The 57,671-nt window shown below is 37.2% G+C and carries 57 protein-coding genes (2 of these 57 running past the window's edge); 29 read left to right on the forward strand and 28 right to left on the reverse strand.

Translation table 11 applies throughout. From position 1 onward, the window contains the following. The 6 genes from hemC to ABMA72_RS03900 form a co-directional block, all read left to right on the forward strand. On the forward strand, positions 1-345 hold the 3' portion of the coding sequence (hemC, locus tag ABMA72_RS03875; protein ID WP_393056148.1) for a hydroxymethylbilane synthase. Its footprint begins 1,185 nt before the window's first position; 345 of the gene's 1,530 nt are visible here — the last part of the coding sequence; its start codon lies beyond the left edge, outside the window; the stop codon is at positions 343-345. 24 nt (positions 346-369) lie between these two features. Continuing rightward, on the forward strand, positions 370-1,641 hold the full coding sequence (locus ABMA72_RS03880) for a glutamate-1-semialdehyde 2,1-aminomutase (RefSeq protein ID WP_392856270.1): 1,272 nt from the start codon (positions 370-372) through the stop codon (positions 1,639-1,641). Next, positions 1,632-2,546 carry a sensor histidine kinase gene (locus ABMA72_RS03885; protein ID WP_392856272.1) on the forward strand — a complete coding sequence of 305 codons (915 nt, stop codon included), beginning with the start codon at positions 1,632-1,634 and terminating at the stop codon, positions 2,544-2,546. The genes ABMA72_RS03880 and ABMA72_RS03885 overlap by 10 nt, the downstream gene beginning before the upstream one ends. Further along, positions 2,539-3,237: a response regulator transcription factor gene (locus tag ABMA72_RS03890; protein ID WP_392856274.1), complete on the forward strand. Its 699-nt coding sequence runs from the start codon at positions 2,539-2,541 to the stop codon at positions 3,235-3,237. Before ABMA72_RS03885 ends, ABMA72_RS03890 begins: the two co-directional genes overlap by 8 nt. A 2-nt stretch (positions 3,238-3,239) precedes the next feature. Next, positions 3,240-4,277: a uroporphyrinogen decarboxylase family protein gene (locus ABMA72_RS03895; protein WP_392856276.1), complete on the forward strand. Its 1,038-nt coding sequence runs from the start codon at positions 3,240-3,242 to the stop codon at positions 4,275-4,277. 148 nt (positions 4,278-4,425) lie between these two features. Beyond that, the gene (locus ABMA72_RS03900; protein ID WP_392856278.1) at positions 4,426-5,625 is read left to right on the forward strand and encodes a M20/M25/M40 family metallo-hydrolase; all 1,200 of its coding nucleotides are present in this window, start codon (positions 4,426-4,428) and stop codon (positions 5,623-5,625) included. Positions 5,626-5,680: 55 nt separating this feature from the next. On the opposite strand, the gene ABMA72_RS03905 is transcribed toward ABMA72_RS03900, so the two are convergent. From ABMA72_RS03905 to ABMA72_RS03920, 4 genes are read right to left on the reverse strand one after another with little or no spacing between them, the layout of a single operon-like run. Then, entirely contained in the window at positions 5,681-6,457 is a 777-nt protein-coding gene (locus ABMA72_RS03905) for an exodeoxyribonuclease III (protein WP_392856280.1), read from the reverse strand. Positions 6,458-6,459: 2 nt separating this feature from the next. Then, positions 6,460-7,227: an enoyl-ACP reductase gene (locus ABMA72_RS03910; RefSeq protein WP_392856281.1), complete on the reverse strand. Its 768-nt coding sequence runs from the start codon at positions 7,225-7,227 to the stop codon at positions 6,460-6,462. A gap of 21 nt (positions 7,228-7,248) precedes the next feature. Beyond that, positions 7,249-7,926, reverse strand: a complete 678-nt coding sequence (locus tag ABMA72_RS03915; RefSeq protein ID WP_392856282.1) for a response regulator transcription factor — start codon at positions 7,924-7,926, stop codon at positions 7,249-7,251. Between the two features lies 1 nt (position 7,927). Continuing rightward, the gene (locus ABMA72_RS03920) at positions 7,928-8,878 is read right to left on the reverse strand and encodes a sensor histidine kinase (protein WP_393056150.1); all 951 of its coding nucleotides are present in this window, start codon (positions 8,876-8,878) and stop codon (positions 7,928-7,930) included. 83 nt (positions 8,879-8,961) lie between these two features. Between ABMA72_RS03920 and deoC the strand changes: the two genes are divergently transcribed. The 3 genes from deoC to ABMA72_RS03935 all read left to right on the forward strand — a co-directional run bounded on the left by deoC (position 8,962) and on the right by ABMA72_RS03935 (position 10,351). Further along, the gene (gene deoC / locus ABMA72_RS03925; RefSeq protein WP_393056152.1) at positions 8,962-9,630 is read left to right on the forward strand and encodes a deoxyribose-phosphate aldolase; all 669 of its coding nucleotides are present in this window, start codon (positions 8,962-8,964) and stop codon (positions 9,628-9,630) included. Between the two features lie 73 nt (positions 9,631-9,703). After that, entirely contained in the window at positions 9,704-9,991 is a 288-nt protein-coding gene (locus ABMA72_RS03930; protein WP_103216828.1) for a hypothetical protein, read from the forward strand. 90 nt (positions 9,992-10,081) lie between these two features. After that, positions 10,082-10,351: a flagellar protein gene (locus ABMA72_RS03935; RefSeq protein ID WP_392856286.1), complete on the forward strand. Its 270-nt coding sequence runs from the start codon at positions 10,082-10,084 to the stop codon at positions 10,349-10,351. On the opposite strand, the gene ABMA72_RS03940 is transcribed toward ABMA72_RS03935, so the two are convergent. After that, on the reverse strand, positions 10,346-11,377 hold the full coding sequence (locus tag ABMA72_RS03940) for a CpaF family protein (protein ID WP_392990036.1): 1,032 nt from the start codon (positions 11,375-11,377) through the stop codon (positions 10,346-10,348). The genes ABMA72_RS03935 and ABMA72_RS03940 overlap by 6 nt on opposite strands. A gap of 22 nt (positions 11,378-11,399) precedes the next feature. Beyond that, positions 11,400-12,077 carry a hypothetical protein gene (locus tag ABMA72_RS03945; protein ID WP_392856291.1) on the reverse strand — a complete coding sequence of 226 codons (678 nt, stop codon included), beginning with the start codon at positions 12,075-12,077 and terminating at the stop codon, positions 11,400-11,402. A 73-nt stretch (positions 12,078-12,150) separates the two neighbouring features. On the opposite strand from ABMA72_RS03945, the gene ABMA72_RS03950 reads away from it, so the two are divergent. The 4 genes from ABMA72_RS03950 (at position 12,151) to ABMA72_RS03965 (ending at position 14,240) form a co-directional block, all read left to right on the forward strand. Further along, complete coding sequence (locus ABMA72_RS03950) at positions 12,151-12,651, forward strand: hypothetical protein (RefSeq protein ID WP_392856293.1); 501 nt, start codon at positions 12,151-12,153, stop codon at positions 12,649-12,651. Further along, positions 12,638-12,985 (forward strand): hypothetical protein, encoded by a 348-nt coding sequence (locus ABMA72_RS03955; RefSeq protein ID WP_392856295.1) that lies wholly within the window; start codon positions 12,638-12,640, stop codon positions 12,983-12,985. The genes ABMA72_RS03950 and ABMA72_RS03955 overlap by 14 nt, the downstream gene beginning before the upstream one ends. A 9-nt stretch (positions 12,986-12,994) precedes the next feature. Beyond that, on the forward strand, positions 12,995-13,498 hold the full coding sequence (locus tag ABMA72_RS03960) for a YtfJ family protein (RefSeq protein WP_392856296.1): 504 nt from the start codon (positions 12,995-12,997) through the stop codon (positions 13,496-13,498). A gap of 133 nt (positions 13,499-13,631) precedes the next feature. Continuing rightward, positions 13,632-14,240, forward strand: coding sequence for a transposase (locus ABMA72_RS03965; RefSeq protein ID WP_393056154.1), 609 nt, complete (start codon positions 13,632-13,634; stop codon positions 14,238-14,240). A gap of 28 nt (positions 14,241-14,268) precedes the next feature. Here the strand turns inward: ABMA72_RS03965 and ABMA72_RS03970 are convergent, their stop codons facing one another. After that, a complete protein-coding gene (locus ABMA72_RS03970; RefSeq protein WP_393056156.1) occupies positions 14,269-15,939 on the reverse strand; it encodes a CRTAC1 family protein in 1,671 nt (556 codons plus the stop codon). A gap of 74 nt (positions 15,940-16,013) precedes the next feature. Next, positions 16,014-17,780: an acyl-CoA dehydrogenase family protein gene (locus tag ABMA72_RS03975; protein WP_392856301.1), complete on the reverse strand. Its 1,767-nt coding sequence runs from the start codon at positions 17,778-17,780 to the stop codon at positions 16,014-16,016. 243 nt (positions 17,781-18,023) lie between these two features. On the opposite strand from ABMA72_RS03975, the gene ABMA72_RS03980 reads away from it, so the two are divergent. From ABMA72_RS03980 to ABMA72_RS04040, 13 genes are read left to right on the forward strand one after another with little or no spacing between them, the layout of a single operon-like run. Continuing rightward, positions 18,024-19,508, forward strand: a complete 1,485-nt coding sequence (locus tag ABMA72_RS03980; RefSeq protein WP_392856303.1) for a hypothetical protein — start codon at positions 18,024-18,026, stop codon at positions 19,506-19,508. 15 nt (positions 19,509-19,523) lie between these two features. Continuing rightward, on the forward strand, positions 19,524-21,893 hold the full coding sequence (gene gspD / locus ABMA72_RS03985) for a type II secretion system secretin GspD (RefSeq protein WP_393056158.1): 2,370 nt from the start codon (positions 19,524-19,526) through the stop codon (positions 21,891-21,893). A 14-nt stretch (positions 21,894-21,907) separates the two neighbouring features. After that, entirely contained in the window at positions 21,908-23,647 is a 1,740-nt protein-coding gene (locus tag ABMA72_RS03990) for a GspE/PulE family protein (RefSeq protein WP_393056160.1), read from the forward strand. A 16-nt stretch (positions 23,648-23,663) separates the two neighbouring features. Next, positions 23,664-24,872 (forward strand): type II secretion system inner membrane protein GspF, encoded by a 1,209-nt coding sequence (gene gspF, locus ABMA72_RS03995; protein WP_392856309.1) that lies wholly within the window; start codon positions 23,664-23,666, stop codon positions 24,870-24,872. A gap of 47 nt (positions 24,873-24,919) precedes the next feature. After that, entirely contained in the window at positions 24,920-25,375 is a 456-nt protein-coding gene (gene gspG, locus ABMA72_RS04000; protein ID WP_392856311.1) for a type II secretion system major pseudopilin GspG, read from the forward strand. A 24-nt stretch (positions 25,376-25,399) separates the two neighbouring features. Further along, positions 25,400-26,065, forward strand: coding sequence for a Tfp pilus assembly protein FimT/FimU (locus tag ABMA72_RS04005; protein WP_392856312.1), 666 nt, complete (start codon positions 25,400-25,402; stop codon positions 26,063-26,065). Further along, entirely contained in the window at positions 26,050-26,562 is a 513-nt protein-coding gene (locus tag ABMA72_RS04010) for a prepilin-type N-terminal cleavage/methylation domain-containing protein (protein WP_393056161.1), read from the forward strand. The genes ABMA72_RS04005 and ABMA72_RS04010 overlap by 16 nt, the downstream gene beginning before the upstream one ends. A gap of 7 nt (positions 26,563-26,569) precedes the next feature. Next, entirely contained in the window at positions 26,570-27,484 is a 915-nt protein-coding gene (locus ABMA72_RS04015; RefSeq protein ID WP_393056163.1) for a type II secretion system protein J, read from the forward strand. Beyond that, a complete protein-coding gene (locus ABMA72_RS04020; protein ID WP_393056165.1) occupies positions 27,468-28,835 on the forward strand; it encodes a hypothetical protein in 1,368 nt (455 codons plus the stop codon). Before ABMA72_RS04015 ends, ABMA72_RS04020 begins: the two co-directional genes overlap by 17 nt. A gap of 60 nt (positions 28,836-28,895) precedes the next feature. Further along, a complete protein-coding gene (gene pilM, locus ABMA72_RS04025; RefSeq protein ID WP_392856321.1) occupies positions 28,896-30,473 on the forward strand; it encodes a pilus assembly protein PilM in 1,578 nt (525 codons plus the stop codon). Then, a complete protein-coding gene (locus tag ABMA72_RS04030; protein WP_392856323.1) occupies positions 30,473-31,090 on the forward strand; it encodes a hypothetical protein in 618 nt (205 codons plus the stop codon). The genes pilM and ABMA72_RS04030 overlap by 1 nt, the downstream gene beginning before the upstream one ends. Next, positions 31,090-32,049, forward strand: a complete 960-nt coding sequence (gene gspN, locus ABMA72_RS04035) for a type II secretion system protein GspN (RefSeq protein ID WP_393056167.1) — start codon at positions 31,090-31,092, stop codon at positions 32,047-32,049. The genes ABMA72_RS04030 and gspN overlap by 1 nt, the downstream gene beginning before the upstream one ends. Positions 32,050-32,084: 35 nt before the next feature. Next, positions 32,085-33,056, forward strand: coding sequence for a polyprenyl synthetase family protein (locus ABMA72_RS04040; RefSeq protein ID WP_393056168.1), 972 nt, complete (start codon positions 32,085-32,087; stop codon positions 33,054-33,056). On the opposite strand, the gene ABMA72_RS04045 is transcribed toward ABMA72_RS04040, so the two are convergent. From ABMA72_RS04045 to ABMA72_RS04060, 4 genes are all read right to left on the reverse strand, one after another. Next, positions 33,015-33,449 (reverse strand): MerR family transcriptional regulator, encoded by a 435-nt coding sequence (locus tag ABMA72_RS04045; protein ID WP_392856328.1) that lies wholly within the window; start codon positions 33,447-33,449, stop codon positions 33,015-33,017. The two genes, ABMA72_RS04040 and ABMA72_RS04045, sit on opposite strands and share 42 nt — an antisense overlap. Next, positions 33,450-33,854, reverse strand: coding sequence for an integration host factor subunit alpha (locus ABMA72_RS04050; protein ID WP_392858006.1), 405 nt, complete (start codon positions 33,852-33,854; stop codon positions 33,450-33,452). It abuts the gene before it with no gap. 302 nt (positions 33,855-34,156) lie between these two features. Further along, on the reverse strand, positions 34,157-35,623 hold the full coding sequence (locus tag ABMA72_RS04055; RefSeq protein WP_392856331.1) for a DNA gyrase subunit A: 1,467 nt from the start codon (positions 35,621-35,623) through the stop codon (positions 34,157-34,159). Positions 35,624-35,647: 24 nt separating this feature from the next. Beyond that, positions 35,648-37,837, reverse strand: coding sequence for a toprim domain-containing protein (locus tag ABMA72_RS04060; RefSeq protein ID WP_392856332.1), 2,190 nt, complete (start codon positions 37,835-37,837; stop codon positions 35,648-35,650). 121 nt (positions 37,838-37,958) lie between these two features. Here ABMA72_RS04060 and ABMA72_RS04065 point away from each other — a divergent pair, with 121 nt between their 5' ends. Next, positions 37,959-38,519, forward strand: a complete 561-nt coding sequence (locus tag ABMA72_RS04065) for a hypothetical protein (protein WP_392856335.1) — start codon at positions 37,959-37,961, stop codon at positions 38,517-38,519. On the opposite strand, the gene ABMA72_RS04070 is transcribed toward ABMA72_RS04065, so the two are convergent. Then, positions 38,493-40,250: a DEAD/DEAH box helicase family protein gene (locus ABMA72_RS04070; RefSeq protein WP_393056170.1), complete on the reverse strand. Its 1,758-nt coding sequence runs from the start codon at positions 40,248-40,250 to the stop codon at positions 38,493-38,495. The genes ABMA72_RS04065 and ABMA72_RS04070 overlap by 27 nt on opposite strands. 207 nt (positions 40,251-40,457) lie before the next feature. Here ABMA72_RS04070 and ABMA72_RS04075 point away from each other — a divergent pair, with 207 nt between their 5' ends. Next, on the forward strand, positions 40,458-41,063 hold the full coding sequence (locus ABMA72_RS04075; protein WP_392856338.1) for an iron-containing redox enzyme family protein: 606 nt from the start codon (positions 40,458-40,460) through the stop codon (positions 41,061-41,063). A 12-nt stretch (positions 41,064-41,075) separates the two neighbouring features. Beyond that, positions 41,076-41,822 carry a hypothetical protein gene (locus tag ABMA72_RS04080; protein ID WP_392856340.1) on the forward strand — a complete coding sequence of 249 codons (747 nt, stop codon included), beginning with the start codon at positions 41,076-41,078 and terminating at the stop codon, positions 41,820-41,822. On the opposite strand, the gene ABMA72_RS04085 is transcribed toward ABMA72_RS04080, so the two are convergent. From ABMA72_RS04085 to ABMA72_RS04155, 15 genes are all read right to left on the reverse strand, one after another. Then, on the reverse strand, positions 41,806-43,149 hold the full coding sequence (locus ABMA72_RS04085) for a sensor histidine kinase (RefSeq protein WP_392856341.1): 1,344 nt from the start codon (positions 43,147-43,149) through the stop codon (positions 41,806-41,808). The genes ABMA72_RS04080 and ABMA72_RS04085 overlap by 17 nt on opposite strands. A 215-nt stretch (positions 43,150-43,364) precedes the next feature. Then, positions 43,365-44,210 (reverse strand): hypothetical protein, encoded by an 846-nt coding sequence (locus ABMA72_RS04090; RefSeq protein WP_392856343.1) that lies wholly within the window; start codon positions 44,208-44,210, stop codon positions 43,365-43,367. A 9-nt stretch (positions 44,211-44,219) separates the two neighbouring features. Then, entirely contained in the window at positions 44,220-45,044 is an 825-nt protein-coding gene (locus ABMA72_RS04095; protein ID WP_393056172.1) for a ThiF family adenylyltransferase, read from the reverse strand. 139 nt (positions 45,045-45,183) lie between these two features. Next, complete coding sequence (locus ABMA72_RS04100) at positions 45,184-46,593, reverse strand: sensor histidine kinase (protein WP_392856347.1); 1,410 nt, start codon at positions 46,591-46,593, stop codon at positions 45,184-45,186. 189 nt (positions 46,594-46,782) lie between these two features. Beyond that, on the reverse strand, positions 46,783-47,463 hold the full coding sequence (locus ABMA72_RS04105; RefSeq protein WP_392856348.1) for a hypothetical protein: 681 nt from the start codon (positions 47,461-47,463) through the stop codon (positions 46,783-46,785). A gap of 236 nt (positions 47,464-47,699) precedes the next feature. After that, positions 47,700-49,040: a sensor histidine kinase gene (locus ABMA72_RS04110; RefSeq protein WP_392856350.1), complete on the reverse strand. Its 1,341-nt coding sequence runs from the start codon at positions 49,038-49,040 to the stop codon at positions 47,700-47,702. 661 nt (positions 49,041-49,701) lie between these two features. Next, positions 49,702-50,928 carry an NADH:ubiquinone reductase (Na(+)-transporting) subunit F gene (gene nqrF / locus ABMA72_RS04115; protein ID WP_392856352.1) on the reverse strand — a complete coding sequence of 409 codons (1,227 nt, stop codon included), beginning with the start codon at positions 50,926-50,928 and terminating at the stop codon, positions 49,702-49,704. Positions 50,929-50,956: 28 nt separating this feature from the next. Further along, positions 50,957-51,568, reverse strand: a complete 612-nt coding sequence (gene nqrE / locus ABMA72_RS04120) for an NADH:ubiquinone reductase (Na(+)-transporting) subunit E (protein WP_021267064.1) — start codon at positions 51,566-51,568, stop codon at positions 50,957-50,959. 13 nt (positions 51,569-51,581) lie between these two features. Then, positions 51,582-52,199 (reverse strand): NADH:ubiquinone reductase (Na(+)-transporting) subunit D, encoded by a 618-nt coding sequence (locus ABMA72_RS04125; protein ID WP_392856353.1) that lies wholly within the window; start codon positions 52,197-52,199, stop codon positions 51,582-51,584. Beyond that, positions 52,199-52,972, reverse strand: coding sequence for a Na(+)-translocating NADH-quinone reductase subunit C (locus ABMA72_RS04130; RefSeq protein WP_392856354.1), 774 nt, complete (start codon positions 52,970-52,972; stop codon positions 52,199-52,201). The genes ABMA72_RS04125 and ABMA72_RS04130 overlap by 1 nt, the downstream gene beginning before the upstream one ends. 10 nt (positions 52,973-52,982) lie before the next feature. Continuing rightward, positions 52,983-54,188 carry an NADH:ubiquinone reductase (Na(+)-transporting) subunit B gene (locus tag ABMA72_RS04135; protein WP_392858007.1) on the reverse strand — a complete coding sequence of 402 codons (1,206 nt, stop codon included), beginning with the start codon at positions 54,186-54,188 and terminating at the stop codon, positions 52,983-52,985. Continuing rightward, entirely contained in the window at positions 54,188-55,531 is a 1,344-nt protein-coding gene (locus ABMA72_RS04140) for a Na(+)-translocating NADH-quinone reductase subunit A (RefSeq protein ID WP_392856356.1), read from the reverse strand. Before ABMA72_RS04140 ends, ABMA72_RS04135 begins: the two co-directional genes overlap by 1 nt. A 159-nt stretch (positions 55,532-55,690) precedes the next feature. Next, positions 55,691-56,161 carry a YchJ family protein gene (locus tag ABMA72_RS04145; protein WP_392856359.1) on the reverse strand — a complete coding sequence of 157 codons (471 nt, stop codon included), beginning with the start codon at positions 56,159-56,161 and terminating at the stop codon, positions 55,691-55,693. Between the two features lie 12 nt (positions 56,162-56,173). Further along, positions 56,174-56,836, reverse strand: coding sequence for a class I SAM-dependent methyltransferase (locus ABMA72_RS04150; protein WP_392856361.1), 663 nt, complete (start codon positions 56,834-56,836; stop codon positions 56,174-56,176). Next, positions 56,833-57,671, reverse strand: the 3' portion of a protein-coding gene (locus ABMA72_RS04155) for an MATE family efflux transporter (protein WP_392856363.1). It continues 472 nt past the right edge of the window; only the last 839 of its 1,311 coding nucleotides appear in the window; its start codon lies off the right edge, out of view — the gene reads right to left on this strand; it ends in the stop codon at positions 56,833-56,835. The genes ABMA72_RS04150 and ABMA72_RS04155 overlap by 4 nt, the downstream gene beginning before the upstream one ends.

Genomic DNA, 57,671 nt, shown 5'->3' on the forward strand with positions numbered 1-57,671 from the left:
AAGATTCGTGATTCAAAGGCCATTGAAGTACTGAATGGGCCAAAAGAAGAGCTAACTATTTTAACTCATAAAGACTCTTACTCTGACTATGGCCAAGTATTTGAATCATACGAAAAAAGCGACAAAGAAGTACGTGAGAACTTCTTCGATGAGCTTAGACAGTGCGATGTATTCTTTTGGACAAGCTACTCTCAGTACAAAACTTATATTGAACACCTACCAGAGCTTAAAGATAAGTTTCATGCATGTGGACTTGGTAAGACATTTGAACAACTTTCAAAAGAAGATATCACAGTACGTCCATTTGCCAGCATGGAAGAGTTTAAAATTTGGCTAAAAAAATAAGATTATTAAATTAAAGGAATATATATGAGTAATATGCACACAGAAATTTTTGAAAAGAGTAAGAAGATGGTTCCAGGTGGAGTTCACTCACCTGTTCGTTCATTCAAAGGAATGACTTCAACTCCTAAATTCTTTAAGAGCGCTAAGGGTGCTTACTTTACTGACATTGAAGGTAAAGATTATATCGACTTTTGCATGAGCTTTGGGCCACTTGTTCTTGGTCACCAAAACGATACTGTAAAAGAAAAACTAACTGAGGCCCTAGGTCGTGGTTGGAGCTACGGAGCATGTGAGCCATACTCGGTAGATTTAGCAGAATACTTACTTTCACGTCTATCACACGTTGATCAAATTAGATTTGTAAACTCAGGAACAGAAGCAGTTATGACAGCTCTTCGTCTTGCTCGTGGTGTGACTGGAAAGAATAAAATTATCAAGTTCAATGGTTGTTACCACGGACACGTTGATGCCATGTTAATTAAAGCGGGTTCAGGTCTTGCAGGAGCAGCTGAATCTTCTTCACTTGGTGTTCCTAAAGGTGTCGCTGATGACACACTTATTCTAGAGCTTGAAGACCTAGATGGTGTAAAGAAGTGTTTTGAAGATCACAAAGGTGAGATCGCAGCAATTATCATCGAGCCTCTACCAGCTAATAATGGTCTCCTTATTCAAGACCAAGCATTCCTTGAAGGCTTAAGAGAAATCACAAAAGCAAATGATGCTCTTTTAATTTTTGACGAGGTTATCTCTGGTTTCCGTGTTGCATTTGGTGGTATGGCAGAGCTTACAGGAATCACACCTGATATCGTAACTTACGGTAAGGTAATTGGAGGAGGTCTTCCGGTTGGTGCAATTGCCGCTAAGAAAGAAATCATGGAACACCTTGCTCCAGTTGGTGGTGTTTACCAAGCTGGTACTCTAAGTGCAAACCCACTTGCGATGGTTGGTGGACTTGAAACACTTAAACAGATGACAAAAGAAAGCTACAAAGAACTTGAAGATAACACTCTTAGAATTGTGAATATCTTTAAGAAGTGGCTTGCAGAATATAATGATGGCCAATTTTCGAATTACAATATCATTCACCACTCTTCTCTATTCTGGATCGTTCCAGGAGATAAGATTAAGTCAGTTGGAAATATTCCAGGTAATATCGGTGAAGACTTTGTTCCATTATTTGAATTACTTCTTGAAAAAGGAATCTACCTATCTCCAAATGCATATGAAGTAGGATTTGGTTCACTTGCACATAATGAAGAAGTTGCTAAGGATTTAGAGAACAGACTTTGGAACTAAAGAAATCTTCTTCTCCATTCTTTCTGATCTCGACAATAACGACGGGATTAATCGGGCTCTTTGGCCTGTGGTGGCTCTTTTTAATTTTTAAAATGAGTGATCGCTTGGCAAAACTAAATAGTACAGAGGGCCCAGATATTGGCTCACTTATAAAATGGGAAGGAATTACATTCTTAGTTCTGATACTCATTCTAGTGAGTTCACACACTCTCCTCTTTATTAGAGATCAGAGAAAAAATCGCTCAATTGCAGCTTTCTTTGCTGGTCTTACTCATGAACTTAAGACCCCACTAGCAAGTATCAAGCTTCAATCAGAAGTGATTAAAGATGAAGTTGAAAAAGACTCTAATCAAAGACTACAGAGACTTACGACTCGCCTAATTGACGACACGATTCGTCTTGAGAATCAAATGGATAAAATCCTGCAGCTTTCTCGAATTGAACGTGGAGGGAATTTAAACTCGACAGATATTGAAATTAATCACTTCCTTGAAAAAATCATTCAAGGGGGCTACCAAGACAAGTTACAGGTTACGATAAATAAAGACGCCGAAAATATAAGCCTACAAGCAGATGAGTTTGCTTTAAGTATTATTTTTAAGAACCTTTTAGAAAATACGATTTCCCATACAGATTCAAATGAAGTGGAGATTCACATTAGCACAAAAGGCGAAGCCGTTCATATCAGATACCATGATTGTGGCAGCTTCAGTGGAGATGTCAAAAAGCTTGGAAAACTTTTCTACAAGCATCAATCGACGAAAGGTTCAGGGATTGGCCTCTACCTGTCTAAGAAGCTTATTGAAACGATGAAAGGACATTTTGATATTACTTTAGATAAAGGCCTTATCTTCAATATTCAGTTACCAATGTCTGAACAAAGTGACGGAGGAAAGGATGAGTAATTTTGGTAAAATTCTTGTCGTTGAAGATGATAACAATCTTGGAGATACTCTAAGTGAGTACTTAGGCGATATTGGCCATGAGTGCCGACTAGCAAAGAACGTTAAAGATGCTCGCTATTATTTTGAGGACTTTAAACCAAATATTATCCTAATGGATATTGGGCTTCCTGATGGAAATGGGATTGATCTTGCTAAAGACTTTAGAAAGATTAGAAAAGACTTTATTCTCCTTTTCTTATCTGCCCTAAATGACCCTCAAACAAAAGTTGAAGGATTTGAAGCAGGTGGTGAAGACTATATTACAAAGCCATTTGCTCTTAAAGAGCTAACGATTAGGCTTGATCGACTCTTAAGCTTTAAGACTAATATTGACTCACTGGAAGAAGAGATTCTAATTGGTGATTTGAAGATTTGGCCAAAGCGTTTTGAAGTGCAAGATGGCGATGGAAAAATTCTAAACCTGACACAAAAAGAATGCGCCATTTTAGAGATCTTACTAAAGAAGAAGAATGAAGCAGTAGAAAGAGATTTTATTATTGATGAAGTATGGGGTGAGGATAAATTTCCATCACAACGTACTGTAGATAACTATATTGTTAAACTTAGAAAATGGGCCGAAAGCGACTCTAAGAACTCACTAGAGATCCAAAGTGTTCGTGGAATTGGCTACAAGCTTATTATAAAGGAATAAAAATGGGATTATTTAACGATCGCAAAAATGAAAATGGAAAAGAATTTGTACCTGTATGGTTCATGAGACAAGCTGGGCGCTACCATGACCACTACCAAGGTATGAAGAAAGAAAATACATTCATGGAGCTTTGTAAGAAGCCTGAGCTTGCCTGTGAAGTAACAATGGGGCCAATCAATGATTTTAAATTTGATGCTGCTATTCTTTTCTCAGATCTACTTTTCCCACTAGAACAAATGGGAATGGGTCTAGAGTACGCACCAGGACCAAAGCTTGAAATGAAGCTTGAAACAGTTGCAGATGTAAAGGGACTTAAATTTCTAGACTCAGCAGAGAATTTCTATAAGTTCCAAGGTGAAGCATGTACTCTACTAAAAGATGCTCTTCCAAGTAACAAAACTCTTCTAGGATTTGTTGGAGCTCCATTTACTCTATATACATATGCTGTTGAAGGTTCACACGCTGGAGCACTTTATAGCTCAAAAATTGGACTATACGATGGACGTTGGGATGCATTTGTTGACCTACTTATCCCTGAGCTACTTGGAGAAATGAGAGCACAGGCAGTTGGTGGTGCAGACGCAATGTGTCTTTTTGATACAGCCGCTGGAGAACTTAACTTTGAAGATTACACACAAAAAGTTCTTCCTGTTCTAAAGAAAGTAACAGCTGAATTCAAAAAAGAATTCCCAAATAAAAAAGTAATCTACTACTCAAAAATGACTCACCTGAGATACCTACAAGCTATCGAAGATGACAATATTGATGTTCTAGGAATTGATTGGCGTCATGACCTTGGTCATGTTTTAAATACTCTAGGAAATGACTACTATATTCAGGGGAACCTTGAACCAGCATACCTAGGACTTCCTTGGGAGACTCTAGAGAAGAAATGGATGGATCTATACGAGTCAGTACAAAATGCCAATGCACCGATGAATAAATGGATTTGCGGACTTGGCCACGGTTGTCTTCAGTGGATCGACCAAGAAAATGTACGCAAGAGTGTCGAGTTAATTCAAACAAGATTCCAATATTAATTATTTGGGCGCAAAGCGCCCAAACTCCCTTCCTATAAGCCTTCTCCACCATCTATGTAAGAAGATAATAGAATCTATCTCTATTTTAATTAACTGATTGCCCCTAAAATAATTTAGTTACAGTTATATAATAACCAAGGAAGGTTAGATGAAAATTACACGCAAGATTTGTTTTCAGTTACTAGCAGGACTCTCACTACTAACATTTAACTCTTATGCATTTGAGCACAACTACATTGTGACAGGAAAGGACTTATTCCAATCGACACAAAGTCTACACTCAAATCTACAAATCGATATTATCAAGGTTGAAAAAGACCTTGTTATTGCAAAAACAAAAATAATGAGCGAGCAGGCCGAAATCTCTCACCTTGCTCACGAAGAGCACCAAAGATGTGGTGGTTTCTTTGCATTCCAAACAAAAGAAGAAGCACTTCAATTTGTTAAAGAGCAAAAAGAAAACTCTAACATTAATGCATTCTTAGCTGATTATACAATCAATCAAGAAGACCTTGTTAGATCGGCCATTGCAAATACAAAAGAAAGCTCAATTAGAAGTGTTATTGAGAAGCTTTCAAGTTTCAATAATAGATACTACAAGTCTCAAACGGGTGTTGACTCTCAACAGTGGCTTAAAGACCATTGGACAAGCCTAACATCACACCGTTCTGATATCAGTGTTGATTTCTTCAACCACTCTTCATATCCACAGCCATCAGTTATCGCGACAATCAAAGGAAAGTCTGACGATGTTATCGTAATCGGTGGTCATGGTGACTCAATCGCAGGTTGGTGGGGACGCACAAACGCTCACGCACCAGGTGCCGATGATAACGCTTCAGGTGTAGCAACTGTTACAGAAGTACTAAAGACTCTTGCTCAAAGTGGATACCAACCAGAAAAGACAATTATGTTCATGTCTTATGCAGCTGAAGAAGTTGGCCTTCTTGGTTCAAAAGAGATTGCACAAACTTTTAAAAGACAAGGTAAGAACGTTGTTGGTGTTATGCAACTTGATATGACAAACTTCAACGGTTCAAATGATGACATCACAATCATTACTGATTATACAAATGAAGCACAAAACAATTTCCTAGGTTCTTTATTAGATAAGTATCTTCCAGAATTATCTTGGGGACGTGATACTTGTGGTTACGCTTGTTCAGATCATGCTTCATGGACTGCTCAAGGCTTCCCTGCTTCAACACCATTTGAAACTCGCAAACGTGAAATGAATGGAAAAATCCACTCTTCTCGTGACACTCTAGATAATATGGGTGGAACTGCTGATCACGCTCTGAAGTTTGCGAAACTTGCACTAGCATTCACAATCGAACTTGATAGATAGGATATCTCTCGACTTTGATCAGATAAAAAAAGCCAGCTTAATGCTGGCTTTTTTATTACTTAAATTCAATTGAAAGTGGACAGTGATCACTACCCATCACATCCGGCTGATGCCAGCAGTTCTTTACTCGAGAAACGAAATCATCCGTTGACCAGAAGTAATCAATACGCCAGCCAACATTTCTTGCTCGACAGTCTCCACGATAAGTCCACCAAGTGTAGTGGCCATTTTCTTCTGGAGAAGTGAATTCGCGGAAGAGATCAGTAAAGCCTTGGGCCTTAAACTCATCCATCCATTCACGCTCTAAAGGTAAGAATCCCGTTGTCTTCTTATTTGTCTTTGGATTTGCAAGATCATTTTCAGTGTGAGCAGTGTTATAGTCACCACAAATCACGACCTCTTTCTTTGTCTTCTTCTTAAGTGCTAAGGCCTTATCAGCAACCGCACGACAGAAGTCCATTTTATATGGAACACGTCCGTGATCTCTTTGCCCATTAGGAAAGTAGCAATTAAAAAGAATATAATCGTCAAATTCAGAAATAATCGTTCGTCCTTCACAGTCAAACTCTTCAATCCCAAGTCCAATCGTGTGCTTAACATTAACACCCTTTCGAACCCAAGTTGCTACTCCTGAATACCCTTTTCTCTCGGCCGGTGCGATAAGCACTTCGTGATGATCAGGGTTATTTAAGCGATCACTTAATTGTTCAGGTAATGCCTTTGTTTCCTGTAGGCAGATTACATCTGAATTATCTTCTAAATACCAATCGTAAAAACCTTTCTTTTCGCAGGCCCTAAGACCTGCGACGTTCCAACTAGAAATTTTAGCCAAAACTAAGCTCCTAAGATCGAAATACCAGAGTCAACGTAAAGCACTTGTCCAGTTACACCATTTGCAAGGCGTGAACCTAAGAACACAGCTGCTCCACCAACATCTTCTTGAGTTACGTTACGACGAAGTGGCGACTTCTCTTCAACATCATTTAAGAAACCTTTAAGCCCTGGAACACCAGAAGCTGCAAGAGTTCTAATTGGACCTGCAGAAATACAGTTTACACGAATTCCCTCTGGACCTAGATCGTCAGCGAGGTATCTCATTGTTGATTCTAAAGATGCCTTAGCAACACCCATTACATTATATCCGTTAAGAACCTTTACTGATCCATGATAAGTAAGAGCGATTACAGAACAGTCTTTTGCCATAAGTGGCTTAAGCACATTACATACACCTAGTAGAGAGTATGCTGAAATATCTTGTGCCATCTTGAAACCTTCACGGCTTGTTTTATGGAAACGATCCTTAAGATCTGTTTTATCTGCGAATGCTAGAGAGTGAACAATAACATCAACCTCTCCCCATTTCTCTTTTACGATCTCTGCCATTTGAGTCATGTGATCTTCATTTTGAACATCTAATTCAAATGTAAACTCTCCACCAATCTCTTCACTTAGTGGTTCAACTCTTTTTTGAAGAGCTTCGTTTAGGTATGAAAATGCAAGACGTGCACCTTGTTCTTTCATTTGCTTTGAAATTCCCCATGCAATTGATTTGTCATTTGCAAGGCCTAGGACTAGAACTTTCTTTCCTTCTAAAATTCCCATTTATTACTCCATTTTCTTTTATTATTTAATAAATTTGTAGCCGACAGAGCGGATACTAATTATGTGTTTTGGTTCTTTTGGGTTTTCTTCAAAGTATTTTCTAAAACGTACGATGAAGTTGTCAATGGTACGAGTATTTGAATCCTTTTTGTAGCCTAATAATTCAAGTAACTCACCGCGCGTCACCACTTCACCCTCATTTTGAGTTAAAAGTGTCAAAATCTTCACTTCCTGCTCTGTGAGAGTATACTCCTCCCCTTGTGAGCTGGCCTTAAAGTCCGAAAAGTTAATCTCATTCGCACCAAATTGATAAACTGACACATCCTTCTTCGTCCAACTTGAGCGCTTTAAAAGACGCTTTACACGCAAAATGAACTCATCCAGATTAAAGGGTTTTGATAGGTAATCATCTGTTCCCAAATTAAAGCAGCGCACTTTTGACTTTGAGCTATCCTTGGCAGAAAGGACAAGAATAGGTGTTTTCTCATTAATCTCACGAATTTGTACGAGAATATCCTCACCACTTAAAACAGGTAACATAAGATCAAGAACAACGAGATCAAAATCTTGCTCCCGATAAAAGTTAATCCCCAAGTCCCCGCGACTTGCATGAATGACTTCGTAACCTTCGAGTTCAAGATTTAAGATAATTCCTTTTGCAATATTTTGCTCATCTTCAATAAGTAAAATACGACTCATACTAACTAACCTTATTTTTAAATAATAGTTTTAAAGTTGTTCCATGGCCTACGCCTTCACTATCTGCACTAATGCGGCCACCGTGTATTCTCATAATCTGCATCGCCATATAAAGGCCAACACCACTTCCCTTTGAAGACTTACCTGCTTGATAGAATTTTTTAAAGATATTCTTGATATCCTTATCATCAATCCCATCCCCATTATCGACAAAGAATAACTCACTAAAGCGTTTGCCTTCTTGGAAGATAATCTCCATTGTCTTAACTTCTTTGCTATTGTAGCGAATGGCATTTGTCAGAATATTCATTAAAAGAATATCAAATAGCTTGCGATCAAACTCGATTGACTCCTCATCATCGAGATGGACAAAAGAGACTTCTAGTTCCGAGAAATTATGACGATTGCGATGAACAAACTCTTCAATTGTTTGGCGAATGTTAATCTGCCTTAGATCAGGCTCAACCTTCTTTTCTTCAAGTCGTCCTAATTGGAGGATTTGCTCAATATTATCTCCCAATCTCTCAGTATCATGCCTCATGATATCCAGATATTCTAACTGCTTTTCTCTTTCAAAATTGTGGCGCTTTAGCGTATCGATAAAGATAGAAATCGAAGCAACGGGAGTCTTTAGCTCGTGGGTAAAGCCATTAATAAAGTTCTGCTGCATACGATAGAGCTGGCGAAGCTTCTGGTAGTAATAGAAAACCATACTGAAGCCCACGATTATCAATGACACAAGGATCGATAAAATGAGAATCATAACCCATGTCTCAGTCTGCTGAAACTGAACAAGAGGGATATTAGATTTCTTCACAAAGTCCGTTAACTTTGCGTTTACCTCTAAATAAGAAGAAATATAGAGATATAAAGAAATCCCTAAGGCCACTAAACTCGATATAAAGATAAAGAGTGGATGGATAAAAAATGGTCCGCGTTTAATAAGTGCCATATTGCAAATATTAGCAATTATTGGCACTATAAGTTAAGGAAATAATCTCAATAATATACCAAAGAATTTAAATCGAGGAATTTATGCAAGACATCGCTCAATTTATTGACCACACTTTACTAAAGCCTGAAGCAAGTAGCCTACAAATTAAGAAGCTATGCCAAGAAGCAAATGAGTACGGCTTTAAATCAGTATGCATAAATCCTAGCAATATCCTTGAAGCAAAGAAACACATTGATCCAAGTAAGTCTCTAATTTGTACAGTGATTGGATTCCCTCTTGGGGCCATGACAACAGAGACAAAAGTTTTTGAAACAAAAGATGCCATTGAAAAAGGTGCTGATGAAATCGACATGGTTTTAAATATAGGAAGATTAAAAGAAGGCAATCTTGAATATGTTGAGCAAGATATTGCAGCAGTCGTTAAGGCCGCCAACGGAAAAATTGTAAAAGTTATTTTTGAGACATGTCTTTTAAATGAAAAAGAAATTCGTTTAGCGGCCAAAGCATCCATAAGTGCTGGAGCTAGCTTCATTAAAACTTCCACTGGATTTTCAAGCGAAGGGGCCAATCCTGAAGTGGTCTCAATAATGATTGATGAGGCTCAAGGAAAGTGCGAAGTCAAGGCCTCTGGTGGTGTTAGAAGCCTAGAGGACGCACGTAAATATCTAGAAATGGGTGTTAAAAGACTGGGAACAAGTTCTGGCGTCGCGATCATGGAAGGTGAAAAAAATATCACAACTTCTTACTAATGTGTAAGTTTGCATCTTAGTGTGCTATTGATAGAACGTGGATGAGAGAGAGGGACTCGCACAAGGAGTTTTCATGAAGTCTATTTTGCTATCAGCAACTGTTACTTTAGTTTCAATCAAGGCGTACGCCAGCCTGCCATGTGAGCAGCTCGACCAAAATCTCGCTTATGAAAATACTCGTGAATTCATAAGCATCAAAAAGAAAATCACAGAAAATTCTCAAGTAAATGATGACATTCGAAATCGAATTAAATCACTTATTAAGAACACAAGAAATTACTACTTCAAATCAGGGTGTCAAAACCTAAGACATCAACAGCTCGGTATTTTATTAGAGCTTAACGAGCTAAAGAAGTTATAAGATTTTCTTTACCCTTGCCTACCTACTATTGCGTCCAACAAAGTGCCACAATGACTTGAGAGTCATTTGGGCCAAGGCCAGGAAGGTTATATGGAGAGAGTCACACACCAATTAACAATTTCAAAACATGCAAAGAAGAGACTGCTAGAGCGCCAAATTCACTTTAGCGAAATTGATTATTCTCGCTTAAATGAAGCTGCTCATAAATTGAAGCTAAAAGGTTCAAAAGAGTCCTTAGTTATTACTGACGAAGCTGCCTTTATTCTGGATATCGACCGCTACTGTCTTATTACAGCAGTAAATAAAGATGAACTCAGTGATAATATCTTTACTAAGATTGATGCAACAATGATCTTATAGACTATTCCAGTAATTAGTTGGAAGCTCACCTTTTTTCGCTAATTCATTAGCAAGACTTGGTACCGCTCCACCAAAAACGAGTTCACCGTTTTCGATTTCAAGAACAGAAGTCGTAAGAATATTATTTCCTTCCATGCTATTTACTTCCATCACCTGAGTGACCTTTCTTCGGCCATCATCCGTTCTTCCTAGCTGAATAATAAAATCAACAGCAGTTGAAATATATTTTCTTACAACATGGTATGGAAGATCAAAACCGGCCATTAAAAATAATGCTTCAACTCTTTGTAAACACTCCACTGGAGAATTAGCATGAATCGAAGTCATGCTTCCATCGTGTCCAGTATTCATGGCCTGAATCATATCAAAAACTTCGGCCCCTCTTACCTCTCCGATAAAGATTCGATCGGGCCTCATTCGAAGAGTATTCTTAACAAGCTGACTCATTGAGAGCCCTTCTTTTCCACTCGTTAGGCCGGCCTCAAGCCTTACACAATTTGTATTACCCACGACAAGCTCTAGCGTATCCTCAATTGTGATAATTCTTTCGTCTGGAGATACTTCCTTTAGAAGCATATTCATAAAAGTTGTCTTCCCAGAACCTGTACCACCAGAAATGAGAATATTCTTTTTGGCCTTAATAAGTGACTTAAAGAAAGGAACGTATTTTTCACTAATACCAAATAGCTGAGAATGCTTATCTAATTCGAAATTATTAGAAAGGTATTTTCTAATAGTAATTGATGTACCTTGAGAAGCGTATGGTTCACTAATAATATTAATACGTGAGCCATCGGGAAGTCTTCCATCTAAGATTGGGTTCTCATTTGAAAACTTCTTCTTATTAAATAGTGCGACTTCATTTGAAAATTCAAGAATATCTTTCTTATTAAGAGGAACATTAAGTCCAATAAACTCTCCGCCTCTTTCAACAAAAACATTCTTTGATCCGTTTATCACGATTTCAGAAATTCCCTTCTTCGTCGAAAGGTCTTCTAACATTTTCCACACACTATTTTCTGCCATATACTTCCTTCTTCACACTAACTTAAACTGTTTTTGACGCAATCAAGTCAGTGTCTCCAATACTTAAGGCGTAATTGATTATATTTTTTTGTAATTGATATTTTTGATCAGTGCTTAACATTGACTCAATTGTATCAAAACTCTGTTTCGCTCTAATTAATCCAAAAAGCTTTTCTTCACCTAAGTATTTTAAAAAGTGAACAAGCATTAGTATCAAGATATCAATACGAATATTTCTATTTTTTGATTGAGCTAATAATTGATCAATTCTACGATCAGGGAAATAAGGGTGATCCTCAATATTTTCAAGATCAGATTCATAGCAAGAAACTTTGAGGTACATTCCAAGTGAAATTAAACGAGAGTAGCCACTTACCGTTTTATCGCGAAATCGTGATTCAATTTTTTTAATATCCTCAACCTCTTCTGTCACAACCGCATGAGGGTGATTACTATTGTAGAGAAAGTTCATATAGTAGGCCAAGAGACGATCACGAATTCCATGCCAACCATACTTCTTCACAAGAGAAGTTAAATCAGTCTCCTCCCCGCCATTTAAAATACGATAAAGAATCCTGGCCATCGCAGGTGATTCAAAGAGATATCTTTGTAAATCGACAGATGTGTTACTAGAGCTTGAAACATCACTCAAAAGTAACTGACAAAATCTCTCGGGAAGTTCTACATAATCTAATTCCATAAAACTATGATAAATGAGATTTAGGTGAGATTCCAGCTTTATATTAATAAGCTGCTGCTGTTATAATAGATCTATGAAAACACCCATTTTAGAAGAATTTAAACTCAAGGCCATTGATAAAGAAGAAATTAAATTGGCGATGAAAACTTACCGTGTTGGTCATCAGCCACTTTATCTAGATGCATCGAAACTCCAAAGAGATCGACTCATTAAATTACTGGGACTCTTATCTAATGTTTTAGAGGAAGAAAATCTTTCTCCAAAGTTTCCTTACCCTTTCTACATCATCTCAGATATTGAAGATATTTGGACTCGTTTTCCTATTTTTAAGTCACTTGAGGATCTTCCCAAGTACTACCAATTTGAAGCGGCCAGGCCTACAAACAAGGAACAGAAGATATTGGACTTCATTGATATCTCAGCTTCTAATATAAGAAATGAAGATGTACAGTTATGTCTTGATGAATTCGGACGCACGATCTCTTCACAAAGAATCATTAAAGCACTTGCCAAAGAAGGTGCAAAACTTGAAAAATTAATTTCAATCATGGAAGACGAAAATGTCAGAAGATAACGGTAATGACGAGCTAAAAAAAATTGATCAGCATATAAAGAAGGTTCTAGGAGATGAGTTTGCCCCACCTCCTAAGAAGCAGTCTGCCGGCAGTGAAGAACATAAGCTGACAAATTTTCTCGATATTGAAAAGAATCGCATCAAGCAGCTAAAAGACTTCTTTCAAACGAGAGTGCCAAATGTTATTGAATTAAACCAATTTGATGAACTAATGCAAGAGCTAGTTGAGTATAATGACCAACTTCGTGCAAAAGTGTTAAAGAAGACAGTTCAAAAAGACTCTAAATTTAGTCTAAACTTAAAACAAATATTTAATAAAACTTTTATCGAATAGGAGAAGTGAATGAAGAAGATTTTTATGATGGCACTATTATGTGTATCGACTTTAGCAATGAAGCCTGCAACAGTTGAAATTTCAGGTGAAAATGGTGGTCGCCTAAATGGGAAGGCCTGGTCTTCATCAGAGCTAAAAGATAAAGTTCACGTTCTATTCTACGTTGACCCTGACGAGAAAGACTTAAATAATCATGCATCAGAGGCCCTAGCACGTGAAAAGTTTGACCTTACAAAGTATGCTTCTGTTGCAGTTATTAATATGGATGCAACTTGGCTTCCAAACTCAATTCTTGAGGGTGCTCTAGAAGACAAGCAAAAGAAATATCCTAACACTCTTTATGTAAAAGACCTTGAAAAAGTGATCGTTAAAAAGTGGAAAGGAATCGTTAAAGATGATGACTCGAATATCCTAGTTTTCAATAAGAAAGGTAGCCTTGTTTACAAGATCAATGGAAAAGCAAGCGATGCCCAAGTGAAAGAGATGATCTCAATTATTAAAAAGAATATGTAGGTGCCATGCACCTTTGGTTTCGCACCTGCTAACAAGCGGGTGCATACTCTCCCCTGTTTTCACATACGAAATATTCAACAAAATAATCCCTTTTTTTATTTTATTCATTCTTAAACTCAGTTATCAGTGCTGAATGCCAAGAAAACCAATCATTAGAACAAATCTTTGTCCATACCACATTTATATCAGAACAAATAATAAAGAATGGTTTGACATTCCCATGCCTACCGTTTGGAGCTATTGTTTAAAATCAATTAAGTATGCACAAAATCACCACCCAGTAGAGATACAAGCATTTGTCTTAATGACAAACCACTATCACCTCTTAATTTGGACACCAAATTGTGATATCGATCGCTTTATGTTCTTTATGAATTCACACCTAAGTAAGCTGATTAGAAGAGAAACAAGTCGAATAAATCGTATCTTTGGAGATCGCTATAAGTGGTCAATTGTTAAGGACCAAAAGTATTATCAAACTGTATTACGCTATATTTATCAAAACCCCAATCACAAAGGGATTACACAGCTGTGTCAGGATTATGAATTTTCGACTCTATCTTATGTTATTAATAACGAAGATTTAGGATTTAAATTAAAAGAACCAATAATTGGTGATCCTATAACTTTCCTAGAGTGGGTAAACCAAGAAGACGAAAAATTTTCATCAAATAAAATTAGAGATGGTTTAACAAGGCCTGAATTTAAAATTAAGAATAATAGAACTTCCCGGCGTATTTAGCAGGTGCGAAACCAAAGGAGCATGGCACCTACTCTTTTATGATTGTCGTTGCGTTCATCAAGACAGGATAAGTTTTTCTAAGCTTCTTCCCATTTTCTAATAAATAAGGCCATTCAACGACAACTTCATTAACCTTCTCATCTCCAAGACCAATGTGAATATAAGATGAATTTTGAGGTTGGAATTGGCCAAAAGATGGGTAGTGCTGGCGAGTAAGAGTATTGCCCTTATCAATATCTGCGATTACCTTCGCACCATAGGCTTCTTTATTAGACTTTTTCCCAATGAGCTTAAGCTTGATAAAGTTCTTTTGCGGAAGCTGATTTTCGAATAAGTAAACTCTTGGCGTAATTCTAAAATCACGAGTATTCGTTTGAATCGTTAGAATATCCATTCTTCCGTCATCGTTAAAGTCTAGGACGACAGTAGAGCTTGGATTGACAATATCAATTCCAAGATCTGACGCACGGTTAACTAACTCATGATCATTTTCCTGTACAAATGAGACAAGTCTTGAGTGAGGAGGAAAGCCAGAGTTATCAACGATTAAATCAATAAGCCCATCGTTATTTAAGTCACTCCAAAGTCCTCTCATGTCACCTTGGTTCCAATTGGCCTTCGCCTCATCGTTTGTATATTCAGTACGAATGAATGATATCTTTTTAACACCTTTGTTCGTCAAAATACTTGAACGGTCACGAGAAGCTAGATCAAGAGAGTGAGAGATTTCTCCCATGGCGATATCGTAGTAGCCATCATTATTATAATCACCGCAAATTGCAAAAGTAGAGTTTCCGCCGTTATAGCGGCCACCACTAGTGATTGTATCCATGCTGTAACCAGAACTCTGGCCAGCATCAGTGTAGACAATATTTTTCCCACGTTTTGTTGAAAGCCAAAGCTTATTTGGATGGCCTGCAGAGTTACTCGTTAAGATATCAGGAATGCCGTCATTATTGATATCACAAATACTTGAAGAAAAAGTGGGTGCAATATTTATATATGTGCTACCACGTTGATCAAGCTCAGTTGTAAGCGCCCCTGAGATTTCAAAGACCTTGCCCTTCTTATAAGTAAAGAGGCGATTCTCAATTGCCTCCCCTTCTTTATTACGATCAAACCAATTAGCGACAAAGAAGTCTAAGAGTCCGTCATTATCGTAATCAAAGAGGTTAACGTTTGAAATAGGAGCAATGAAGTCAAAGCTTGTCTCACCAAATTTCCTGAAGACGATACCATTATTGCGGGAAGGGCTTCCCTTATATGAAACAAGTGGTTTTTTTGTTAAGGCCGACTTCTGGTTATGAATCCCAGTAACAACATCGACGATTCCATCCTTATCAAGGTCTGCAAACTGTAAGAATGTCACCTGAACATCATCTTCAAAGTAGATATTCTTTGCTTTAACAAAACCTTCATCTGTGGCCAAATAAAACTGAGGCACAGAATAATTTCCATTTAAGAAAACAAGGTCTTCTCTTCCATCGCCGTTAATATCATAAACGTAAACACGCGATGCCTTAATACCACTTAGTCCAAGCTTTTTTGTCACATCGACAAATTTCGAAGATGACTTTGTTGGCCCATAGTTGAGCTTTACTTGTTTAGCTTTTGATTTCTTTTCTTTCTTTTTAAAAACCTTACTAGAACAAGAAGTTACGAGTATGACCGAAGAAAGTAGCAGGAGAGAATATTTCATATCAATATTCTAATAGGCCCCAGCATTTTTTACTAGGGCCTAAGAGATTATTTTTTAAATTGTCTTGAAAATAATTAGAAGTTGATGATATCTAGGCCGTAACCATCATTTGCACAAACTTGATCAGAAGTTTCTTTAACAACTTTATCATCATGTGAAGTCATTGCCTTAAGATTTGTTACAACAACAGCTCTTGCATCTTTTAGTGCGACACGAGCAAGGTTAAGAGCATAGTCTTTCTTGTCTTGTTCGATCTTGTCACTATTAAGGATTGAAGTTGTACGAGAAATTACAGCAAGCATTACGTAAAGGTTCATCGCCATTTCAGCAATTCTCTTTTGTGGAAGCTCATTTCCAATAATATTCTTACCGTACTTCATTAGTGTATTTTCAACTTGAATCGCAAATTGACCAAGAAGAGAGTTAAACTTCCCTGCTTCTTTATCAAGCTTAGCATGATGCTTAGTGATTAGACGTTGCCCAATCATCTTTGATAGACGACCTTTTGCGAAGTTTGTTAAAACACCGACTGACTTAATCGGATCTTGAAGAGCTTTAGAAACGTCTGCCGCCTTACCAAGAGCTTTCATGCTTTCAGACGGGTTTCTGATACCAGAAAGAGCAAGGAAAATTCTTAGAATTTCGTTTGTTCCTTCAAAGATCATATTAATACGAGAGTCTCTCATAATTCTTTCGTATGGATACTCTTTCATATAACCATTACCGGCCGCAATCTGCATCCCTTGGTCAACAACTTCCCAAAGAGACTCAGAACCATAAATTTTACAAACAGCAGTTTCTAGGTAGTAGTCGTTTAGACCTTTACACATATTACCAGTTGTCATGTAAACAATTGATTCTGTTGCATAGATTCTTGCTGCCATTAGAGCAAGCTTATCTTGAATAAGACCAAATTCAGCAATTGGCGCACCAAATTGTTTACGTCCTTTAGCGTGCTCAGTTGCAAGCTTAAGAATTGTCTTCATTCCACCAACACATCCTGCACCAAGTGAAAGACGTCCAGAGTTAAGAACGTTCATGGCAATCTTGAAACCTTTTCCAAGCTCACCAAGAATATTTTCTTTAGGAACAATTACTTTATCAAAGTAAACCGCACGTGTTTCTGATGCACGGATTCCCATTTTGTTTTCTTTTTCACCAAATGAAAGACCTTCCATTCCCTTTTCAATAACAAAACAAGAGATCTTCTCTTTTGTTTCACCATCTACTTCGTGATCTGTCTTACAAAATACTGAGTAAAATTCAGCTGTACCAGCATTTGTGATCCAAAGCTTCTGTCCAGTGATTGTATAAGTACCGTCACCATTATCAACGGCCTTTGTCTTAATCGAATATGCATCAGAACCTGATCCTGGCTCAGTTAAACAAAATGCTGCTAACTTTTCACCTGAAGCAAGTTGTGGAAGCCACTTTGCCTTCTGCTCTTCAGTTCCTTCATTAAGTAGTGCACGGTAACCAATCGACTGGTGAGCACCAATCATTGTCGCAACGGCACCATCAAAAGAAGCAACTTCTGCAAAAACGCGACTATAAAGAGTATAGTCAAGGCCAAGACCACCTAGGTCTTCATGAACACCCATCCCAAAAAGCCCAAGCTCAGCTAGACCTTGCATTACTTCTGGTGGGATCACACCTTCATGATCCATTTTCTCACCGTCTAAAGTCCCCTCACAGAACTTATTTACAGCGTTCACCATCTCGCGCCCAAAGTCTTGCTGCTCATCAGTAAAACCAGGATATGGAAATACATTGTCTTCTTTAACTTCACCAAAGAATAGATCTCCAACAATGGAGTCCATCATTTGCTTTTCTTCACTCATCATTAAGTCCTTTTTTAAATCCATCTATGTGGGTAGAAATTTGATTGACTAGAATTCCCTGACATTTTAGCACGACATACGTCAAATAATCAAAGCAAACACTTACTAAAGTTTGTCCGACAAAAACACTCGGTCACGAATAAAGAAAATTCTTACCGAATATATCAATGGTTGATGCTTTGGGTAAACAACCTTAAAATACTATAAGGTATTAAAATATAAAAACTTTCAAGAAGAAACTTAATGACGAAAAAGAAAGGATTCTTTTCAAAAATTAAATCGAAGTTATCCAAGGAACAGGATGACAGTGAATTTATTGAGCATGAAGAAACTCTTCACGATGGCGAAGAGTATGAGGAAGAGTACGAAGGCGACGAAGGCGAAGTCTACGAAGAAGATGTCGACATCCCTCTTCCACCCCCTCCAACTGCTCAACTAGATAATCATCAAGAGGAAGATCAAGACGAACATCAAGAAGATGACAACGTGTTGGAAGACCCAACTCTAGAAGTCTACATTGATGACCTTGAGGCACACTCTGAAGAAGACGCAGGCTTCTTATCAAAACTAAAGAGTAAGCTCTCTAATAAATCAAAAGATGACACTGAAGATGAAGACTCTGAGGAATTTTCAGATGATGAAGAAGACGAGCTAGAGGCTGAATCAGGCAATAAGTACAATGTCATGCAACGTATGCTTGATAAGATTAAATCTAAAACTGAAGACTTTGATTTATCAAAAGTTGGCGCTGGAAAAAGAGGAAAAGGCCACCAATCAGGTGCCCAATACTTCCTGCCTAACCTTCTAAGTAATGAGTCTCGTCCAAAGATTCATCACTACTTCTTAATTCTCTTAACTTGTGCCTTCTTATATCAGATTGGAAAGTTTGCCGCTCTTTTTCTAAGTGGAAAAGATAGCAGTGCAAAATTTCAAACAAACTTTAGTCGCCCTACTACATACGACCACAATCCATCGATTGCTAATATTAGAAATTACAACCCTTTCAATATTCAAGAAGATGAGAATGAAAAAACTGAAACAAAAGTTAAGCGTCCAAAGAATGTTGTTAAGGTTTGTCTTTCGGCCGATCAAGAATCAAGACTTGGCTTTAAGCTGCTAAATACGATCGTTCTACAAAATACAAAGAAGTCAGTTGCTAGTGTTTCTAACCGTGGAAAAGTTGAAAATGTTCGTGTTGGTGGAAAGATCAATAATATTGCAGAGATTGGAAGTATCACTCGCCAAAAAGTTATCTTTAAAAACTTAAGAACTGGTGAATGTGAATTCATTGCAAATGTTGACGAGAAAGCGAAACGCTTTGCACGCAAGGCCAATACAAAGATTCTTCCTCCAAGTAGAGCGAAAGAAGTTATGCCGGAATTCAATAAAGATATTAAAGTTGAAGGAAATAACTTTAAAATCAAGAAAGAACTTCGTGACTCTCTTCTAAGTAATATTGGAGACGTTCTTACGCAGGCCAAGGCCATTACAATTAAGAATCCAGATGGATCACTTTGCTTCAAAATGACTGAAGTTAAACCTGGTTCAATCTATTCATACTTAAATGTTCAAAATGATGACATAATTTGTGAAATTAACGGCGCAAAAATCGAGAATATGAATCAAATTATGGGAATGTTTGGAAAAATTAAGTCTACGGACTATTACGAACTCGGTATTAAGAGAAACGGAGTTCAGCAAAGCTACAACTACAATTTTGTCGAATAATTATAGGGATCATGGATGAAGAAACTATTTTTAAATCTCTCAGCACTATCTTTACTATGTCTGGCCGCAGATCCGGCGCAGGCCCAGTTTAGACAATTTAAATCAAAAACGAAGGTTAATCGTGATGCGACTCCTTCCGCTGCCAACCTACTCAATAGTGGGAATGCAGAGTCAGGAAGTGATGCATTTGGTAGAACAGCGACTCAACCAAAGAAGTCTGACGATGCTTACGTTAACTTAAACCCAGAAACTGCTTTTGGGCCAGAGATTGTCACAAGCTTTGATTTTGAAGACACTTCCCTACAAGACCTGACAAAGCATATGCAAAAGCTTACAGGGCTTAACCTTATTATCGACAAGGACCTCAAAGGAAAGATTTCAATTTCAGCACCAACTCCAATTACAGTTGGTGATGCATGGAAAGCTTATTTAGCAGCGCTTAATATGAATGGTTTAACAATGGTTAAATCTGGTGCTTTCTACAAGATTGTACAAGCAAGAGATATTCGCTACATCCCTACAAAGATCTACACAGGTAACTATGTTCCAGAAACAGAAAATTACCTAATGAAGATTATTGCTCTTAAGAATATTGATTCAACAGAAGTTTCTCGTTCATTTAGACCTTTCATGTCTCGTTACGGGCGTATTATTGAGATCAAGCAAACAAATACAATTATCATTCAGGATACTGGTTCTAACATCAATCGTTTAATGAGTTTAATTAAGTTCATCGATGTTCCTGGACACGAAGAAACTCTTCAAATTATTCCTGTTAAAAATACTTCCGCTTCTGAAATTGCTAAGCTTCTAGATAAGATTCTAAAAGATGATACATCAAAGAAAACTTCTTCAAGAAGAAGTTCAGATGGAGGTGGGCAAATTATTTCTAAGCTTACTGCTGAGCCACGTACGAACTCTATTATTGCCATGGCCAATTCAAGTGGGGCAAAGAGACTTAAAGAGCTTATTAATAAGCTTGATGTTGAGTTAGTTGCTTCAAATAACGAACAAATCCACGTTTACTACCTTTATCACGGTGATGCAGAAGATATGTCAAAGACATTATCTGAGCTAGTTAGTGGATCAAAGTCGAGATCATCATCGAGCACGAGAAGGACTTCTCGTTTTTCTAGAACTTCAAATGATGACAATAATGAACTATTCAATGCAGAAGTAAGAATTACTGCAGATAAATCAAATAACGCTCTTGTTGTTACGGCCTCACCTACTGACTGGCTTACACTTGAAAAAGTTATTAAGAAGCTAGACCAACCAAAAGACCAAGTATTTATCGAAGGTCTTGTGATGGAAACAAATATCTCAAAGTCTCGTGACCTTGGTGTTTCTATTGTTGGGGCCTACGGTTCTGGTGCAGCTGATAGAGCTGGTTCAATTAACGGAACTTCAGGTTCAATCCTTACTCAGCTAATTTCTGGAACATGGACATCAATTGGTGGTCTATTTGCAGGTGTTGGTCTTGGTAACGAAATTGAAACAGAGATTAATGGTCAAACTGTTAAGATCGACTCTGTTAATGCTCTAATTTCAGCAATTGCAAGTAACGGGGATACAAACGTTCTCTCAACTCCACAACTACTCGTTCAAGATAATACTGAAGGTATATTTGAAGTTGGTGAAAAGATCCCTGTACCGAAGGAAACTCAAGCATCAAATGGTTCGACAACGACATCACTTGAGACACAAAACGTTACGTTAAAAATGAAGATAACTCCTCAAATTAACAAGGTAACGAGATATATCAAACTAAAAATTGACCAAAACTTTGAAGATTTCTCAAGTAGAGCACTCCCATCTGGTGTACAAGCAGTAGGTGTTGGTACTGTTGTAAGAAGTGCAGTAACAACTGTAACTGTTCGTGACCGCGACACAATTGCAATGGGTGGTATGATGAGAGATAAGACAACTGATTCAGTAAGTAAGGTTCCCCTACTTGGTGATATCCCAGTTCTTGGTTGGCTATTTAAAAACACGACGACTCAAACAGAAAAACTTAATATGCTAATGTTCTTAACACCAAAGATTCTTGATAACTATCAAGAAGACGTTGCAAGTACTGTTAAAGAGAGCTTAAACCGTCGTGCTTCTCACCTTAAAGAGTTCCATGGTGAAAAAGATCCATTTAAGTCAACAGCTAAGGGTCTTTATAATAAAGCTCAAAAACAAGAGCAAGGTCCTCTTTATGATGAGCAACGTAATAAGTATTACAAGCAACAAAATCAGGATAGCGTAATGAACGAATCAGTAATTGAGCCAAGCTACAATGACGTCGTTCAAAAAGTAAACGCTAAGAAATCTGCAACGAAGAAGGCCCCTGCTGTAAAAGTAAAGTCTGCAAATAAAGAAGTTGTGATTAAGAAGTAATTTAAAAAGGCTTGATGTTAATGAGAAACCAAATGCTAGAAACATTTGAACACGGTAAAGAAAAGATTGGTGAGCTTTTAATTAAGCACACCTCTCTTACACGTGAGCAATTAGATGAGGCGCTAGAGATTCAACAAGAATCTGGCATGCTTATCGGTGAAATCTTACTTAAGAAGAACTATATTCACCCTCACGATATTACAAAAGTAATTTGTCACCAAATTGAAATTCCATATGAGTCTGAAATTGACGTGGACTCAATTGACCCGGAACTTATTACAAATATTCCAATCAATTATGCAAAGACTCAGGAGCTTATTCCAGTGATGGAAACTCCCCGCTTTGTTTCAGTGATTATCACTGACCCTTTCAATTTTGATGCTATTAACGATTTAAGAGAGATCTTTAAAAAAGATATTCATATCTCTGTTGCCCAACCTCTAAAAGTTAATGATGCCATTAACCGTGTATATGAGAAGGCCAATAAGAATATGGTTCAGTCTCTTGAAGATGAGTTCGATGAGTCTCTTGATCTCGATGGGCCAATTGATATCTTAGATGCAGGAGCTGATGAGGCCCCTGTTATTCGCTTCGTAAACTCAATTATCTTTAGAGCAGTAAAAGAGCGCGCGACCGATATTCACATCGAGCCTTATGAAAAAGAATCGATTTATCGTTTTCGTATAAACCGAGTTATGACGGAAGTTTTAAGACAACCTCTTAAAACTCACTCTGCTGTTGCCTCACGTATTAAGGTTATGGCAAAGCTAGATATTGCAGAAAAACGTCTTCCACAAGATGGGCGTATTCCTATTAAGATGGCCGGTAAGGATATTGATATTCGTCTTTCGACGGTACCTGTTCAAAATGGTGAGCGTATCGTTATGAGGATTCTTGAAAAAGATAATAATATCCTTCAGCTAGACCACCTTGGTTTCCATGGAAAGGTTCTAGATGACCTCGATGCCCTCTCGCAAAGAAAAGATGGGATTGTTTATGTATCAGGTCCAACAGGTCACGGTAAGTCGACAACTCTATTTGCAATGTTAAGTCGAATTAATACACCAGATAGAATGATTATTACAGTTGAAGATCCGGTGGAATATGAAGTACCAGGAATTTCACAGATTCAGGTAAATCATAAGATTGAACTTTCATTTGCCAAAGCACTTCGTGCCATTCTTCGTCAAAACCCTGATGTTATCATGGTTGGGGAAACAAGGGACTACGAAACTGCAGAAATGGCAATTCAGGCTTCAATTACAGGTCACTTTGTTCTCTCGACAATTCACACCAATGACGCTTCTTCGGTTCCAAACCGTCTGATTGATATGGGTGTTCAGCCATTCATGATTGCCTCTTCTCTTTCTGGAGCACTAGCGCAAAGACTTATTCGAACTCTTTGTAAAGAGTGTAAGAGGCCAAAAGATATTACAGATTTCGATCTCGAAGTTTTAGGGATTGATAAGATACCAGAAGGTTCAACAGTTTACGAATCAGCAGGTTGTCCAAGTTGTGACAATAAAGGCTACTCGGGGATGACTGTTGTTGCAGAACTTCTAATGATAAACGATGAAATTCGCTCGCTGATTATTAACTCTGCCCCATCTGGACAAATTAAAAAAGTTGCCCAGAAGTACGGAATGAAAACTCTTAGAGACGATGCTATTGAAAAGGTTCTTATGGGAATTACTTCAATTGCAGAAATGAACCGTGCTATTAATATTGAAGGCGAAGACGAAAGTCAGGAATAACAAAGAGTAAAAAGAAATGGCCATATTTGATTACAAAGGTATTGATCGCACCGGAACTGAAAAGAAAGGTAATATCACAGCAGAGAACGAACAGGCAGCAAAGGCCAAGATTCGTGCTCAAGGTATTATGCTTACAGCGATTAAAGAACATAAGTCTTCTAGCAAGACTTCTTTTGAACTAAATTTCGGTAGTACCGTTTCAATCAACGATCTCTCTCTTATGACAAGACAGCTGGCCACTCTTGTCAAAGCAAGGATTCAAATTGTCGAGGCCTTTAACGCCCTCATTGAACAGTGTGAGAACCCGAAGCTTAAAGTTGTCCTTTCAGAGATACGCCAAAAAGTTAATGAAGGTAGCTCCCTTGCATCAGCATTTTCTGATTACCCTAAAATCTTTGATCATATCTATGTCAACATGGTTGAAGCTGGTGAACAGTCAGGAACATTAGACATCGTTCTCCTTCGTCTTGCAGAATTCACAGAAGCGCAAGTTAAATTAAAAAATAAAGTAAAAGGTGCCATGATGTATCCAATCATCATGCTTCTTGTTGGTGCCCTTGTTATGGGTGTCATTCTCGTCCTGGTAATTCCAAAGATTACAAAAATCTTTGTTTCCATGAAAAAAGAATTACCACTACCGACAAAAATTTCAATTTGGCTATCTGGTTTTTTACAACAATATTGGTGGGCCGTAATCATTGGAGCTTTCGGGCTTTACTGGCTATTTAATCGCTATATTAATACTAAGAATGGTCGTGCTAAGTGGGACTACGTTACTCTGAAACTTCCAGTCTTTGGTTCACTTATCACAATGGTGAACGTATCGCGCTTTGCTTCAACTCTAGCAACACTTTTAAATTCAGGTGTTCCAATTCTTGCTTCCATGAAAATTGTGAAAAACCTAATTGGTAACGTTCATATGCAAGATGCCATTGAAAGTGCTCGTGTTAATATATCGGAAGGTTCTTCCATGGCGGCGCCCCTTGCACAATCAGGATACTTCCCTATCATGGTTACCCATATGATTAGTTTAGGTGAGAAATCAGGTGAACTAGAACCAATGCTTAACATCATTGCAGAAAACTACGAAGATCAGGTAGAATCTAAATTGAGTGGGTTAACATCTGTTCTCGAACCTATTATGATGGTCGGTATGGGTGGAGCTGTTGCCTTCATTGTTATGTCAGTTGTCGTACCGATGATGGAACTAAACTCAATCAACTAAGCTTTTTTAGAGGATATAAAGAAAGAAGACATTTAAGGAGATTTTAAATGAAGAACAATTTTTTTAAGCGCCAAGTAATGAAGAGTCAGGCCGGGATGACATTAATTGAAATCCTAATTGCCCTTACTCTAATTTCATTAATGGGGACATTTATTGCAGGTAAGGTTTTCGACTCACTAGAAGAAGGTCGTGTAAAATCAGCAAACATTCAAATGAAGTCACTAGAGTCACTTCTTAAAGACTTTAGAAGAAAATGTAACTTCTACCCAACGACAGAGATGGGATTAGATTCACTTATCTCAAAGCCGTCTGGAGGACGCGAGTGTAAGAACTATCCACCAAATGGATTTATCGATGCAGATGAAATTCCATTAGACCCATGGGATATGGAGTATGTTTATACTTCAGATGGAAAGACTTACAATATCATGTCTTATGGTAATGATAACGAAGAAGGCGGAGAAGGTTTCGCTGCTGATATCTACCTAAGAGATAAGAAGTAATTTAAATTAAAAGTCAGGGAAGTTATGCATAAGGCACATGGACAATCAGGTTTTACATTAATTGAAATTCTGGTATCCATGGCCTTAGCTTCCCTACTTCTCTACATGGTTGCAGGATCAACCTTTTCCTCTCGCCGCAACCTCGATGACACGATTGAAAATATAGAACGTATTATTCGCTTCTCAAGTGATGAAGCTAGTCTAACAAATAAGTTCTTACGAGTTGGTTTTGATATTGAAGATATCGACCAAAAACTTTCCCTAGAAATGGCCCAAAGTAATGACTTTGTTATCGATATGGACTCGACAAAGAATTATGATGACCTGACAGAGGAAGAACAAAAAGAAGCAAATAAGCAAGGAAGATTTATGCCACTTCCAGACTTTGATGCTAACGAGTTTCGTCCAACTGGTGGAGTTCGTATTGTTGCCATAGGCAGCACCCTGACACAAAAATTACACACAACTGGCAAACCATATGTCTACTTTTACCCCACAGGTGAGAAAGATTCTGTTATAATTATTCTTGCAACTGAAGATGAAATGGTCGCACTATCAACTGAGCCCTATACTCAAGTAATCAATCGTGAATACGTGGGCCTGGAAGATGTGAACTTTTCTAGTGACGACTATATTGAAAAACTAACAACTAAAGCAGAAGAACTTTATAACGAATGGTTAAGCAATTAAAAAATAATTCAGGTTTTACCCTCATTGAGGTTCTTATTGCGCTCGCAATATTCGCAGTCTTTATCACTTCATACATTACTGCCCAAGGCTTAAATATTACTGACTCAATGGAGATGCGCACAGAGATTACTCTACGTGAGTATGGCATTGAGAAAATGAATGAAATCTTAGCCTATCCACCAGAGCTAAAAGATAGCATCACGCTCAAGCCAGAGTCTGGAAAATTTGAAAGCAATGACAATATTAGCTATAGCGTCGAATGGAAGAATTTTACTGTTCCAGATTTTGAAAAGATCTCAGGGGCTGAAACACCTGACGATGGTGATGATAGTAATAATGCTATTCAAAAGCAGATTTTTGGTGTTGTAAAAAAGAATCTTGAAAAGCTTCTTTGGCAAGTTAGTGTCACAGTTAAAGATGATACAACTGATGAAACATATACAATTAGTACATGGTTATCAAATGATAAGTACAAGGTGCAGATAAACGGACTCTAGGTTTTTAATGGAAAGCATTGAAAAAAATCATATTCACAAAACTGAAGATGGCTTTACATTAATTGAAGTTCTCATCGCTATTGCTATACTCTCTGTTCTTATGACGGCCATCTACACAATTGTCGATAGTAGTGTAAATACGAATGATCGTGTCACAAAAGAAGATCGTGAAAGACTTCAGTTAGAAATTGGTATGATGCGAATAGAAAGGGATATCGAGTTAATCAACTCTCCCCTTTACTATGAATCATCTAAAGCCGATGACAATAAGGCCTTTGCTAAGGCGTATAACACATCACAGTCCCAATCTCAGTCTAGATCAAGACTTGGTAGTTCAAGTCAACAGCAGCAACAACAGCAGCAATCAAAAAAATATGTCATGACGACTCATCTTTATAAGAATAAGAATTTTGATAACCTTTCAGCTGGCAATGTTCCTATTCCAATTCTTTTAAATGAAGAAAAAGGCTCTCTTGTTTTTCTATCATCTGCCAACCGCAGGCTTGTAAAAAACATGAAGCAGTCTAATTTAATGTGGGTACGTTACCGTGTTGTGACAACTTCGACAGAGGGCCAAGACGAAGAAGAAAAGAATACAGAGGCCCCTTACTCACTTACCAGAACAGTCATCCCTGTTGATATTTACAATAAAGATCTCGACTGGGGTAAGGCCAAAGAATATCCAGTAATTGAAAATCTTAGAGATTTCTCCTTTGAGTTCTACAGCCCTGAAAAAGAAAAATTTGTTTCATCTCTTAGAGAGTTAAATAAGCTAAGAAATACCCCACGCCTAATTCGTATGAATATTGATTATGTTTCGAAAAATGGTGATGAGCTTCAACTTAACCGAACAATACGTGTTATGTGGCCAGAATTTAATTCTAGCGAAGACTTAAAGGAAAAGTATGACTTTAAAAAATAAGAAGACAATACTTAGAAATGAGTCAGGAATTGCCATTATCATGGTAACGACCGCTGTTGCTATTTTAACAGTACTACTTGCACAGTTCACTTACGAAACAAAACTTAATAAGATTAGAATTCAAGGACAAGTTGATAAAGTACAAGCGAAACTAAACGCTGAAGCAGGACTTCACTACGCTCTTTCTGTGCTAAAAGTTTACCGCGAAGCATGGAATAAACTTGAAGATAATACTTCTCTTCAATCGACTATTTCAAAAAGTGATATTGAAGCGATTGCCACTCAGCCTTTTATTGTTCCTATTCCAGTATCAACAGAGCTCAATGCACTACAAAAGAATGCCATTGCAGAATTTGAAAAAGAATCTCTCATTCAAGGCTCAATTTCAGTGAGCCTAAAGCCAATCACAGGCTTTCTCAATCCAAATACATTAAGAGTTATTAAGCCTGTCAACGGAAGCTCTTCTCAGTCATCTTCAAGTCAAAGTGGTCAAGATGGTTCAACAATTACGCCACACCAATTTATGGAGAAAACGTTTACAGATATGCTTGAGAGAACTTTTAGAAATGAGATTGAAAATAATGAAGACTTTGCCCTTCACTATTCAAACTTAGACCCAAAGCTACTTGTTAAAGAATTAAAATACTATGTTTCAGGTAAAGAAGATTACGATGAACCTGAAAAGGCCGATATCGAAAGAACTTACCAAAACCTTGGTGTGGAAGCAAAGCATGCGGCCTTTGAAACTGCTGATGAACTCTACTCTCTTGCAGGTTGGGATGATGAAATCGTGAACTTAATCAAGGATCGAATTTCTATTCACAATGTCTCGGTAATTAATGTAAACGAAATTACAATTAATCAGCTTAAAGTTCTTTTTCCAGAGATGTCAGACGTTGCCCTTGAAGAGTTCTTTAAATACCGCGACGGTGATGAAGAAAATGGAACTTCACCAAGTTCATTTAAAAGTGATAAGGATTTTAAAGAGCTAATCACAAATCGAATTGGTGCAGTTGAATCTTCTGACTTTGATAAGAGAATCAAGGAATTTGCCGATGCCGATATCATTATTGGAACAGGTGGAAAGTTATTTAAACTAGAATCAATTGGTAGCTATGCTGATACGATCTATAAGTTGACTGCTTTTATCGACTTACCAATTAAGCCCCAAGCTCCATCGACGACATCCCAAGGCCAGAGTGGACAGCAGGCCGGCGGCTCCCAAAATCCAGATGAAGATGATGACGGTGGTAACGGACAACAACAGTCGGGATCTGCTTCTCAAGGACAAAAGCCCACAGGAAAGAGCTATCTCTTACGCCCAAGGGTTGTTGAAATTCGCACTTATTAATGGCAAATTTTTCATTCAAAAAAAAACAGCAAAGTTATTGAAATTTGGTAAAATAAATTTATGAGTATTTTAGTAATAGACTGTGGTGCCTACAGTATTAAATTTGTTGAAGGCCGAGTACACAAAAAAAGATTCATTATTGATGATATTGAAGAAGTTCTACTCGAGGATGTTCGTGGCCCTAGTGACCAAGAAGTCTCTGTACACGAGCTTCAACAAAGAATCATCTCTGGTTTTCTAAAAGACCAACACTATAACGGTCGAATTATTACTCAATTACCTAACGAGTTTTTAACGAATCGCTACCTTGATCTTCCAGCAAAGAGTAAGAAGGATGCGGAACTAATGATCCCTTTCCAACTGGAAGAAGATCTACCATTTAATATTGCTGATACTCACTATATTGTTAATCTTTATAAGAAAATTAATAGCCAATTTTCTGCTATTGTTCAAATTGCAGAAAAGAGTGTTTTTGCAACTTATCGAAACTTTCTACAGGCCTATCATACTGTACCTTCAAACTTAACTTCGGAACTTAGTATTTACCAAAGCTTTGTCGAAGAAAAGAAGTTAGAATCAAATGTTTGTATTCTCGATATCGGTCATCAAACAACGAAGGCCTATTTAGTTTATAACGGTATTATCTATACTCACCATATTTCATATGTCGCTGGTGCGGCCATTGATGAGGCAATTTCTAAAACTTATAATATCGGTCCGGCCGAAGCTAGAATTTTCAAACACGAAAATAGCTTCTTCTTAACAAAGTCACAACTGGACAGCGTAACAAAAGAGCAACAAGACTTTGCTCTGATGATGCACCATACTTTTAAAGACCTACTCTCTCAAATTGATCGCTGGTTATTAGGTCATCGAGTTAAAACTGGTCAAAGCATTGAACATATCTACTTAACAGGTGGCTGTGCCAATATTAAGAATATCGATAATTATATTACAGAAAGACTACATGTTAGTGTTTCACAATTTATGACTCCAGGTCTTGAGAGAATGGTTTCTCCTCAGGAGTACAACTCTCTTACACTCGCCTACACAATGGGTGCTTCAAACACATATAGAGAGCCTGCAAAAAACTTTTTCACAAAAGAGTTTGCATCGGCATTAAAAGATGGAATTAAGTTAGAAAATACAATTTTTACTTTCTATCGTCTTGCTCTTGTCTGCCTAATTCTTTGTGCTGGTTTTTTAGTAGAATCACTTTATTTCGTAAACCGCGACATTAAGTCCACAGATAGAGAGATTAAAAAGCTTATCAAATCAAGTGATCTTAATATTACAAAAAAACAGGAAAGATATCTTAGAAAATCACCTGATAAATTAACAAAGATCATTAAACAAAAAAATAAAGCAATCGAAGTTGATTTAAAAGTATTAGCAGGTGTGCCGAAGTCGAGTGCTCTTGCAAATCTACATACTGTTACAAGTGCAATTAAAAGAAATGAAGAAGTTTCTCTGACAAAATACAAAGGTGATCTTAACTCTGGTTTTGCACAATTCCAAAGTAAGAGTGATCGCGATACAAAGCAATTACTTAAAGTTCTTAAAGGCCTTAATGTAAACGACGCTAATATTGACGACTCAAATAAAGATAAGATTACAATTAGCTTTAAAGGTAAATAATGACACAGAAAAGCGTATTTAAAGAAATTGATGTCGCTATCGATAAGCAAATTGAAGAAGCTAGAAACTCTGGTGTTTTTCAATCATTTGCTGATCAACTCCGCTCTTTTTCAGAAACAGAGCAGAAAATTATTAATCAGGCCCTTTCTGGTCTTGTCATTATTATTCCAATTATCGCTCTTATTGGTGTTTTTATCTTTAGAACCATCAAAGTAAATGATCTAAATACAAGAAAAGAATTAGAGCAAACAATCATTAGCTTTAAAGAAGGCAATATTAAGCTTAAGGCCCAAGAAGGCCCTATCGTAATCAATGAAGCAATTTATGAAAAGTCTGACTTTATCAGTAAATTAAATAACGCAACTTCAAGGCTTAATATTAAAGGAAATCAACTTAATGTTGATGGCTTTCAAAAAGAAAACCTCGGTGGTTCAATTAACCGCATTGAAACAAGTATCATGATTGAGAAGTTCACAAATAAGGCGTTTGTTGGCCTCTTAAATGAACTTCATCGCAAGTTTAAGATCATCATCACAGAGATCGACCTAGAAAAAACAGCAGATGGAAAATTCGTTTCAGGAAAATTCCTTGTTGAATTTTACGCAAAGGTTAATTAATGCAGGAAAATTTAGGTAATCAAAAGAATAATATGAGTGAAGCAGCAGAACAAACAGATGTTTATAAGATCAATAAGAAGACAATCTTTCTAATTTCTATTTTCGCCTTCTTGTCATTGTTTTTTGGTTTTATCTTTAACTTCTCTGTCGAAGACAAGATTATGAATCTTGTTTACGATGGCCTACGAAAGAATCGTAGCTGCCCTATCTACTATCAAAGTGCTAGTTTAAGCTACTTTTTACCAGGGATTAATTTAAAAGAGATTGATATTTCATCTCGCTGTTTAAACTCACGCTCTGGACTTTTAGTTTCAGAAGCAGATATTTCTCTAGGACTTCCAAGTATTGCTCCAATGGGACTTACTTTCAATACTGAAATTAATAAGATCGCAGGGCTTGATAATCAGATCAACCTCAAATCAATTCATAATTTTTCAACTCAATACGTGAAGGTTGAAAATACAGTTATTAGCTTTGATGCTCTTGCTCCACTAATGAATAACTTTAAACTTGATGGAACAATCAATCTAAATGCTCTTGTTAGCACAGACCTTAAGGCCATTAAAGACCTTGATATCTATCTAACGTCGAAAGACTTTACGATTCCAACACAAGTTATCCAAAGCTTTGAGCTACCTACTCTTGCAATTAATAATCTTTCTTTCAAGGCCCACTCTGAAGACGGCGGAGCAGTTGAAATTCAAGAGCTTATTATTGGGGACAGTAACTCACCTATTCGTGCCAATGCCAGTGGTACTATCACTCTTGATAAAAGAAATATCAGAAACTCTCGTCTAGATATCGAAGCACAGGTAAAGTTCACGCCAGAGTTTATTGAAAGTTTCGCTATAATCAATCTTCTTCTAGGCAATGGTACTCCTGATGAGCAAGGTTTCTATCACATGAAAATTGATGGTACTCTTGGACGTCCAAACACACCGAAAATGATTAAGCGCTAGTTGACTAAAGGCCAACTTTAAAGCATCTTAATTCAATGCAAAATCAATCTGTATTAGAGCTTAAAGAAGCAAGGCAGCAAATTGAAGCTGACCTAAAATTATTTATCGATCAGAATAATTATCAAAATTTCTTTAGTGAGATTTATGATTATTCCCTCTTACCAGCTGGAAAGTTATTTCGCCCTATGCTCGCTTATGCAACAGCTAAAGACTTTGGTATAGACTTTAGTGATGAGAGGCTTAGAAAGTCAGTTAAGAGCTTCTCATGTGCATTAGAAATTCATCATACATATACACTAATTCACGATGATATGCCTTGTATGGATGACGATGAATATCGCCGTGGACGACTTTCAACTCATGCAAAGTTTGGCCAATGGCAAGCACTCCTTGCAGGAGATGCACTTCAATCTCTTAGCTTTAATTTAATTAATAAGATTAACGTAAAGAATAAATATGAGATTCTAAATTATGCTCATTGGTGCTTAGGAGCAAAAGGTCTCATCCTTGGGCAGGCCTTAGATCTTGGTCACCACATGACAGAGAGCTTTAAGAATCTAATCCTCACTCATAAATTAAAAACTGCACGTCTTATCCAACTTTCAATTGTTGGCCCTTATCTTTTCAACGATGATGCAAATTTAGAGACGGCCAAAGCACTACACCGCTTAGGTCACCATATGGGAATTGCCTTTCAACTTCTTGATGATCTTTGTGAACTTGAAGATGAAGTATTAAGTGAGCACGAAGAGGCCATTAACCCATGGAAAACAAGAGGACAGGATTGTTTTGCAGAACTACAATCTAATCTTGAATATATGAAAGTATTTTTTGAAAAGTACGCGTGCGAAAATATCCGTTTAGTATACGGAGAATATCTTGGAAAGATACTTAGTATTATTGAACCTAATAAAGAAACTATAACTGGTCATTTAAATGTAGAGACAGGCGCTAGGCCCGCCTCTTTAGATCCAATTATTTCTTTGTTGAATACTTTGACTCTTTAGGTTCAATTGATTAAGGATGCTCTTTGCTTGCTCAAGTTTATCTAAATCAATATTGTAATTTGCAACTTTTGATTTAGAAGACTTTGCAGGCTTTGTATTTAATTTCTTCTTAGAAGCTCCACTAGTGTCTTTAGAAAGATCAAGTTGACCTCTTAAAACTAGCTTAGCTTTCTCAATAGTCATTTTCTCTTCAAATAGAAGGCCTTTAATTTTTGCCAACATTTGAATATCTTTTTGTTCAAAAAGTTTTTGACCAGTTGAAGAAACGAGAGGTGAAATTTCATCAAATTCACTTTCCCAAAATCTTAAAACGTATGGCTTTACACCAACGATTGAGCAAACTTCATCAAGTTTAAATAACGATTTCTGTGGAATCGATAATGTTTCTAGCATTTAAAATCCGTTTTCGCTCTCATAGTCATCATCAGTATCATTTCTGAATGATGTTAGTGCTTTTGGAGTTCCTTCCTTAGGTGCAATTGAAGTGTCTTCCTTACCTTTATCGTCGATACGGTGTACGTAACGTCCAGTAATATCTTCCTTTAAAACCTGTGATGGTTTAAAAGTAAGAACACGTCTTGCAGAAATTTCCATCGCCTCACCTGTTTGTGGGTTACGGCCAACTCTTGATGCTTTATCGCGAATTGAGAAGTTTCCAAAACCAGAAATTTTTACTTTTTCCCCGCGGGCCAAAGTATCTTTAATTACCTTAAAAACTAAGTCAACAAGATCAGAAGCTTCCTTTTTAGAAAACCCTGCTTCCTTATAAACTCGTTCGACAATATCAGCTTTAGTCAAGCTCATTGCATTCCTCCATGAATCAAAAGAACCTTTATATATTAATAGGTTAGCAGAATTATGAATATTTCACAAAAAAAATTTTGTGGGAAATATATTTCATTTTAATAACTTAGCCTTTTATGGCGTTAACCCGTCAATTAAGCCAGTTTTAAGAAAAGCTTAAGTTGAGCAACTAAATAAATACCATGTACTATGTTTATATCAACTTCTTCTTGTCAAATTGGCGTATTGACATGAACAATCCCCAGCACAAGTTCTTACTTCTGCTGGGGATTTTTTTTTACATATTTCCGACTTTTTTACTTAGACTTTTTCTTTACGGCCTTCTTCTTGGCCTTTTTCTTACCAAGCTTTTCCTGGTCCTTGGCAATCTTCTTTAGAAGCTTGTGCTTTTCAGCATCTTTCTTCTTAAGCCAATCAGTTAACTTTGTATCAACTTCATTTAGCTCTTCCACAAGTTTCTTAGCAACAAGCTTTGGAGACTTTGCAATTTTAGTATACTCATTTAGTCTCTTAGTCTCATCTTTAACAAGTAACTTGCGCTTCTCCACTTCATCCTTTGTCATACGATAAATTGGCATATCTGCTAGATAGTCAGAATAGACATATTTTTTCTTATCTAGGTATTCAACAAATGACTTTCTATTCTTAGACTTTGTCGCTTTTTCATATTCTTTATTTTTAATGAACTTAATGATTTCATTATTCTTCGTAATCGAGTCCTTAAGGTCAAGACATAGAAGTTCATAGCGACGAGTAACGACCTTAAGTCTTTCACCAGTAAAGATCTCAATAATCTCTTCGGCCTGATCAAAGATCTTAACTCCTCGCTCAGAAATTAGCGTGTAGTTTGGTGATAAAGATGAAGTTGCTCCAACTGTATCCTGAACTTCTTTAAGAGTAACTTCTTGTCCTTTCTTAAAAAGAAGCTCAATATTGATTTCGTTATCAACTGATGCATCAACGAAATCCTTAATGAATCCACTATCAATGAATTTTGTCAGGTGACGATAGATTTTCTTAGCATCATATCCACGTGGAAGTTCTGTAATAAAAAACTTTCCATCTTTTTCTTCGATACTCATTTCAAAAGTTAGCTTACCGCTCTTCTTATCAACATGAATAGGAAGTGAGTAATTATGAACATATGGCTTAAGCTTTTTCACTTTTCCCGTTTCAATAAAAGAGATCATCGATTTGATTAGATCTTTATGATGAAAACTTGGAATCGTCGAAGAGAAACCTGTCCCAATTCCCTCTGCACCGTTAAGTAACATCAGAGGAAGTTTAGGAAGAAGTCCAACAGGCTCCATTGAACGTTCATCATAATTTGGAACCATTTCAACTTGGTTCATATCATCAAATAATAAGAGATCTGACACCTTACCTAATTTACACTCAATATACCTACCGGCCGCAGGATCTGTTTCCATTCGCTCACCGAAGTACCCTTTCTTGTCAATTAGTGGATAGTTATTTGAGAAGGTATAGTCTTGGGCCATATTAACAATCGCCGATTCGATTGAAGCTGGACCGTGGGGGTGTAGAGTTAGAACTAAACCAGTTGCCGCAGAAACTTTTAAAAGTCCCTTCGACTGATTCTTCCATAGAGTATAGAGAATACGTCTTTGACCTGGCTTAAGGCCATCTTGAAGATATGGGATCGCTCGATCCATAAGAGTATAGATCTGATATGTGCGATACTCATCTCTTACGATATCTTCTAAGTTTACTGATTCAAGTGAATGAAGATAAGTTTCTTGCATTATTTATTTCCTTCCTAATACTTTTTAATCAAGGTAATCAATCATGTCCGCTAGGCCACCAGTGGCCGCTTTTTTAGCGACGGCCTTTTTGGCCTTTTTCTTTGCAGCTTTTTTGGCCGTTTTTTTTGCGGCTTTCTTTGCAGTTTTTTTGGCAGTTTTCTTTGCTGTTTTCTTTGCCGCTTTCTTTGCTACTTTCTTGGCGGCCTTAGGCTTTGTTACAACCTTATCTTCAGAAATCGCTTCAGACATTATTTCAGATTGATCTTCATCAAGAAGTAGATCTTTTCTTAGATTTGTATCCTTACCAAAACAGATATTAAGCATCTCCTTGGCCTTAGACTTCTGGTCTATTACAATCTTAGTGTACTCATCCTTAGATAAAACATACTTCCAGGCCTCTGGTGACATCTCACCAAGTCCCTTATTTCGATGAATTTCTTTAATCTTTACTTCACCAGCATCTCTAAATTCTTCAAGTTCCTTATCTGACTCAAAATATAGAGTCTTCTTATCTGTCACGACTTCAAAAAGAGGAGCTTTAGCAATTTGAATTGCACCCATCTCAAATAATTCAGGCCAGAACTGGTAGAAGAAATTAGTTAAAAGTGTATTAATGTGTCCACCATCAACATCCGAGTCGGCAAGGAAGACAATATTTGAATAACGAAGCTTCTTTTCATCAACTTCTTGTCCTAGAACAAGACCAATTGATGCCATGATGTCAGAGAATTCCTGATTATTTAGAATATCTTTGATACCAGCTTGAGCAACGTTCATCGGCTTACCGCGAAGAGCGATTCCACCTTGATATAATTTATTACGAGCTGACCTTAGACCACCGATGGCCGAGTCCCCCTCACAAATAAATAGTGTACACAGCTCACGCTTCTTTCTTTCGTTAGCATCAAGAAGCTTTTCAACTCTTTGTCTTTTTTGCTTACGGCCTTTTGAAGCTGCTTCTTTTAGAACCTGATACTTATGGCGAGACTTCCCTCTTTCAATAACGACTTCAAGATAGTCCTTATTTTTTCTCATGAACTTATCCATCGACTTGCTCATTAGTTCTTCAAGGGCCTTCTCAAGATGTACATCACGAACGAGCTTACGTTTCGTTTGTGACTCAAATCTTGGGTTTGGCATTGTCACACCAAGAACGAAAGTTAGGCCAGAAAGAACATCATTATCAACTAACTTGATTTTCTCTTTCTTTGCCTGACGCTCTAACTTGTCTTTTACAGCATTGATAAAGATTCTTCTTACACGATCATGGTGGAAACCACCGTCATATGTAGGAGTAGAGTTAACAAAAGAGATAAACTTTTCTCTTTCCTCGCTTCCTTTATCAATTGTTAGAGAAAGAGACATATCGATCTTTCCCTTAACTTTTTTCTTTTTCGTATTTATTGTCTCGTAGATATAGGCTGTTTCACCAAAGTCGTGAGCATTTTCCTCATCAATTCTTTGAGCTAGCTCATAGAGCCCTTTTTGATAGTGATACTTTTCACCGTTAAAGTAAAAAGCAAGACCAGGGTTATTATAGGCAAGGTCAATGATACGCTTTCTTAAAAGGTTTTCATCGATCTTATTGTCTTTGTATACCTCTTTGGCCAGTGTTACTTGGATTGAAACACCTGAAGCACCTTTAAAGGTCTTCGGCTTAGTTTGTGAAACCTTAAGAGCACCATCGATGAACTTCGTTGTTTGCTCTTTTTTTGAGTTATAGTGTTTAATCGTAACAAAAAACTCATCGGCCGTAAGACAAGTTGCAGCGGCCCCTAGACCGTTTTGTCCAAGAGTTCGATGGAGAAAGCCTTTCTCATCAGTTTCTTCATCTTTAAATTTAGAACCAGTTCTAAACTCAGAGTAAACTTGTTTCACTTTATTTAGTGGAAAACCAATTCCGTTATCAGCAACAGTAACTGTTTTTCCGTCTTCACTTAGTGAAGTATGAATTTCTGTAACGTGTCCACGATAATATTCATCAATACAGTTATCTAAAAGCTCTTCAATGGCCTTTGACTTTGCTTGGTGAAATTTTACCGTTTTAAAATCGACTGACTTATCTTCGTAGACATATGTCTCTAAATCTTCAATATCATTAGAACCAAAGACGAGCGTAATACGGTTTCGACAGTGCCATCTTTGATCTTTACTCTCAATGACAGCGTCTTTCGTCTTACCTTTACGATTCACTTTTTCAATGCTGCGTCCCATGCTTAAATTTTCCCCTATCTTAGCTTCGTGCTATAATGAATTTACTATAAAGAATAAGGGAAACTTAAAGGCCTTGAAAGTTACAACGCGTCAACCATTGATAATTACAGTAGTTTTTTACTTGATTTTGCTATTTTCAAATCTCGCAATCGCCTCTGATTTCAAGGGGATTGATGCAGACATCAAAGAAATTTTAGTTGATAAAAAAAGAATTTACCGAAAGGCCATCGTTAAGACCGAAGAAAACAAACAAAGTTTAGATTACCAAATATATGGAATTCATCCAAATAAATGTAAAGTCGCGTTAAGGAAATTGTCGCGCTACGAAAAATTCAATGAATATATCGACCTAGTAAAACTATCAGGTTACTCAGAAAAGAAGAAAGAAATTTATCTCTATCTCGATCACACTTTGATGCCATTTCCCATGTCTCTAAATTTTAGAATCCCACGCATCACTAAACCTGGAACTTATCCGTTCACATTTGATAAGGGATTTTTAAAAGGACTAAAAGGTGAAATAAATGTTCGACAACTTTCAGACGGAAAGTGCCTCTTCTTTTCTAAGAGTTACTGGAAGGGAGAGAAATCTTCTATCCCAGACACACTCTTTGAAATGTTTTCTGAAACACTGGGAGAGCTTGCGATGGAAAAGCTATTTCGTGTATCTCGCCGACTTTAGTTCTTCGATAAAAATTTTCTCTCTTATTTGCCAGAAACGCTGCTTCTTACGAGCAATCACAAATTTCGGTTCTCTAAAGTATTTGCGATCTTTCAAAATTTTATCGAGATCATCAATATAGTACTTAAGCTCTGGGGTTTTTAAGTGTTTTTTTACAAAGGCGTGATAGAAGGCCATCTGTTGCGACTTATTATTTAATTGAAAGTATTCCTTGAGAGACTCTCCATTTACATCAAAGTAACTCACCTCAAGCGAGCGCCCCTTCTTACCTTGATATTCGCTAAAGATCATCTCCTCGACGCGCATAATGTGAGCATCTTTAAGCTGCATGGCCTCTTTTAATTTCTTATCAGCATCTCGTAGCTCATGCTCACAATGAGCACAAACGTGTGCACTAATATCGTTACTTTGACCGCAATTATCACAATTTTTAAAGCGAAAGAGAAAACCACATTCCTCGACACTCATATCACTTTCATCAATATGAATCCCTTGGCACTTTCGGCCGTAGTGTTCAGTGATTCCACCCTCGCTATCAACCTTTCCCCAGAAGATATTGGCATGGCCACAATCAGGACACATCACTTGTACCTCTTGAGTTTCACCATGAGGTCGAACCTCACCGACTTCCGGCTTAAATATATCGTGATCATGTCCAGTGTAGTCGAGAATCAAACAGTCTTCTTTTCCTTCATAAAGCCTAAGTCCTCGGCCAACAATTTGTTGATAAAGACTAATGGACTCAGTGGGGCGAAGGATAGCGATCAAGTCCACATGAGGAGCATCAAAACCTGTTGTTAGAACAGAGACATTTACTAAGAATTTAATTTTTTGATTCTTAAAATCTTCGATTATTTGATCGCGAATTTTTTGATCAGTTTCACCTGTTACAATTGCACTCTCCCCTTCAGGAAGAAGACTCAAGACTTCATTGGCATGCTTTACAGTTGATGTAAAAAGCATGACTCCATTTCGCTCTTTTGCCTCTTGGACGATATGCTTTACAATCCCTGGTGTAACGCGTGCACTATCATTTAAAATCTTTTCAATCTCTTCAGTTAAAAACTTTCCAGAATTCTCATTTACTTCAAGTTTTGAAAAGTCATAACAAGCAACAGGAGAATCTATCTTAATGGGCCTCGTTAGATGGCCATTCTTAATCATATAGCTTAAAGGTAGCTCATAGATACAGTGCTTAAAAAAGCGCTCTTCTTTTGTTCTTAGAATTTCATGGTAATGGTAATTATAAATCCACCCCATTCCCAGACGATATGGCGTGGCCGTAAGGCCAAGAAAGAAAACCTTTTGGTTCATTTCTTTGAGCTTATCAAATACTTGCTGATATTGAGACTCTTCTTCTAGAGAAATTCTGTGACATTCGTCGATGATAATAAGAGAAAAGTCTTTGAAGAAGTCCTCGGGTGCACGTGCAATCGATTGAATAGAACCAAAAATAACTTTATCGTCCTTATCTTTTCGATTCATGGAAGCTGAGAATATCCCGGCCTTTAGGTCATAGGACTCATACTTTGCATGGTTTTGTTCGACTAGCTCTTTTACATGGGCCATCACAAGAACTCGACCTCGAGCAATGCGTGCAAGCTCAGCAATTACTAAACTTTTTCCAGCACCTGTTGGGAGAACAATAAGAGAAGGATCACCACATTTTCTAAAGTGAGACACAACCTTGTCTACAGCTTCAACTTGATAATCCCTGAGTTTAAACTTCATCTCTAAAGACTAGCAAAAGAGAGCTAATCAATGAAGAAAAATAAGCTAATAAATACAGATAGTTGCTGTGCTATCACCCTAAAAATTTGGCACTTAAATCAAAAACAAAAAACATTTACACACTACTTTCACGCATTTAATACAACAAATAAAACTGACAATAAATTTCAGTTACTATGTATCAACTAACTTAACGAAGGACGTAGGATGACAAGTAAGTTTGATATTTATGAAAAAGTTAAAAATTATCCATGGGAGAATGAGTGTTTTGTAGCAGAGTATCTGGCACAGACATACTTTTACGTATCCCATTCAGAGAAGTTACTCTGTTTAGCAATGGCACGACTTGATGATGACAAAATATTTCGTCGTTTTAAAGAGCATTTAAATGAAGAAAGTGCTCACGATAAATTGGCCATAAGAGATCTACAAAGATTTGGGTCTAATATTGAAAGTCATCAGGAGCACTCTTTAACGAAAGCATTTTATCAAGGCCAATACTATCAAATTGAGTATAAGCACCCTCTTGCTTTAATGGGCTATATATTTTTCTTGGAAGACTTAGTTGCAAAAGCTGGCCCATACGTCCACGAGAAAATAAGTGCTTCAAGTGGCAAGATTTCTAGTTTTATTAAACTACATTACGAGGAAGATGAAGATCATGTTGAAGAAGCGAGAAAATTAATCGAATCCCTACCTAAAAATATACAAAACTTTATTGCTGAAAACAGAAGATACTCACAGGAGATATTCTTCAATATCCTAGATGCAATTGAAGCAAATATCGAAAAACAAGATAAAACTGCAGCATAAGTAGGAGTAAAAATGAAGAGTATCGATATAAATGACTTAGAACTTATTATCCTATCACCAAAAAATACTGATTTGAATGACCCTCTCTATTGTTACTATGAGCAATTTTATAATGAGTGGAAGCATACGTGGACTAGTGCATATAAGAAGCTAGGACTTAGGGAGGGAGATATTGAGCTTTATTCAGATGAGCTCTACAAACAAGATGAGCTAGTAGCAATTTACTACAAGGGAGAATTTGTTGGAGGAGGGGCCAATACAGTATTTAACCTTGAAAGTAATATCGATCAAAACTCATCATATTTTAAAAATTGGAATGATCTTATCAAAAAACAAGTGCTGAATAAGATTGAAGGAAATCATATTCTAGCATGCGGTAACTTTACCATTACTTCAAAATTTAATACCAAGAGTGATGAATTCCCATGGAAGGCATTAGTACTTGTCACACTAATGGAGAGATCATTAATGCAAAATAATGGGCCAATCATTTCCTGTACAAATTCCAATAAAAAGGTATCCCAAGCAAGTATATCAGTTGGAGCAAAAGTATTAGTGGAAAATCAGCTATTTAAATTTTCAAATGGAGCTCAAGACTACGTTGATATTCTCTCAACAGATGCAAGCATAATGAGTAAACTTCGCTATGCACATCCTCTTTTTAAAATAACAGAGCAATTATTTAAAAAATTCAAATCAAATAGTGATCTGGAATTAAACTTGAATTCAATTTATGAGGAGCTTAATGCAGTAGCGTAGAGTGTACTATTTGATCATCAGACTTTAGACCATTAATTAATTGAGATGCGACTGTTGGTATTTTGATATCAATAGTCGTTCCTTTATTCTTTCGTGACGTGAATTCAATTTCACCTTTGACACGGTCAACGACGAAACAAACAATTCCAAGCCCCATACCAGTACCCATTTCGTGATTAGTCCCAGTACTAGAAGTAACTTTACTATAAGTTTTGACCTCATTTACAATGTGCTCAGGGATCCCCTTCCCCGAATCAATGACTTGTATATGCATCATATCCATACACACATCTATACTTAAATGAACCTGAGCGCCTTGTGGCGAAAACTTTAGTGCATTTGAGAGTAAGTTACCGAGAATTGTTTTAATTAAAACTTCTTCGCTTATAGGAATATTAATGTCATCACTCTCATTCTTTATTGATTTTACGAGCTGAATTCCTTTTAATCGATAGAGATCCAAGAAGTTATTTTCAATTCGCGAAAGAATATTAATCATACTAACTTTATGACTGATACCCTTATCACTTTGATACTGTTTTCTTATCTCCGTTTTAAACCTTATTAACTCATTTAATCTTTCATTGGCCTTTTCAACGAAAGAGATATCATCTCTTTTAATTGCTCGACTTAAGCTAAAGGACAAATAATTCAAATCATTAGATGTATCGTGAATCAAAGTTTTATAAAGAGTATTGGTAAGCTTCAACTCATCTTTTAACTCAGCATCAAGAATAACTTTCTTATCTAGAATCATCAGAAAAAAGCAGTACATGATTAAGATATAGTTTAAGACGGCAGAACTCCATCCCCATAGCTCAGTCCCAGGAACAAAGCGAAATACAGAAAATGAAATAAAATTCAATGCACCAAGTGACATAACAAAGACATAGAAGAAATTTGTAAGTGAGCTTTTTCTTTTTAGAATATAGTATATCGCTGCAAAGCCAGGTGAATATGCACTCAAGACCAAAGGAAGACTAAAAGCTGTAAAGTTTTGTGTCCAAAAAGAAAGAGCGAAACTAATGCTGATCCCAGTTAAGTGCAAAAGACCAAAGTAGCGAAGGCTTAATCTCTTTTGTCCTGCTAATATATAATTACTTAAGAAAAATATTGGAAAGAACTGAAGGCAGAAAGAGCCAGCGGCCAAATGAGGTGTCACACCGACAGTGAAATTAATAAAGTACGCCAAAATGACTGTGACCAGAAATTTCTTAAAATCAAGATAGTCTTGATATCGATCAACGGCAGATACGAGAAATACACTCGCAGTACATAGTACTAGGAAGCCTAATAAAATGGCGTATAAAATTATAATTGAATCCACGAGTGTTCAGTACCATAAACAAACAGAAACAAATATACTTTATTAAGACAGTGAATCTTTTTCAGCCTATAAATATCTGATTTTACAGGCTTCCTAAGGGGTGGTTAATTTAATTTAAGAATAATTGTCATTTAAACACATTATTTATTTACATCAACTTTTTTAAGTAACGGCCTAAGTGTAATTCTCATACCTCAGGCCTAATTTTTAAGTTACTAAGCTATCTTTTCGATCTCTGTGTGCTCATTTAGTTTTCTCTCTTGGCCATAGTATTTTGGTGGCTTTTTAAAGTGTAGAAAAAGACTTGTAAGTAGGTAAGTCTTTAAAAATTCCAGATATCCAGATTTTGAAACTTGTACTAAATCTTCTTCATTTTCATAGTCAATGATACTATGGCAAAAATTTTGATATTCAATATTATTTGCTCGACTCATCTGAAACATATTCGTTTTAAATCCCATCTTCTTACATGGAGACTTAAGAACAAAGCGATAAGGGTCAATACTGCACTCTTTTGGGTCCTGAAACCACTTCTTAATGTAAAACTCTTCGAGGAGTTTTACAACGTTGATATAGTCCTTTGGAGGCTTCTTAATTTGACTCTTTGGAGATGGCCAAACTTTGTGACTTATTTTATCGAATGCTTCAATTGCAGCAGGTGTAGCAGATATATTTGTCGTATAAAAACTCTTATGTTTTTTGAAATATTCTAACTTATTGAAACATGCCAACATGGCCATTGCATCATTACCTGTATATGAATTTGCAACCATAATTCCAACATGAAGAATATTAACAGCACCATCTTCAATTATATAATTCATCAAAAAAGAAATATCCTTACCACGTGTATGAACAACTGAAACAATAATATGACTCAGAAAGCTTTTAATTTCATCCATATCCTCTAATTGAAGATATCTAATATTTACTTTTTTCTTAGAAGTATTATTAATTTCTACAATTGAACGGTACAAGCGCTTTAAGTTAAAATCATCTAAGTGAAGACCTGGCCTAAAATATGTTCTAAAGGAGTAACTCCCCCATTTAATCTCGTTCATAAATGCTCCCTAGGCAGCTTTCTTTACTTGTTTCCCTTTCTTACTCTTTGTCCCCGCTTTCATTAGCTGAAACTCATATTGGTCAAAGAACACACCTAAGTGGTCAGTGTGGGGAAGTCCACAGATAACTTTATAGGCTTCATTTGCCATTAATACACCAGAGAGCCAAACAACAGGCGTAAAGCTTGGTCTAGTAGCCTCTTTAGTTACAATTTTATCAACGAGATCCTTAGATATATATTTATAGGGAGAAAAGTGACTAAAGGTAAAATCGACCTCTTCCCTAACGGCTTGGTTACACAAGTCAGGAGTTAAGTCTTCAATAGCAACGTCTCTAGTACATAAATTAAGATAATCTTCCCAGTGGGGAGAATCAGGAGTCATTACAAATACCGACGCAAACGGAGTAATCCAGGCATCAACAATTATAATATTTTTTCGACGGGCAGCTCTCTCCAAAATCAGTGAATAAAACATTTCGTCCATACCATTGATAACAATATCAACATCATCTAGAAGTGCTTCAATATTATCTTTTGTAACACCTTCGTTAAATGATTCAATTTTAAGATCAGGGTTTATACTCCTGAACTCCTCTTCTAAAACATCGACTTTGTATCGATCATAGTTCTTTGCATTACAGTGAATTTGGCGATTTGAATTGTGCGCTTCATAACGATCAAAGTCCGCTATTTTAATTTTTCCGATTCCCATACGAACAAGAACTTCACTAGCGACACCTCCCATACCGCCAACACCACAAACTAAAACTGATGCTCCTTGCAACTTATCTTGATCTTCTTGAGTAATTAATCCAATATTTCTTGAAAACATCTCTACCCTCCAGTTAACGTGAGAGTATAAATTAAAATATTTTTTTTGGAGAATTTGGGGAGTTACAACCGGGCCTTTTCAAGACCTCAGCAAAAATACTTGGCACACTCTAGTAATACTTGATACTTACGAGGAAAAATTAAGACTTAGAACTTTGACTATCGAGGTAGAGTACATTGTTAAAATCAGTTTCTTCTTGAGAAATATTCTTCAATAACTCAATTGAGGTTCCATTACCTAGGCTCGAAGAAATATTGACTTTGAATCCAAGTGCATTAGCAGTATCCATGATGATACTCATTCCATGACCTGATCCCTTCTCACCATTAGTTCCTTTTGTAGAACCAATTAGACCAACATTCTTTTTAATTAACTTAAGCTTCTCTTCTGGGATACCAACACCAAAGTCAACGATTCGTAAGCATAGATTCTCATCACACACAGATGCCGAGAAAACGATACTATCATTCATGTGTGAGAACTTAATCGCGTTATACATAATATTAGAGATTAAATTATTTTGGAGTGCGATTTTATTTGTATAGATAGTTAAGTTTTGATCAATTTTAAAATCATGAATAATACGAACACCTTTTTGAATTGCAATATCGTCATATTCAGTTACTGCCTCAATTAAAAGGTCGTATAAATTAATTTCTTCAAGTTCAAAAAGTTCACCATCAATATGAGTTGTAACAATTGAATTTTGAATGATTCCTTTAACAGAGTTTGAAAATTGATTAATCTTATTAACCGCTTGTTCATACTCTCCATTTTCAATTCTTTTCTTAGCGACTTCAAGACTAAGAAGCTTATTGGCAACATCATGATGAAGTGTACGATTACTCAGATTTAACTCTGTATTTAGTAACTCTAAGCTTTTTCGATACTCTTCAAGCTCTAAATTCTGCTTTTCTAGAAGATTTGAATATTCCACATTCTTCAAAATAACTTCGTGAAGTTTTTTCTTTGTGAAGAAGAAATTATATAAGAGATTTGGGATACTAACTTTTGCAAAGGCTGCATTTCTTACAGAAAACACCACTCTATCTTCAACAATCAAATATTTCACTTTCGAGTATGTACGACAGCCGATGAAATTTACAGGAATCGTTTTAAAAAGTTCAACATACATATTGATGAACTCATGAAAGATATGTGCAGGGTCTGAAAATTCAAAAATAATTTGAAATGAATCTGAGCTTAACTTCTTTGTATCAATCTTGATATTTGTATAAAGCATTTTGAAAGATAATTTCAAAAAGAATTCATAAAGTAAGCTATAACTAATGAAGTAAGTAACGATGTCAAAAAATGGTTTAATAACCCTATTTGAAACACCAGTATTACTGATAATCTCGGTGTAGTTTGGATACTTCTCAGAAAAGAAGATAGTAATGTCTTTAAACTCTTGCCACGTGATGCGTGACTTTACATCTAAGAGATTTTTATCTTTAACAGGAAGTTCAGATATAAAGTCTTCAACGGAATCCCCCATTGAACTTACACCATCGAAATATGCGACTAATGCCTTATTACTTACTTCCAATTAAATACACCTTACCAAACAATAAATACTGATTATCACTATAAGATTTAAAATGGCAACTTAAGTTATTTCTTTAACTTTACACCACAATATATATTGTAACCTTTGGCCAAGATTCTTAATAGCGATGCAGAACTTGCCGACAATCCAAACAAAAATAAAAGTATTTCTATTTAGAAAAGACCAGGTTCAGATATCCTCAAAGCACTTTTGTAACAAATTACCATACTGTCTTCTTGCAACCTCTAACAGATCTTGGGATGAAGAAGGTGCATGGTAATTTTCAACAAAGTGGTGATAGACTTCATTTCGAAAAGATTCTGGAAAATTCTTACCTTTGATATTGATATCCTTCCCCTTCACAAAGATAGTATTTGGAGTAAATTCCTTTGCAAAATTTGGAATATTTAATGTGTCTTTAAATTGAATATCACCATCAGGAAAAAGGCGTTTCTTTATTCGCTTTAATCCCCTTCGTCCAAAACAGGTATTTTTGTAACTATTAATCCCATGTGCAAGATAGAGATCTTGAAGCTTACTTTTAATTCCTAAAATTAAATCAGAGGCCGTATAGCCAAAGAATTCATGGGCAGCGATATGAGCATTAACACCAGGAATATTTTGCGAGAACCAGCGTTGAGTATTTTTTAGAGCGATGTCTGAACGTGTGCGACTCCCCTTTATTAGAACGTCAAAGTCTGCATGCATCAACTCATGAAAGATCGTTGAAGCAAGGATTGAAAATTGATACTCCTGCCCTTTAAGAAAGTCTGATAAACTTACAATTCGACGACCACGCCAATTCTTTTCCCGTAGAACGATGGTGTTTGTCTTATCATTATATGTTGCTTCCGCCCCACTCTTATTCATGAGCCATTTTTCAAAGACATTAGGCTTCCTAACTCTAACTTTTTGTACCACATCATCCAAACGCGATAATTTTAGACCTAACTCATCTTCTAATGAATTTGAAAATTCGGATATTGTCACAGGCGAAGAAGCCAAGACGTAAGTTGAGAGTAATAATATAAGTATCGATTTCATATCCATAATTAGACCTAATAAACCTTCATAAGACTAGTTTTGTAAGAAAAAGATAAGATTCTTTATATGTGTGATATGACGTTATTACCGCGACTATCACGTTTGTTATTCAACGATTCAGATAGTTGAGTTGAGAAAGGAATTTTAACGATTACCTTAGTCCCACTTTTCATGCTCATGAAGTTAATTTCACCGTCAATTCGTTTGATGATGTAGCAGAGTATGCTAAGGCCCATTCCACTCCCCAATTCGTTACTAGTACCACTACTCGACCTCACCTTTGAGAAATTCGTTACTGATGAAATAATATCGTCAGGGATACCGCCACCTGAATCAATAACACTAAAGTACACATGAGTTTTATCGTGAATCATTGAGAGATAGACTTTTGAACGTGGCTCAGAGAACTTCAAGGCATTAGAAACAAGATTACCTAGTATCGAGTTAACTAAACTCTCCTTACTAATTGGTAGCGATGCCTCGATTCTTTGATGAGGATAAGTGACAACCAATTGAACTCGCTTCTTGTTAAAGTCGTCTTGGTAGTGAGAGACAACAGACTTCAGTATAGTCGTAAGCTCCACATCATATGAAAGGTTTTCCTTATTAAATTGCTTACGAATCTCTGCTTTAAATTTAATGAGCTCACTTAGTCGATCATAGGCCAACTTAACATAGGTCAAGTTCTCATCTTTTAACGCCCTTGAAAGACTCAATGACAAAAAATTTAAGTCATTTGAAGTATCATGAATAACGGCCTTATAAATTGCATTAATTAGTTTGAGCTCTTCTTGTAACTTGTAATCCCCATCAACCTTCTTCTCTAAGACCTTAACAAGAAGCCCTAACATAATTGCAATATAAGTGATCACACCCGCACTCCAACCCCAAATCCCAGAGCCTTTAATTGTAAAAGTAAATGGATAAGAAAATGTGACCATTGCTGCGATTGCAAAAATAGTAAAATAGAAGAAATTTACAACATACTTTATTCGCTTACCAAAGTAGGCCAATGCATAGATGCCAGGAGTGAAACTTCCGACGGCCACGGCAAAAGAATAATATTCAAAATTAAACCCAGCTAAATACAATGAAAGACCAGCAATTCCACTCAAAACAAAAAGACTCATCAACTCAACTCGATACTGATTTAAGCGATTATTTAGAAAGAAATTACATATCAAATAAAGTGGAATGAATTTTAGGCCAAAGAATATGACGTCGAGTTCCCCCCATTGAACAAAATAAAAACGTGTAGCATAGAGGAAGAAATTAAGTATTAACGCTATCTTAAATTGCTGGTAGTCACTTTCTTTATCCACCATTGCAACAACATAAGTACTGACAACACACAGAAGTAGAAATGATAAGAGTACGATATAAAGGGTTGTCATATTATCCATACATCAAAACTAACATAGTGGAATACATGAACAATTGAAGAAAGGATAACTTAGCTTAACTTAAATTTTCTTCATATGAGACTGGTTGTCTTTCTTCAATAGTCGCAGGAGCCAAAGTAGACTGATTCAAGAAAGCTAGCCGCAGGCGCGGCTTTCGGTTTAAGAAGATTTGGATTTTATTACGAAGACCTTCCCATTACTCCTGAGACGAACCGCTCGGGAATTGCCCCTCGCTCTCGCTCCAATTTTCTAGCTGAAGAGATGGGGAGCTAGCACCGCAAACAATAGCCCGCCTTTGGGCGGCCAATTTTGCAGATGCTTCCCTTTGCGCTTGAGACAACAGTCCGCTCTCGGCTCCTGCCTCCGCGGACATACCGTCCATCCTGGACATAAAAGCCAAAGATTGAGGCAATCAACCGGGATAAACCTCAGAACATCCTGCGGTAAAAGTGCCCCAAAGGGCAGTTTTGAAGCAGAGATGGATGTGATTCAAGAAAGCTAGCCGCAGGCGCGGCTTTCGGTTTAAGACACAGAAGGAGCTGGTCCCTTTGCGCTTGAGACAACAAAGCCAGCTTAAAAGCTGGCTTGTTGAAGTTTAATTTCATTTCAGGCGATGGGCGCCCTAACTGCGTCATATCTTCGCTTTGCGAAGATGCCGCAGTTAACCCCCAAAATCGTCGAGCATGATATCGTCTCTCTCAACCCCTAGGTCAAGAAGCATATCGATAACACACTTGTTCATGATAGGAGGACCACATAGGTAGTACTCACAATCTTCTGGAGCTGGGTGCTTAGCAAGATACTCATCGTGAAGTACTTGGTGAATGAACCCAGTGTAACCTGTCCAATTATCTTCCGGTAGTGCATCTGAAAGTGCAACGTGCCATGTGAAGTTATCATTTTCAGACTGTAGTCCGTCGAAGTCTTCAACATAGAACATTTCTCTAACTGAACGAGCACCGTACCAGAAAGTCATCTTACGTTTAGAGTGAAGTCTCTTAAGTTGGTCGAAGATGTGTGAACGCATTGGCGCCATACCAGCTCCACCACCAACAAATACCATTTCTTTATCTGTTTCACGTGCAAAGAATTCACCGAATGGACCAGAGATCGTAACTTTATCACCTGGCTTACAGCTAAAGATATAAGAAGACATTTTCCCTGGAGGAGTTCCTTTTGGAGCTCTTGGAGGAGGAGAAGCAATACGCACGTTAAGCATAATGATTCCCTTCTCTTCAGGGTAGTTTGCCATTGAGTAAGCTCTGATTGTTTCTTCGTTTACTGTAGAGTTGTATTGCCAAAGATTGAAATGATCCCAGTCTCCTCTATACTCTTCTTCAATATCGAAGTCCTTATAATCGATTGAAAGTCCTGCAGGTCTTTCAATTTGAATATAACCACCAGCTCTAAATGGAACTGACTCACCTTCAGGTAGCTCAAGAACAAATTCTTTAATGAAAGTAGCAACGTTGTGGTTAGATCTAACCGTACATTCCCATTTCTTTACACCAAAGACAGACTCTTCAACTTCAACTTCCATATCAGTTTTAATACCAACCTGACATGCAAGTCTCAAGCCTTCACGAGCTTCTTTCTTTGAGATATGTGACATTTCAGTTTCTAGGATTTCACCGCCACCAGAGTGTACGTGAACTAGACACTGACCACATGTTCCCCCACCACCACAGGCAGAAGATACGAATAATTTTTGATCAGCAAGAGCATTTAGTAGCTTTCCACCAGCTGGGATGTGAACTACTTTCTCACCGTTAATTGTTAGCTTAACGTCACCACTTGATACTAGCTTTGATTTAGCAAAAAGAATTACTAAAACTAGTGCTAGAACCACAACGGTAAACATTAAAACACCAAGAATAATTGCATTCATAATATTTCCTTTTTATTACTTACCGTTACTAAAGTTGGATTCCTGAAAAACTTAGGAAACCAAGTGCCATTAGACCTACAGTGATAAAAGTAATACCAAGACCTTTTAGACCATCTGGTACATCACTGTACTTCATTTTTTCTCTAATACCTGCAAGAGCTGCGATCGCTAGGGCCCAACCAAAACCAGAACCTAGACCGAAAACAACAGACTCTCCAAAAGTATAATCTCTTTCAACCATAAATAGTGAACCACCCATGATGGCACAGTTTACAGTGATTAGAGGAAGGAAAATCCCAAGAGCGTTATAAAGAGCTGGCATATACTTATCTAGGAACATCTCTAGGATTTGTACCATCGCCGCGATAACACCGATGTAACAAATTAGACCTAGGAATGAAAGATCTGTACCTGGAATACCTGCCCACACAAGAGCGTTCTCTTTTAGTAAGTAGTTATAAAGTAGGTTGTTGATAGGGATTGTAATTGTTTGTACAACAACAACCGCAACACCAAGACCTAGAGAAGTCTTAACCTTTTTTGAAACCGCTAGGAATGTACACATACCTAGGAAGAATGCTAAGGCCAAGTTCTCAATGAATACTGCTTTAATAAATAAACTTAAATAATGTTCTAACATATTTCACCTACCCTTACATTTCTTCTACTTGATCTTTCTTCCAAGTACGTAGTCCCCAGATGAAAAAACCAATTAAGAAGAATGCAGATGGTGCAAGAAGTGCCATACCATTAGTTTGGTACCAACCACCTTCTCCAGTTGTTGCTAAAATAGACATTCCAAAAAGTTTTCCTGATCCAAGAAGCTCTCTGAAAAATCCAACAAATACTAGTACAAGTGAATAACCGATTCCGTTACCAATACCATCAAAGAATGACATGATTGGAGGGTTCTTCATCGCATATGCTTCAGCACGTCCCATAACGATACAGTTTGTAATGATTAGACCAATATAAACTGACATCGATTTTGCAACGTCATAAACGTAAGCTTTTAAAACTTGATCTGTCACGATTACAAGTGAAGCAATAATTGTCATCATAACGATGATACGAATTGCACTTGGAACGTGGTTTCTAATTAAAGAAACGAATAAGTTAGAAAATGCACATACAACAGTTACGGCAAGACACATAACTGCTACCGATTCCATTTTTGTTGTAACCGCTAGAGCAGAACAAATACCAAGGATTTGAAGTGCAATTGGGTTATTTTCAAATAATGGAGAAACTACTGTTTCTTTAAAGTTCATTATTCACCCCCACCTTGTGTGAATTTATCAATGAAAGGTCCAAATGCATCGTCACCCATCCAATAGCGAACAGTTCCTGTTACACCATTTGCAGTAAGAGTTGCACCTGAAAGTCCATCAATATCAAAGCTGCTTGCTTTGCTAGCTTCGCCTTTAATTACTTGAATTTGTGGTTTACCTGCATCACCAAAGATTTTCTTCCCTGGCCATACCGATCTCCAGTGTGGGTTATCAATTTCACCACCTAGACCTGGAGTTTCTCCGTGAGAATAGAAACCAATACCTTTAACAGTATTAAGATCTGTCTCAAGAACTAAGAAACCATACATTGTTGACCAAAGACCTTTACCGTGGATTGGGAAAACAACAGACTTGATTTCTTCACCAGCTTTAACAAAGTAAACTTTAGAATACTTTGCACGGAACTTGATCTTCCCTTTGTCTTCAGACGCAGGAATTGCATAGTTCATTTTTGAATCTTTAGCAGCTTTTACAGCATCGAATTTTGTCACATCAATATCAGTAACATAGTCACCAGTTTTAAGATCAACTAGTTTTTCTTCGATTTGCTTATATGCTTCTAAGATTTCTTTCTTTTGAGCTGTAGCTTTTACAAGACCAGCAGTCATCAGAAGATTTTTCTTAACATCTAAAACTTTATTCTCATCTTGAAGTGGCTTCAGTGAAACCGCTGACCAAGATACGACAACTGAACAAACAACACATAGGATTGTTGCTACGATCAGAGTTTTTGCAGTACTATCATTACTCATCACTGCCCCCTTAAACCGTTTTGTATCCATTTGCACGTTTCTTGATATTTCCTTGAATTACAAAGTAGTCAATTAAAGGTGCAAAACAGTTTCCGAAAAGGATTGCAAGCATAGTACCTTCTGGGAAAGCTGGGTTAATAACACGAACAAGGATAACCATGAAACCGATTAAAGCACCATAGAACCAGTGTCCTTTGTGTGTCATAGAAGCTGATACTGGATCAGTTGCCATAAACACTGTACCGAAAGCAAAACCACCAATAACTAAGTGCCAAAGTGGAGTTACTGAGAACATCATATTTGTATCAGAACCGATAGCATTTAAGATTCCAGAAGTAACAACTGCTCCAAGAACCATTGAAAGCATAATTCTCCAAGAACCGATACCTGAGATGATTAGAACCGCTGCTCCGATTAAACAAGCAAGAGCTGAAGTCTCCCCCATTGAACCTGGCATAAATCCTAAGAATGCATCTTGCATTGAAGTCGTGATTGCTCCAACACCACCAAGTGCCGCTTGAGAAAGAGCTGTTGCACCAGTGAAACCGTCTACTGCTGTCCAAACTGCATCCCCTGAAATTTGTGCAGGGTAAGCAAAGAAAAGGAAAGCACGAGCAGTAAGAGCAGGGTTAAGGAAGTTTTTCCCTGTACCACCGAAAACCTCTTTACCAATAAGAACACCGAAAGAGATCCCTACAGCTACTTGCCATAGAGGAATTGTCGGAGGAAGAGTTAGTGGGAAAAGCATCCCAGTAACAAGGAAACCTTCATTAATTTCGTGACCACGTACGATCGCGAAAAGAGCTTCCCAGAAACCACCAGCAATTTGTGTTACTAGAAAGATTGGGAAGAAATAAAGGAACCCGTGTAGAAGGTTTGCTACAAGGCTATCTGGAGAGAAGCCTGCACCAAGTGCTAAGATGATATCAGCACGCCAACCTTCAGGAGTCATACCAGCTGCTGCTAAAGCAGAGTTGGCCTGAAAACCAGTATTGTACATTGCCATAAACATTGCTGGAATAAGAGCAATAGCAACTGTGATCATTAATCTTTTTAAGTCAAGTGCATCTCTAACATGAACTGAACCTCTCGCTACTCCACCTGGAGTATAAAGGAAAGTATCGATCATTTCATAAACAGCATAAAACTTTTCGAACTTCCCGCCTTTGGCGAAATTATCATGTTGAGAATCTAGAAGTTTGCGCAACATTGTAATTATCCTTCTTTCTCAATAGTAGTTAAACTTTCTCTTAGAGCTGGACCGAAATCAACTTTACCAGGACTTACGAAAGTACAAAGCGCTAAATCTTCTTCATCTAGCTCTAGACAACCTAGTTCGATTGCATAGTCATCATCTTTCGTTACAAGTGCTCTTAAAAGTTGAGTTGGTAGCATATCAAGAGGCATTACTTTTTCGTATGACCCAACTGGAACCATAGCTCTATCAGAACCGTGAGTAGCAGTTGTGAAATCAAAAATCTGCCCTGGCTTTAACCAGTGTAGGAAAGTACGCTTAACAGAGAATTTATTAAGACCTGGCTTGTGCCATCCTAAGAACTCTCTTTCACGTCCTTCAGTAAGTAGAGAAATTTGGTTATGGAAACGTCCTAGGTAAGAAAAAGTTCCAACCATTGCACGTCCACTGAAAACAGAACCAGAAACAACTCTCACCTCACCTTGTCCAACTTTACCAGAAGTAACTTCACCTAAGTGAGCACCTGGGACAGTTTTAACAAGTGTTGGGTTTACAGATGCTGGACCTGCAATTGAGATAATTCTTTCTGTTGATAGTTCACCAGTTGCAAATAATTTACCAATAGCAATTACGTCTTGGTAGTTGATTGACCATACAGTCTTATTTGCACTTACAGGATCAATAAAGTGAATGTGAGTTCCTGCGTTTCCTGCTGGGTGAACACCTGCGAATTCTTTTGTTTCAACTTTAGTCGTTGAAGGCGTTGGAATATTTGCACCAGCTGCCTTACAAACGAAAGTTCTTCCGTCAGTCAGCTTTGAGATTACCTCAACACCGTTTACGAAATCTTCGCTTGCTTCAGCAATTACTACTGCTGGATCAGCTGCAAGTGGATTTGTATCCATTGCTGTTACGAAAATCGAATGTGGCTCAGAAGCTAAAGCTGGTGCTTTAGAAAATGGCCTTGTCCTGAAAGTAGGCCATAGACCTGATTCAACTAGAAGTGCTTGAACATCTTCTTTTGCTAAATCTTTTACTCCCGTCCCTTTGTAGTTTTCAAATGTAACTTGCTCGTTACCTGAAACTTCAATTACTAAAGTTTCAAACGCTCTTCTTGCACCACGGTTAATTTCAATAACCTTTCCGCTGATAGGTGCTGTATAAAGAACACCCTCAACTTTCTTACAAGAAAATAACGCCTGACCTTTTTTAACTTCGTCACCTACTTGAACAAGCATAGTTGGCTTCATTCCAACATAGTCTGGCCCAGTAAGCGCGACTTTAGTCACTTGAGGTCCTACCTCAATTTTTTGTGATGGCTTCCCACTGATAGGAAGATCCAATCCTCTCTTAATGTGAATCATAGCGACAAATCCCGTTATCTTGGTTTGTTAACAATAAAATATTTATGAAATTATTAGTTTTTTAACAGAAATACATAAAGTTGTAACCCTAATTTTAACTAATCACGTACTCGATTAAGAGACCATAACGCGTTAAAACAAAGGCTGTTTAGTCGACAATTATCGACCACAACATTTCTTGAATTTCTTACCTGAGCCGCAAGTACATGGGTCATTGCGTCCAACCTTGGCGCCATCTCTCTTTACCTGCGCTACGATTGGCTCACCGTCAACAAAGAACCAGTCTCCATCAACTTTAACAAATTCAGAACGTTCATAATGCACATGGTCTTGTCCGCCTAGGCCAAAAGTTGCCTTAAACTCAACCATTCCCCAGTCGTCCCTCTCTGTCCCCTCTGCAGTGTCAACGATCTCAAGACCCTTCCACTCAGATTGCGATGACCACGCCTTGATTTCATTTACATCCATATCCTCTCTATGATCTGGGTGTGTTGAATCAACGATGAAATCAATATTGCCGATTGTATAAGCAAAGTAACGTGCACTCATAAGTTGAGCTGCAGTTTGGGCCTTGGCCTCACCCTTAACAATTGCTTCACATGTCTTTGTATCAAGACCAGAATTACTCATAATAAACTCCATTTAATATCGATATAATAAGTCGGTAAAATTTGTGTTTGTTTCATCAAAATATACCTTGCTTTCTAGTAGTCGACTAGAAATAAATGTAAAATGCTCTCTTAGCATTTTCTGGTATTTTGTACGACTTCTGCGAATGGCATATTCGTCTTTAAACTCAAGATCTTCAATCTGACGATCCAACTCTTTATCTGTTGGAACTGTTAGATAAAAATACTTTAATTTGGAAGCTAGAATTGGCAAACAGTACTCTAGCTCTTCATCTGTGAGGTATTGAAAAACGCTTGTGCAAACACCAAGATCAAATGACTTCTTAGTGTTTTCATTCTTTCGACACCAACTAACAATATCTGTTTTTTCTAACTTAAATTTCGTTGATTCGATCTTATTGATTTCGCGATCTTTAACAATTTTGTAAGCGTGCTCACTTGGCTCAATACCATGGGCCTTATAGGGCTTAAATTCCTCTAAAAGTGCCTCAAATAAGTGACCAAGGCCAAAACCTAAGTCAATGATTGAGCTGATATCAATATACTCTAAACCAAATAAATTTTTAATATAGCCAACGTGTTGTTCCACATTACCTATTCCATCCATTTGATCAGCTTCCTCGTAATTGACGTCCCAATAGTCTTTTGAGAAACCTTGTGATCCTTTTTCTTTCATGTTGATTTAACCTTTAATGTCTTTCCGATTAAGTATGCATTCGAAATAAATCGGTAGATACCCACCGAGAAAATTGCCCCCCAAAGGAGCAAGAAGGATTGATTCAAATAGCTTAAGTAGGCCAGAGGAAGAAAGCATGTAAAGAAGGCGATCACCATATGGCGTCCTAAGAAATCGAAACGATTGATACCAAAGACAAGGCCATCGTAGACATAGGCAATCGACACCGGAATCTGGGCAATAGCAAGGAAGTAAATAATCCCCTTTATCGTTTCATGAATGCTTTCATCATAAGTAAAAAGTGAGATCAGAGGACCGTTAGCAAAGGTGAAGATCAAACAAAAGATAATCCCGATAGCTCCCCCCATAACAAGAAGTTTATGGAAGATATCTTTTAACTGATCATGGCCTTCATTTTTAAAGAGTGTTCCACCAATAATATTGCCAGACGTGGCCACGCCATCTGTAAAGAAGGAAGCAAATAGCCAAAGATTTAATATAATTTGATGGGCCGCAAGAGCTTTTAAAGAAATGGAGCTTGCTACTTTTGTGGCCAAGAAAAAACTTAGCGTCAAGAAGGCCGAACGCATGAAAACATTGATCGAACTTTTTCCCATATGAAAAGCATCGGCCAGAATAATTTTTTGCGATAAGAAAAGATGGCGAACCTTTTCATGTGTAAGTATGTAGTAGAGACTAATAAAGAAGCCAATTGCATTAGCAATAATTGTTGCGGCTGCAACACTTGAAAGCCCCATATTAAGTTGATAGAGCCCCAGGTAAGACAAAATAATATTTACCGAAGTGGCCACACCAATAATACCTAGGACAATAT

This window comes from Halobacteriovorax sp. CON-3, from assembly GCF_043196995.1.
Classification (GTDB): domain Bacteria; phylum Bdellovibrionota; class Bacteriovoracia; order Bacteriovoracales; family Bacteriovoracaceae; genus Halobacteriovorax_A.

Excerpts from the sequence above, each read along its gene's own strand:
- ABMA72_RS03880 (WP_392856270.1), top strand. The coding sequence starts at position 370 with ATGAGTAATATGCACACAGAAATTTTTGAAAAGAGTAAGAAGATGGTT.
- ABMA72_RS03890 (WP_392856274.1), top strand. The coding sequence starts at position 2,539 with ATGAGTAATTTTGGTAAAATTCTTGTCGTTGAAGATGATAACAATCTT.
- ABMA72_RS03895 (WP_392856276.1), top strand. The coding sequence starts at position 3,240 with ATGGGATTATTTAACGATCGCAAAAATGAAAATGGAAAAGAATTTGTA.
- ABMA72_RS03900 (WP_392856278.1), top strand. The coding sequence starts at position 4,426 with ATGAAAATTACACGCAAGATTTGTTTTCAGTTACTAGCAGGACTCTCA.
- ABMA72_RS03910 (WP_392856281.1), bottom strand. The coding sequence starts at position 7,227 with ATGGGAATTTTAGAAGGAAAGAAAGTTCTAGTCCTAGGCCTTGCAAAT.
- ABMA72_RS03915 (WP_392856282.1), bottom strand. The coding sequence starts at position 7,926 with ATGAGTCGTATTTTACTTATTGAAGATGAGCAAAATATTGCAAAAGGA.
- ABMA72_RS03920 (WP_393056150.1), bottom strand. The coding sequence starts at position 8,878 with ATGGCACTTATTAAACGCGGACCATTTTTTATCCATCCACTCTTTATC.
- deoC (WP_393056152.1), top strand. The coding sequence starts at position 8,962 with ATGCAAGACATCGCTCAATTTATTGACCACACTTTACTAAAGCCTGAA.
- ABMA72_RS03930 (WP_103216828.1), top strand. The coding sequence starts at position 9,704 with ATGAAGTCTATTTTGCTATCAGCAACTGTTACTTTAGTTTCAATCAAG.
- ABMA72_RS03935 (WP_392856286.1), top strand. The coding sequence starts at position 10,082 with ATGGAGAGAGTCACACACCAATTAACAATTTCAAAACATGCAAAGAAG.
- ABMA72_RS03940 (WP_392990036.1), bottom strand. The coding sequence starts at position 11,377 with ATGGCAGAAAATAGTGTGTGGAAAATGTTAGAAGACCTTTCGACGAAG.
- ABMA72_RS03945 (WP_392856291.1), bottom strand. The coding sequence starts at position 12,077 with ATGGAATTAGATTATGTAGAACTTCCCGAGAGATTTTGTCAGTTACTT.
- ABMA72_RS03950 (WP_392856293.1), top strand. The coding sequence starts at position 12,151 with ATGAAAACACCCATTTTAGAAGAATTTAAACTCAAGGCCATTGATAAA.
- ABMA72_RS03955 (WP_392856295.1), top strand. The coding sequence starts at position 12,638 with ATGTCAGAAGATAACGGTAATGACGAGCTAAAAAAAATTGATCAGCAT.
- ABMA72_RS03960 (WP_392856296.1), top strand. The coding sequence starts at position 12,995 with ATGAAGAAGATTTTTATGATGGCACTATTATGTGTATCGACTTTAGCA.
- ABMA72_RS03965 (WP_393056154.1), top strand. The coding sequence starts at position 13,632 with ATGCCAAGAAAACCAATCATTAGAACAAATCTTTGTCCATACCACATT.
- ABMA72_RS03970 (WP_393056156.1), bottom strand. The coding sequence starts at position 15,939 with ATGAAATATTCTCTCCTGCTACTTTCTTCGGTCATACTCGTAACTTCT.
- ABMA72_RS03975 (WP_392856301.1), bottom strand. The coding sequence starts at position 17,780 with ATGAGTGAAGAAAAGCAAATGATGGACTCCATTGTTGGAGATCTATTC.
- ABMA72_RS03980 (WP_392856303.1), top strand. The coding sequence starts at position 18,024 with ATGACGAAAAAGAAAGGATTCTTTTCAAAAATTAAATCGAAGTTATCC.
- gspD (WP_393056158.1), top strand. The coding sequence starts at position 19,524 with ATGAAGAAACTATTTTTAAATCTCTCAGCACTATCTTTACTATGTCTG.
- ABMA72_RS03990 (WP_393056160.1), top strand. The coding sequence starts at position 21,908 with ATGTTAATGAGAAACCAAATGCTAGAAACATTTGAACACGGTAAAGAA.
- gspF (WP_392856309.1), top strand. The coding sequence starts at position 23,664 with ATGGCCATATTTGATTACAAAGGTATTGATCGCACCGGAACTGAAAAG.
- gspG (WP_392856311.1), top strand. The coding sequence starts at position 24,920 with ATGAAGAACAATTTTTTTAAGCGCCAAGTAATGAAGAGTCAGGCCGGG.
- ABMA72_RS04005 (WP_392856312.1), top strand. The coding sequence starts at position 25,400 with ATGCATAAGGCACATGGACAATCAGGTTTTACATTAATTGAAATTCTG.
- ABMA72_RS04010 (WP_393056161.1), top strand. The coding sequence starts at position 26,050 with ATGGTTAAGCAATTAAAAAATAATTCAGGTTTTACCCTCATTGAGGTT.
- ABMA72_RS04015 (WP_393056163.1), top strand. The coding sequence starts at position 26,570 with ATGGAAAGCATTGAAAAAAATCATATTCACAAAACTGAAGATGGCTTT.
- ABMA72_RS04020 (WP_393056165.1), top strand. The coding sequence starts at position 27,468 with ATGACTTTAAAAAATAAGAAGACAATACTTAGAAATGAGTCAGGAATT.
- pilM (WP_392856321.1), top strand. The coding sequence starts at position 28,896 with ATGAGTATTTTAGTAATAGACTGTGGTGCCTACAGTATTAAATTTGTT.
- ABMA72_RS04030 (WP_392856323.1), top strand. The coding sequence starts at position 30,473 with ATGACACAGAAAAGCGTATTTAAAGAAATTGATGTCGCTATCGATAAG.
- gspN (WP_393056167.1), top strand. The coding sequence starts at position 31,090 with ATGCAGGAAAATTTAGGTAATCAAAAGAATAATATGAGTGAAGCAGCA.
- ABMA72_RS04040 (WP_393056168.1), top strand. The coding sequence starts at position 32,085 with ATGCAAAATCAATCTGTATTAGAGCTTAAAGAAGCAAGGCAGCAAATT.
- ABMA72_RS04045 (WP_392856328.1), bottom strand. The coding sequence starts at position 33,449 with ATGCTAGAAACATTATCGATTCCACAGAAATCGTTATTTAAACTTGAT.
- ABMA72_RS04055 (WP_392856331.1), bottom strand. The coding sequence starts at position 35,623 with ATGCAAGAAACTTATCTTCATTCACTTGAATCAGTAAACTTAGAAGAT.
- ABMA72_RS04060 (WP_392856332.1), bottom strand. The coding sequence starts at position 37,837 with ATGGGACGCAGCATTGAAAAAGTGAATCGTAAAGGTAAGACGAAAGAC.
- ABMA72_RS04070 (WP_393056170.1), bottom strand. The coding sequence starts at position 40,250 with ATGAAGTTTAAACTCAGGGATTATCAAGTTGAAGCTGTAGACAAGGTT.
- ABMA72_RS04075 (WP_392856338.1), top strand. The coding sequence starts at position 40,458 with ATGACAAGTAAGTTTGATATTTATGAAAAAGTTAAAAATTATCCATGG.
- ABMA72_RS04080 (WP_392856340.1), top strand. The coding sequence starts at position 41,076 with ATGAAGAGTATCGATATAAATGACTTAGAACTTATTATCCTATCACCA.
- ABMA72_RS04090 (WP_392856343.1), bottom strand. The coding sequence starts at position 44,210 with ATGAACGAGATTAAATGGGGGAGTTACTCCTTTAGAACATATTTTAGG.
- ABMA72_RS04095 (WP_393056172.1), bottom strand. The coding sequence starts at position 45,044 with ATGTTTTCAAGAAATATTGGATTAATTACTCAAGAAGATCAAGATAAG.
- ABMA72_RS04105 (WP_392856348.1), bottom strand. The coding sequence starts at position 47,463 with ATGAATAAGAGTGGGGCGGAAGCAACATATAATGATAAGACAAACACC.
- ABMA72_RS04110 (WP_392856350.1), bottom strand. The coding sequence starts at position 49,040 with ATGGATAATATGACAACCCTTTATATCGTACTCTTATCATTTCTACTT.
- nqrF (WP_392856352.1), bottom strand. The coding sequence starts at position 50,928 with ATGAATGCAATTATTCTTGGTGTTTTAATGTTTACCGTTGTGGTTCTA.
- nqrE (WP_021267064.1), bottom strand. The coding sequence starts at position 51,568 with ATGTTAGAACATTATTTAAGTTTATTTATTAAAGCAGTATTCATTGAG.
- ABMA72_RS04125 (WP_392856353.1), bottom strand. The coding sequence starts at position 52,199 with ATGAACTTTAAAGAAACAGTAGTTTCTCCATTATTTGAAAATAACCCA.
- ABMA72_RS04130 (WP_392856354.1), bottom strand. The coding sequence starts at position 52,972 with ATGAGTAATGATAGTACTGCAAAAACTCTGATCGTAGCAACAATCCTA.
- ABMA72_RS04140 (WP_392856356.1), bottom strand. The coding sequence starts at position 55,531 with ATGATTCACATTAAGAGAGGATTGGATCTTCCTATCAGTGGGAAGCCA.
- ABMA72_RS04145 (WP_392856359.1), bottom strand. The coding sequence starts at position 56,161 with ATGAGTAATTCTGGTCTTGATACAAAGACATGTGAAGCAATTGTTAAG.
- ABMA72_RS04150 (WP_392856361.1), bottom strand. The coding sequence starts at position 56,836 with ATGAAAGAAAAAGGATCACAAGGTTTCTCAAAAGACTATTGGGACGTC.